This is a genomic window from Paenibacillus sp. P4_E11, assembly GCF_056401635.1.
The window spans coordinates 57,444-101,920 of record NZ_JBFUIX010000011.1; the positions used below are offsets into that span (position 1 = coordinate 57,444).

Annotated in this window: 45 protein-coding genes and 3 pseudogenes (1 of these 48 only partly in view); 34 read left to right on the forward strand and 14 right to left on the reverse strand. The window is 51.1% G+C overall.

Annotation, left to right across the window (positions count from 1 at the left end; genetic code table 11):
• The 4 genes from AC1DWB_RS07130 to AC1DWB_RS07145 all read left to right on the forward strand — a co-directional run.
• Window positions 1-104 carry the end of a YigZ family protein gene (locus tag AC1DWB_RS07130; protein ID WP_477540346.1) on the forward strand. It extends 547 nt beyond the left edge of the window, so only the last 104 of its 651 coding nucleotides appear in the window; the start codon falls outside the window, past its left edge; it ends in the stop codon at window positions 102-104.
• A gap of 94 nt (window positions 105-198) precedes the next feature.
• Entirely contained in the window at window positions 199-867 is a 669-nt protein-coding gene (locus AC1DWB_RS07135) for a thiamine diphosphokinase (RefSeq protein ID WP_477540394.1), read from the forward strand.
• A gap of 180 nt (window positions 868-1,047) precedes the next feature.
• A complete protein-coding gene (locus AC1DWB_RS07140) occupies window positions 1,048-1,416 on the forward strand; it encodes a DUF4383 domain-containing protein (RefSeq protein ID WP_477540347.1) in 369 nt (122 codons plus the stop codon).
• 196 nt (window positions 1,417-1,612) lie between these two features.
• Window positions 1,613-1,984 carry a LysM peptidoglycan-binding domain-containing protein gene (locus AC1DWB_RS07145; RefSeq protein WP_477540348.1) on the forward strand — a complete coding sequence of 124 codons (372 nt, stop codon included), beginning with the start codon at window positions 1,613-1,615 and terminating at the stop codon, window positions 1,982-1,984.
• Between the two features lie 50 nt (window positions 1,985-2,034).
• On the opposite strand, the gene AC1DWB_RS07150 is transcribed toward AC1DWB_RS07145, so the two are convergent.
• A complete protein-coding gene (locus AC1DWB_RS07150; protein ID WP_477540349.1) occupies window positions 2,035-3,093 on the reverse strand; it encodes an acyltransferase in 1,059 nt (352 codons plus the stop codon).
• Window positions 3,094-3,326: 233 nt separating this feature from the next.
• On the opposite strand from AC1DWB_RS07150, the gene map reads away from it, so the two are divergent.
• The 8 genes from map to AC1DWB_RS07190 all read left to right on the forward strand — a co-directional run bounded on the left by map (window position 3,327) and on the right by AC1DWB_RS07190 (window position 12,373).
• Window positions 3,327-4,082 carry a type I methionyl aminopeptidase gene (gene map / locus AC1DWB_RS07155; RefSeq protein ID WP_477540350.1) on the forward strand — a complete coding sequence of 252 codons (756 nt, stop codon included), beginning with the start codon at window positions 3,327-3,329 and terminating at the stop codon, window positions 4,080-4,082.
• Window positions 4,083-4,568: 486 nt separating this feature from the next.
• Entirely contained in the window at window positions 4,569-5,555 is a 987-nt protein-coding gene (locus AC1DWB_RS07160; RefSeq protein WP_477540351.1) for an ABC transporter ATP-binding protein, read from the forward strand.
• Window positions 5,552-6,682 carry an ABC transporter permease gene (locus AC1DWB_RS07165; RefSeq protein ID WP_477540352.1) on the forward strand — a complete coding sequence of 377 codons (1,131 nt, stop codon included), beginning with the start codon at window positions 5,552-5,554 and terminating at the stop codon, window positions 6,680-6,682. Before AC1DWB_RS07160 ends, AC1DWB_RS07165 begins: the two co-directional genes overlap by 4 nt.
• Window positions 6,683-6,998: 316 nt before the next feature.
• A complete protein-coding gene (locus tag AC1DWB_RS07170) occupies window positions 6,999-7,577 on the forward strand; it encodes a serine acetyltransferase (protein ID WP_477540353.1) in 579 nt (192 codons plus the stop codon).
• 188 nt (window positions 7,578-7,765) lie between these two features.
• Window positions 7,766-8,008 (forward strand): hypothetical protein, encoded by a 243-nt coding sequence (locus AC1DWB_RS07175; RefSeq protein ID WP_477540354.1) that lies wholly within the window; start codon window positions 7,766-7,768, stop codon window positions 8,006-8,008.
• A gap of 159 nt (window positions 8,009-8,167) precedes the next feature.
• Window positions 8,168-9,949 (forward strand): B12-binding domain-containing radical SAM protein, encoded by a 1,782-nt coding sequence (locus AC1DWB_RS07180; RefSeq protein ID WP_477540355.1) that lies wholly within the window; start codon window positions 8,168-8,170, stop codon window positions 9,947-9,949.
• 70 nt (window positions 9,950-10,019) lie between these two features.
• Window positions 10,020-11,681: a sensor domain-containing diguanylate cyclase gene (locus AC1DWB_RS07185; protein ID WP_477540356.1), complete on the forward strand. Its 1,662-nt coding sequence runs from the start codon at window positions 10,020-10,022 to the stop codon at window positions 11,679-11,681.
• Window positions 11,678-12,373 (forward strand): NAD(P)H-binding protein, encoded by a 696-nt coding sequence (locus AC1DWB_RS07190; RefSeq protein WP_477540357.1) that lies wholly within the window; start codon window positions 11,678-11,680, stop codon window positions 12,371-12,373. The genes AC1DWB_RS07185 and AC1DWB_RS07190 overlap by 4 nt, the downstream gene beginning before the upstream one ends.
• Before the next feature lie 64 nt (window positions 12,374-12,437).
• On the opposite strand, the gene AC1DWB_RS07195 is transcribed toward AC1DWB_RS07190, so the two are convergent.
• Both AC1DWB_RS07195 and AC1DWB_RS07200 read right to left on the reverse strand, forming a co-directional pair.
• Complete coding sequence (locus AC1DWB_RS07195) at window positions 12,438-12,749, reverse strand: dehydrogenase (protein ID WP_477540358.1); 312 nt, start codon at window positions 12,747-12,749, stop codon at window positions 12,438-12,440.
• 73 nt (window positions 12,750-12,822) lie between these two features.
• Window positions 12,823-13,269, reverse strand: a complete 447-nt coding sequence (locus AC1DWB_RS07200; protein ID WP_477540359.1) for a cupredoxin domain-containing protein — start codon at window positions 13,267-13,269, stop codon at window positions 12,823-12,825.
• Between the two features lie 209 nt (window positions 13,270-13,478).
• Between AC1DWB_RS07200 and uptA the strand changes: the two are divergent.
• The 4 genes and pseudogenes from uptA to AC1DWB_RS07220 form a co-directional block, all read left to right on the forward strand.
• Window positions 13,479-14,081: pseudogene (gene uptA, locus AC1DWB_RS07205) on the forward strand (undecaprenyl phosphate transporter UptA); the annotation flags it as partial.
• 39 nt (window positions 14,082-14,120) lie between these two features.
• Complete coding sequence (locus tag AC1DWB_RS07210) at window positions 14,121-14,570, forward strand: nuclease-related domain-containing protein (RefSeq protein WP_477540395.1); 450 nt, start codon at window positions 14,121-14,123, stop codon at window positions 14,568-14,570.
• A gap of 77 nt (window positions 14,571-14,647) precedes the next feature.
• Entirely contained in the window at window positions 14,648-15,217 is a 570-nt protein-coding gene (locus tag AC1DWB_RS07215) for a thioredoxin family protein (protein ID WP_477540360.1), read from the forward strand.
• A gap of 70 nt (window positions 15,218-15,287) precedes the next feature.
• The gene (locus AC1DWB_RS07220) at window positions 15,288-15,917 is read left to right on the forward strand and encodes an MBL fold metallo-hydrolase (protein WP_477540361.1); all 630 of its coding nucleotides are present in this window, start codon (window positions 15,288-15,290) and stop codon (window positions 15,915-15,917) included.
• 448 nt (window positions 15,918-16,365) lie between these two features.
• Here the strand turns inward: AC1DWB_RS07220 and AC1DWB_RS07225 are convergent, their stop codons facing one another.
• Window positions 16,366-17,049: a FusB/FusC family EF-G-binding protein gene (locus tag AC1DWB_RS07225; RefSeq protein WP_477540362.1), complete on the reverse strand. Its 684-nt coding sequence runs from the start codon at window positions 17,047-17,049 to the stop codon at window positions 16,366-16,368.
• A 281-nt stretch (window positions 17,050-17,330) separates the two neighbouring features.
• Window positions 17,331-18,218 carry a LysR family transcriptional regulator gene (locus tag AC1DWB_RS07230; RefSeq protein ID WP_477540363.1) on the reverse strand — a complete coding sequence of 296 codons (888 nt, stop codon included), beginning with the start codon at window positions 18,216-18,218 and terminating at the stop codon, window positions 17,331-17,333.
• 120 nt (window positions 18,219-18,338) lie between these two features.
• Here AC1DWB_RS07230 and aroA point away from each other — a divergent pair, with 120 nt between their 5' ends.
• A complete protein-coding gene (aroA, locus tag AC1DWB_RS07235) occupies window positions 18,339-19,706 on the forward strand; it encodes a 3-phosphoshikimate 1-carboxyvinyltransferase (RefSeq protein ID WP_477540364.1) in 1,368 nt (455 codons plus the stop codon).
• Here the strand turns inward: aroA and AC1DWB_RS07240 are convergent.
• Window positions 19,703-19,936, reverse strand: coding sequence for a cysteine-rich CWC family protein (locus AC1DWB_RS07240; protein ID WP_477540365.1), 234 nt, complete (start codon window positions 19,934-19,936; stop codon window positions 19,703-19,705). The two genes, aroA and AC1DWB_RS07240, sit on opposite strands and share 4 nt — an antisense overlap.
• Window positions 19,937-20,239: 303 nt before the next feature.
• Between AC1DWB_RS07240 and AC1DWB_RS07245 the strand changes: the two genes are divergently transcribed.
• The 7 genes from AC1DWB_RS07245 to AC1DWB_RS07275 all read left to right on the forward strand — a co-directional run bounded on the left by AC1DWB_RS07245 (window position 20,240) and on the right by AC1DWB_RS07275 (window position 25,911).
• A complete protein-coding gene (locus AC1DWB_RS07245; RefSeq protein WP_477540366.1) occupies window positions 20,240-20,776 on the forward strand; it encodes a hypothetical protein in 537 nt (178 codons plus the stop codon).
• Between the two features lie 103 nt (window positions 20,777-20,879).
• Window positions 20,880-21,824, forward strand: coding sequence for an HD domain-containing protein (locus AC1DWB_RS07250; RefSeq protein WP_477540367.1), 945 nt, complete (start codon window positions 20,880-20,882; stop codon window positions 21,822-21,824).
• A gap of 246 nt (window positions 21,825-22,070) precedes the next feature.
• Entirely contained in the window at window positions 22,071-23,072 is a 1,002-nt protein-coding gene (locus AC1DWB_RS07255; protein ID WP_477540368.1) for an ABC transporter substrate-binding protein, read from the forward strand.
• Between the two features lie 16 nt (window positions 23,073-23,088).
• Entirely contained in the window at window positions 23,089-24,078 is a 990-nt protein-coding gene (locus AC1DWB_RS07260) for a FecCD family ABC transporter permease (RefSeq protein ID WP_477540369.1), read from the forward strand.
• Between the two features lies 1 nt (window position 24,079).
• The gene (locus tag AC1DWB_RS07265; protein WP_477540370.1) at window positions 24,080-24,859 is read left to right on the forward strand and encodes an ABC transporter ATP-binding protein; all 780 of its coding nucleotides are present in this window, start codon (window positions 24,080-24,082) and stop codon (window positions 24,857-24,859) included.
• Between the two features lie 47 nt (window positions 24,860-24,906).
• Window positions 24,907-25,425, forward strand: a complete 519-nt coding sequence (locus tag AC1DWB_RS07270) for a HugZ family pyridoxamine 5'-phosphate oxidase (RefSeq protein ID WP_477540371.1) — start codon at window positions 24,907-24,909, stop codon at window positions 25,423-25,425.
• 15 nt (window positions 25,426-25,440) lie between these two features.
• On the forward strand, window positions 25,441-25,911 hold the full coding sequence (locus tag AC1DWB_RS07275) for a DinB family protein (protein ID WP_477540372.1): 471 nt from the start codon (window positions 25,441-25,443) through the stop codon (window positions 25,909-25,911).
• A gap of 82 nt (window positions 25,912-25,993) precedes the next feature.
• Here AC1DWB_RS07275 and AC1DWB_RS07280 read toward each other — a convergent pair whose 3' ends face one another.
• Both AC1DWB_RS07280 and AC1DWB_RS07285 read right to left on the reverse strand, forming a co-directional pair.
• Window positions 25,994-26,749 (reverse strand): YheC/YheD family protein, encoded by a 756-nt coding sequence (locus AC1DWB_RS07280; RefSeq protein ID WP_477540373.1) that lies wholly within the window; start codon window positions 26,747-26,749, stop codon window positions 25,994-25,996.
• A gap of 406 nt (window positions 26,750-27,155) precedes the next feature.
• Complete coding sequence (locus AC1DWB_RS07285) at window positions 27,156-28,097, reverse strand: Rpn family recombination-promoting nuclease/putative transposase (protein ID WP_477540374.1); 942 nt, start codon at window positions 28,095-28,097, stop codon at window positions 27,156-27,158.
• A 313-nt stretch (window positions 28,098-28,410) separates the two neighbouring features.
• Between AC1DWB_RS07285 and AC1DWB_RS07290 the strand changes: the two genes are divergently transcribed.
• Window positions 28,411-29,298, forward strand: a complete 888-nt coding sequence (locus AC1DWB_RS07290) for a hypothetical protein (RefSeq protein ID WP_477540375.1) — start codon at window positions 28,411-28,413, stop codon at window positions 29,296-29,298.
• A gap of 58 nt (window positions 29,299-29,356) precedes the next feature.
• Here AC1DWB_RS07290 and AC1DWB_RS07295 read toward each other — a convergent pair whose 3' ends face one another.
• The 5 genes from AC1DWB_RS07295 to AC1DWB_RS07315 all read right to left on the reverse strand — a co-directional run bounded on the left by AC1DWB_RS07295 (window position 29,357) and on the right by AC1DWB_RS07315 (window position 35,077).
• Window positions 29,357-30,379: a LacI family DNA-binding transcriptional regulator gene (locus AC1DWB_RS07295; RefSeq protein WP_477540376.1), complete on the reverse strand. Its 1,023-nt coding sequence runs from the start codon at window positions 30,377-30,379 to the stop codon at window positions 29,357-29,359.
• A gap of 144 nt (window positions 30,380-30,523) precedes the next feature.
• Window positions 30,524-31,882, reverse strand: a complete 1,359-nt coding sequence (locus AC1DWB_RS07300) for a Gfo/Idh/MocA family protein (RefSeq protein ID WP_477540377.1) — start codon at window positions 31,880-31,882, stop codon at window positions 30,524-30,526.
• A 54-nt stretch (window positions 31,883-31,936) separates the two neighbouring features.
• On the reverse strand, window positions 31,937-32,887 hold the full coding sequence (locus AC1DWB_RS07305) for a dihydrodipicolinate synthase family protein (RefSeq protein WP_477540378.1): 951 nt from the start codon (window positions 32,885-32,887) through the stop codon (window positions 31,937-31,939).
• 79 nt (window positions 32,888-32,966) lie between these two features.
• Complete coding sequence (locus tag AC1DWB_RS07310) at window positions 32,967-34,058, reverse strand: oligogalacturonate lyase family protein (RefSeq protein WP_477540379.1); 1,092 nt, start codon at window positions 34,056-34,058, stop codon at window positions 32,967-32,969.
• 95 nt (window positions 34,059-34,153) lie between these two features.
• A complete protein-coding gene (locus tag AC1DWB_RS07315) occupies window positions 34,154-35,077 on the reverse strand; it encodes a helix-turn-helix domain-containing protein (RefSeq protein ID WP_477540380.1) in 924 nt (307 codons plus the stop codon).
• 351 nt (window positions 35,078-35,428) lie between these two features.
• Here AC1DWB_RS07315 and AC1DWB_RS07320 point away from each other — a divergent pair, with 351 nt between their 5' ends.
• The 9 genes and pseudogenes from AC1DWB_RS07320 to AC1DWB_RS07360 form a co-directional block, all read left to right on the forward strand.
• Window positions 35,429-36,379 (forward strand): zinc-dependent alcohol dehydrogenase, encoded by a 951-nt coding sequence (locus AC1DWB_RS07320; RefSeq protein WP_477540381.1) that lies wholly within the window; start codon window positions 35,429-35,431, stop codon window positions 36,377-36,379.
• Window positions 36,380-36,398: 19 nt separating this feature from the next.
• On the forward strand, window positions 36,399-37,424 hold the full coding sequence (locus AC1DWB_RS07325; protein ID WP_477540382.1) for an alcohol dehydrogenase catalytic domain-containing protein: 1,026 nt from the start codon (window positions 36,399-36,401) through the stop codon (window positions 37,422-37,424).
• Window positions 37,425-37,428: 4 nt separating this feature from the next.
• Window positions 37,429-38,133, forward strand: coding sequence for a GDSL-type esterase/lipase family protein (locus AC1DWB_RS07330; RefSeq protein WP_477540383.1), 705 nt, complete (start codon window positions 37,429-37,431; stop codon window positions 38,131-38,133).
• 30 nt (window positions 38,134-38,163) lie between these two features.
• Window positions 38,164-39,759 carry a type 2 periplasmic-binding domain-containing protein gene (locus AC1DWB_RS07335; RefSeq protein WP_477540384.1) on the forward strand — a complete coding sequence of 532 codons (1,596 nt, stop codon included), beginning with the start codon at window positions 38,164-38,166 and terminating at the stop codon, window positions 39,757-39,759.
• Window positions 39,760-39,846: 87 nt separating this feature from the next.
• On the forward strand, window positions 39,847-40,785 hold the full coding sequence (locus tag AC1DWB_RS07340) for an ABC transporter permease (RefSeq protein ID WP_477540385.1): 939 nt from the start codon (window positions 39,847-39,849) through the stop codon (window positions 40,783-40,785).
• An 18-nt stretch (window positions 40,786-40,803) separates the two neighbouring features.
• Complete coding sequence (locus tag AC1DWB_RS07345) at window positions 40,804-41,682, forward strand: carbohydrate ABC transporter permease (protein ID WP_477540386.1); 879 nt, start codon at window positions 40,804-40,806, stop codon at window positions 41,680-41,682.
• Window positions 41,683-41,906: 224 nt separating this feature from the next.
• Complete coding sequence (locus tag AC1DWB_RS07350; protein WP_477540387.1) at window positions 41,907-42,581, forward strand: response regulator transcription factor; 675 nt, start codon at window positions 41,907-41,909, stop codon at window positions 42,579-42,581.
• Window positions 42,578-43,284: pseudogene (locus tag AC1DWB_RS07355) on the forward strand (HAMP domain-containing protein); the annotation flags it as partial. The gene AC1DWB_RS07350 and the pseudogene AC1DWB_RS07355, both read left to right, overlap by 4 nt.
• Window positions 43,244-43,993: pseudogene (locus AC1DWB_RS07360) on the forward strand (alpha/beta hydrolase); the annotation flags it as partial. The pseudogenes AC1DWB_RS07355 and AC1DWB_RS07360, both read left to right, overlap by 41 nt.
• A gap of 239 nt (window positions 43,994-44,232) precedes the next feature.
• Here AC1DWB_RS07360 and AC1DWB_RS07365 read toward each other — a convergent pair.
• A partial coding sequence (locus AC1DWB_RS07365; protein WP_477540388.1) for a hypothetical protein occupies window positions 44,233-44,477 on the reverse strand: 245 nt, incomplete at its 5' end.

Genomic DNA, 44,477 nt, shown 5'->3' on the forward strand with positions numbered 1-44,477 from the left:
GGTTCACCGCTTGGATGACCGACGTGACGCAGGGACAAGCGGACATTGTCTGGGAGGAGGCGCGCTATGTCGAGCATGAGCATGAACCAAACGCAGAGCACTGAGCGGCGGCCCTCGGGCTCAGCAGCGGCTCGCAATGTCGCGCTCGGCTGCACGAGCGACACTGACGCAGCCGAGCTCGGTGCCACGCCTAGCGGCATGAGCCACGCCGCAGCAGCGGCGCGCGTCCTCATCTTCACCGGCGGCACGCTCGGTGAGTGGGCGCTCGCCGAGGTGCAGCGCGGCGACACATTGATCGGCGCCGATCGCGGCGCACTGTTCCTCGTGCGCCACGGGCTCACGCCCGATCTGGCGCTCGGCGACTTCGATTCGGTCTCGGCAGAGGAACTCGCCGAGATACGTGCCGCCAGTCGCCGCTTCGAAGACTGCGATCCCGTCCTGAAGGACTGGACGGATACGGAGATGGCGTTCGTCCGCGCGCTCGAAGCGCAGCCGGATCCGCCGCAGGAGATCGTGCTGCTCGGCGCGCTCGGCAGCCGCTTCGACCACTCGCTCGCGAACGTGCATTTGCTGCGGCGAGGGCTCGAGCATGGCGTTCAGTGCCGTATCCTCGACGCACACAACGAGTTGCGTGTCGTGGATAACGCCACCCCCACAGTCATCCGGCGCGGCACTTTCGACAATGTGTCGCTACTCCCGCTGACGGCGGAAGTACACGGCATTACACTTAACGGCTTTCAATACCCGCTTACTGAAGCGACGTTGACCTTGGGTCAATCACTCGGCATTAGTAACGTTCTGCTGGAGCCGCTAGGGCATGTATCTGTTAAAGAAGGGTTGTTGCTCGTCATTCAGAGTCGGGATTGACAAACAGCCTTCATAGAGGTTAGCAAGAGACGTGTATTGGCACCCTCCTGATCGTTGCGAACGATCCATTGAGGGAGATGTCAATCGCGTCTTTTTTGTTTACAATTCCGCATGACTTGTACTTTTTCGCAGGACAGGTTCATATGGATAAATTAGTACAATCAATGAGGAGGAATGAACATGGTAAAACCGTTTGCGGGTTTGGTCGGTGTGGTGTTTCTGCTTCTGGGCCTGCTCGGCTTCTTCACGCACGAGTTGTTCGGCATGATTCACTTTGATATGTTGCACAACATCATCCATCTGGGAATCGGGGCAGCGGGCATTTGGGCGATGAGAACGGAGGATACGGCGGTCAAGTTCGCCAAGACTGTAGGGATTGTATACATAGTCCTTGGAATTCTAGGCATCGTGATGCCGAACATGCTGGGTCTGATGCATATGGAGAATGCCGAGAACGTGCTGCATCTGGTAGTGGGGGTCATTGGACTCTACTTGGGTTTCACCGCTCAAACGATTCAGACCGTCAAATTGAAATCCAAAATGAATTAATTCATGCCTACTCCTACCGCTTCTATCCGTAACAAATAACAGCCTCATCCCCTGCGATTGATTATCGAGGGAGGTGAGGCTGTTTGGTGTTTACATAAACGACTGAACCGCTGCTTCCAAGTTCATTTCTCCGGTCAAATGGCCCAAAACCCGCATATACTGTTGTATCCAGAACATCAGCGGGGGGGAAATCGAGATGACATACATCGTAAAGCCTGGCGACACGTTGTATACGATTGCTAATCAATATGGAGTCAGTGTTCAGGTGCTGCTTCAAGCGAACGGATTGACGGATCCGAACAGCATTTATGTGGGACAATCCATCTACATTCCAAGGCCGGTGCTGCCGTTCCCGGGTCCGATTCCACCGCCTTATCCAGGACCAGGGCCGGGACATGGGTTGGAGCAGCGGATTTCGCGATTGGAGCAACGGGCGAACATTCAACAGAATGAGATCAACCGGTTGAATCAGAAGGTGAATCGACTAGACAATGAAGTGGACCACCTGCGTGAGCGTGTACAACGTCTGGAGCAGCGGGTTGATCGTTTGCAGATTCAGCCTCGATAATGGGAAACTTGCTTCGAGACAACTTTCCAGTACGGCGCTTGAACTCAGGCTTACTTGCCGAACAATATCCAATTCCCTTTGACCTTTTTCAAGGCGAGCACGATGAGCCAAGGCACGGTGAATATGAGCAACATACCGCCCCAAGTCACAGCGTGGTAAGCCGAGCTGAGCGGGGAAGCCTGCACGTAGTCTTGCCAAATTATCTGTACCGCGGGATGGATGAAGTAGATGCCGAAGGAAGCGGCTCCCATCGAGGAGAGCACCTTAGCTAGCTTCGGCGCGGCCGTGAGCAGATGGCGGCCGATCCAGATGAAGCTGACCCCGATGCCGATCGCATAAGCGTTGAATAACACTTCGAACAAGTGTTGGCCGTAATAGACATTGAACTTGGCCAGAATGTTAAGTCCGGCGAAGGTTAATCCCAAAGCTGTTGTGACGGCTGTGATCCACCATATGTTCCGAGTCGCCCAAGCGATGAATTTGTCATAATGCATCCCGATAGAGCCGCCAATACAGAACAGCCCGATGAATGTAACGAATAGTGTAACCCGGTGATCGAACGGGTGGACGTATTGATAGAATATGTAGGCCCCGGCTTGAACCAGCAACCCGAATAGCCACAAGTAGTTGCGGAATGCTTTCCAATATTTCGCGATGGTAACGATCAGAGGGAACAAGGCATAAAATTGCAAAATAATGATCATAAAATAAAGGTGGTACCAGGTCTCGCCCCATTGCAGCTGTTTCAGGAACTTCAGTCCATCCAGCTCAATTCCCAATCCTGGCGTTATCGCAGGGTAGTACACATAATAAAATATCGACCAGATCAAGTAAGGAATCACGATATACTGCAGCCTTTTGCGGTAGAACGTCCATATATCTTTGACTTTCCACGTGTCCATATAACTGTAGAAGAGCACAAGTCCGCTGAGGAAAATAAACAGGAAAACGGCGTAGTAGCTCATGCGGTTAATAAGTTCGTACAAAATCTGCGTTCTGCTGGATGCCGGGAGGTCTACGGTTGCACTAGCGGTGCCATGTTGGATAAGAACGGCGGCAATCGCTCCGGCTCGTACGATGTCCAGCTCGAATAGTCTCGGTTTTCTCAATTCGTCTCTACCTCTCGCTTATTAGGGTTGCAACTAGTATACTTGAAAAAAAGCTTGCTGCCTACTTAACCACAAGAGGTAACTTTCCATTAGAAAGCTCGGTTTATGCTTACGAAGATAACTTTCCTACGGAAAGTTTGGGCTTATGCTTACGAAGATAACTTTCCTGCGGAAAGTTTGGGCTTATGCTTACGAAGATAACTTTCCTGCGGAAAGTTTGGAGGAGGTCACCCATGACAGAGTTGAAAACAAAAACGCAAATCGAAGCCATGCGAAAAGCAGGCATCATATTAGCTGCATGCCACCGGGAAATTCGCAAACGGATCAAACCAGGTGTCACAACAGCAGAAATCGATCATTTCGCCGAACGGTTCATGCTGGATCACGGAGCGACGCCGGAACAGAAAGGGTTCCACGGCTATCAGTACGCCACATGCGCATCCGTTAACGATGTGATCTGCCATGGATTCCCGGGTAATCAAGCTTTGCGGAACGGCGACATCGTCACCATCGATATGGTCGTCAACAAGGACGGCTGGATGGCTGATTCGGCATGGTCATATGAGGTAGGGACCGTATCGGAACAAGCGAGACAGCTGCTGGAAGTAACGAGAAAGAGTATGTACCTGGGCATCGCTCAAGCTGTGGTAGGCAATCGCTTGGGCGATGTAGGCCACGCCATCCAGTCGTATGCGGAGCAGAATGGCTTTGCTGTGGTGCGGGACTTCACCGGTCACGGAATCGGCTCGTCGATGCATGAGGAGCCGCAAGTGCTCCATTACGGGCAGCCTGGTAAGGGTGTACGGTTGAAAGCCGGTATGGTTATCACGATTGAACCGATGTTGACTACGGGGTCCTACATCTCTTACGTCGAGTCGGACGGTTGGACCGCCCGCACTTGGGATGGCAGCCTGTGTGCCCAGTATGAGCATACGGTCGCGATAACGGATGATGGTCCGATCATTCTGACCGATCAAGGGGATTGTTAGTAGTGGTGTAGGAGTCTGTCCTGAAAAAACAAATCCGTGAATAATTATTCATCTGGGGTTATTGCGGGAAAGGGATGGCACTCCACCGCTGTTGAAATTCAAATTGTTTTAAATTATGTTGTGGTGACAATTTGATTTCAAAGGCGGCCGTAAACTTTATGTGCCATTCCCTTACCCCTCCATAACCCTATGAATAAATATTCACGAAAATCAAATCGTCGGACAGACTCCTAAATAGGAGGGTATAAAAAAGATGGGGGAGGCCGCAAGCGGCCTCCCCTTCTTGTCCTCACGATGGAACTGCAATCCTTCGTGTTATTGGACAATCACCTTATCCATTTGTACCAAATTGCATCACTCCCTTCTGTGGGATACCTTTACTGTAACTTAGAATAGGATGAAAGGGTAGGGAACGTTTAATTGTAACAAAGCATTCCGCCGTCCGTGCTATAATAAACCATCACCATAACAATTAGGAGGCTGCTTATGTCTAGGAATGAACACCGTGCAGCCATTGCGTTCGATACAGAGCCAGTCATCCAAGTGCAAGGCCTGGCGAAGCGATACGGCGATTTCATGGCCGTGGATCACATTAACTTCGAAGTGTATCGTGGCGAAGTATTCGGCCTGCTCGGGCCCAACGGTGCCGGCAAGACGACAACGATGGAGATGATGGAAGGACTGCGCCGGCCTGACGAAGGGATGGCTCTTGTGGCAGGGTTCGATACACAGAAGCAACTGAAGCAGGTGAAGCAGATCATCGGCGTGCAGTTGCAGTCGACCTCCTTGTTCGATTTGCTTAAGGTGAAGGAAATCGTGCAAATGTACGCCAGTTTCTATCCCTCGTCGGTACCGATTGCACCGCTCTTAAAGGATATGATTCTGGAGGAGAAGCAGAATGCCCGGGTCAAGCACCTGTCTGGTGGTCAGAAGCAGCGGCTTGCGATCGCCTTGGCGCTCGTGAACGATCCGCAGGTTGTGTTTCTGGATGAGCCTACAACCGGGCTCGATCCCCAGGCTAGACGAACGCTGTGGGATATCGTACTCAGCCTGAAGGAGAAAGGTAAGACTGTTGTGCTGAGCACGCACTACATGGATGAAGCACATATACTGTGTGATCGGATCTGTCTTATGGACCGTGGCCAAGTCATTGCGCTTGATACACCGGAGCGGCTCGTACATAGCTTGCATTCTGAGAGCGCTGTGGAATTCCGGCTTCCGGAGCTGGAGGCAGCGTCAGTGCAAAAGCGTGAAGAGGTTCTGGCTTTACTTGGCAGCTTGAATGGAGTGAAGCAGGTTGAAGTGCAGAAGGACGTATATGTACTGTATACGGACATGCTGCAAACAACATTAACGGATTGGATTGTGCGTGCGAATGAACGCGGTCTACGATTTGCCGATTTGCGAACCCGTATGGCTACCCTGGAGGATGTATTCATCCATATGACCGGAAGGAGCTTGAGGGAACAATGAAAGCTTATATTCAATTAACGCTGGCGCAGCTTCGTCTATTCGGCCGCAACCGGCAGGTGCTGTTCTGGACTTTGCTGTTCCCGGTGTTCTTTATGGTCATGTTAGGCTCCTTCATGGGTAACGGCGGGGGCATTTCGCTCAATGGAATCGTCATTGACGAAGATCAGACGACAGCTTCCAGAGGACTTGTGGCAGCACTCGATGCGCAAGGCTCGCTCATAGATTTTACAATTGGTGTGAATCGGACAGACTCGCTTCAAGCCTTGAAGGCCGGCGATACGCAGATTGTTGCTATTATTCGAAAAGGTTATCAGGATGCAATTGCGATGCATGGGAAAGGTGGGGGAGAAGACGGATCAGCCATAACCGATGGTTCGGCCAAGGTGGAAGCCCACTACGACGAAACGAATATGACGACTTCCCAGCTCGCCTTGACAGTCTTGTCGCAAGAGGTTGATGTAGTGAGCAAGTCGCTCGCCAACTACACCCCGGTCGTTACAGTGGAAGCATTCGCAGTGGCCTCGTTACACTTGAAATATATGGATTTCCTCGTACCAGGTATTCTCGCCATGATGATCATGTCGAACAACCTGAATGGTGTCGCCGGGCAGATCGCCTCCTGGAGAGAACGAGGGATTCTGCGTCGGATGCAGAGCACGACACTACGATCCGGCACCTTCATTGCCGCGCAGATTACGGCTAGACTCGTCATGAACGGTATGCAAGCTTTCATCGTGTTGCTGGTAGGCTCCTTGTTCTTCGATACGCAAGTGAATGGGTCCTGGTTGCTCTTGTTCCTCTTCGTCGTACTAGGAACACTCACGTTCATGTCGATCGGCTTCATTATCGCCGGACTAGCCAGAACACCGGAAAGCGCAGGGCCGATCGCAGGCTTCATCTCCTTCCCGATGCTGTTCGTGGGTGGTGTGTTCTTCCCAATCAAGAACATGCCAGAGTTCCTCCAGCCGATTGTGAAGCTGCTGCCGATCTCGCATCTGACGACCGCACTGAGGCAGGTTATGAATGTGGGCGCAGGTCTAACAGAACTTTGGTTCGAGGTACTCCTGCTGAGCTGCTGGTTAATTGTTGCCTTCGTCATCTCTACAATTACATTCAAATGGGAATGAGATTAATCCGTATAGGTGAGCTCCCATTGGTTGTCGATCCATTTGAACACATACATCGTATTGGATAATTGTCCTGCATTATGATTGGCATCCAGGATCATTCGATTTACTCGAACGACCCGTTCATTTGTAGCTTTGTTCTCTTACCCGGTGAGGAATAACATCAGCATGATGATGGTAGTAATAGTTTTGTACAATCGAGTCCCTCCCTTGAAACGTACAGACTTTCTTTATTCCAATAAACATTTGTGATACAATAGGTATCAATTAACATTTATAGATACATATAGTATCATCGGAATAATGGAGGTCAATTATGATAAAAAGTAAAAATGATTACTTGTACTACCTGAAGGAAGATATGATTGCACACAATGTTGCAAAGTGGAGTTTAAAACATCGGTACACCCACCCTACCCTTTTCTTTCAGAGGCTCCTTCGGAAAACGGAGTATTACAAAAACTGCCGTTCTGACTTGTTTGGAAGAATGTATACGCTAGTTTTGAAGTACCGGCATGCGAATCACTCGATTAGATTGGGACTAACTATACCTCTGAACGTGTTTGGTCCTGGTCTAAGTATTCCACACCATGGAAGTATCGTTGTCAATAGCAATGTTACAGTCGGCAAAAATTGCCGTATTCATTCCGCAACTAACATTGGCGAAGGACATGGCAAATACCCGACTATTGGCGACAATGTATATATAGCCCCCGGTGCTAAAATTTTCGGAGGTATCAAGATAGGGAATAATGTTGCCATAGGAGCTAATGCGGTAGTTAAAAAGGACATACCTGACAATGTTACAGTCGGCGGCATTCCCTGTAGAATCATTTCAGAAAAAGGTTCGAATCATGCTAATAAAAGCAACCCACTTCCTTACATTAGTGTATAACTAATAAGGTCGTGGGTTGCTTTATTCTAAGTCATGCATCGAATTTTAAAAAGTTGGAAACAATTAGCATATACAAGTCGATCCTATAACATGTTCTATAAAAAGTTAATGTTGCCCTAATGTTCCGCTAACGTTCTGTTCATGTTCGTGCCTTACAATAAGTCTATGGAACGGAAGGAGTAGAACAGATGATACTATATCAAGTCGTCAAATGGATGGAAGAGCGGAAGCAGTTGAAGCTTATTATTGCCGAGTCCGGCGGAGACACGCAATTCCTGCAGGTCCGCAAGGAACAGGTGGAACAGCACATGCTGCTGCAAGCGAACAAATGGTTGGAGCAGGAACAGGAGCAGGAACAGGGGCCGTTTTTTGAGCCGTTTGTAGTTGAATACCCGTTCGCTTCGGAAGATTTAACGGTCTCCCTTGGGTAGTCCTTATGATGAATTCAGATTGGACAAACTCTCTATAGCAAGCCAGCCCGAGCCTCAACAAGATGAGGGTGGCTGGTTTTGTTTTGTGTTGCGCCGCAATTCCATGTAGAATGAAATTGCAAGCATTATTATGATTTTTATCAAAGAGGGATTGTAATTATGAACGTAGTTGTTTCCAGCTTAAATGCGAAATATATCCACACTTGCCTAGCGCTGCGATACTTGAAAGCTTTTTGTGGCGAAGAGTTCGATGTGGAGATGGCCGAATATACGATTAAAGACCCGGTAATGAACATTGTAGCCGATCTATTCGCCAAAAATCCCGATGTACTCGGCTTCTCTTGCTATATCTGGAATATTGAAGAGACGATACAAGTAGTCAAAATGCTGAAGAAGATCAGGCCGGAGCTAACCATCGTGTTGGGTGGACCAGAAGTCTCCTATGACACGAATTATTGGATGGAGCGGCTGCCAGAGGTTGATTTCATCGTAGTTGGGGAAGGGGAAGAGACGTTTCTCCACTTACTGCGCGAGATTAGCACGACGCGGAAGTTCCACCTCATATTCGGCATCGCTTACCGCAAGGGGCAGGAGATTATTATTAGTCCGGGACGCCCGAAGCTGGCGTTGGACGACATTCCGTCTCCGCATCGGTTCAAGGAGGATGAAGGAGCGCTCGGCAAACGAGTCGTTTATTTCGAAACGAGCCGGGGCTGCCCGTTCAGTTGTCAATTTTGCCTGTCCAGTATTGAAGTGGGTGTACGTTATTTCGACATGGAACGAACGAAGGCCGATCTGCTGCACCTGATTCAGTCCGGGGCGAAGCTGATCAAGTTTGTTGACCGCACGTTCAACATTAAGCGCGATTACGCCATGGAGATCTTCCAATTTCTGATCGACCATCATGGAGGCTCCTGCGTATTCCAGTTCGAGATCACAGCGGACATTATGCGGCCGGAAGTGTTGGACTTCCTGGCAGAGCAGGCCCCCCCAGGGATATTCCGTTTCGAGATCGGCGTACAATCCACCAATGATGCGACCAACGAACTTGTGATGCGCAAGCAAAACTTCACGAAGCTGACCCGGACGGTAGAGAAGATTAAGCAGAGTGGGAAGATCGACCAGCATTTGGACTTGATCGCAGGGCTTCCAGAGGAAGACTACAACTCTTTCCGTAAAACATTCAACGATGTATTCGCCTTGCAGCCGGAAGAACTTCAGCTAGGTTTTCTGAAAATGCTGCGGGGAACAGGACTACGTCGCGACGCTGAGAAATATGGATATGTATATATGGATCATTCTCCTTACGAAATATTAGGTAATCGCTTGCTGCCTTTCTCCGATATCGTTCGCATCAAGCGGGTGGAGGATGTTCTGGAGAAGTATTGGAATGCGCATCGCCTCGATCATACGGTGAGCTATTTAATCCGTGAGCATTTCGAGACGCCCTTCGATTTCTTCCAGCAATTCGGGGATTATTGGGACACCCAGGGCTGGCAACGAATCGGCCATCAGTTGGAAGATCTGTTCATAAGGTTGCAAGCTTTCCTGCAACAACGTGGAACTAGCGGGATGGAAGTGATTGAGGGGCTGATGAAGCTTGATTACTTCCTGAACCACAAGTACAAACCGCGCAAAACGTGGTGGACGTTCTCCATGGACAAGAGTGAGCAGATGGAATGGATGAGACGAATTGCTCTGCAGCCAGAGCTTGTTCTAGGTGAAGGGTTCTCCCAATTAGGCATGAATGAGAAGGAACTGCATAAGCATACTGCGATTGAGATCGTGCCGTTCGATCTGCAGCATTATCTGGTTACGGGTGAGGTGGCGGTTGGTCAGCGTTCATTAATTATCGCCTACTTCGTACCTGAAGCCAGCATCGGATCTCGAGTGTTCAGTTTGCCGATTCCCCGTTCTGTGATGCTACATGCCGACGCCTAATACCGGATAGAGATGAGGCAGAGCTGCAAAGTATGAATGACCCAGATTTATAAGAGGGTGAAAAGCCTCCATGAAACCATTGTTTAAGCTGTTTCGAATCACTTCGTTTAAAGGACGGTTCAGGTTCTGGGTCGGAGCCATCATCATGATGATGAGTTTACTCATCTTACTTTCATTCTCTATTATGGTTCGCATGATCAAGGAACAAGAAACCTATAATACGCTGCAAGAAACGGTCACGCTGCAAAGGCAGTTCGTTGACAAGTGGAAGTGGGAACGGATGGCGGACATCCGTTACTTGGCAAGCATGTACAGCCGGACCGGGGTCGATCTGAATCGGCTAAAGCTGGAATTCGAGCAGTTCATCTATACGCACGGGGACTATGATGCACTTTCTTACATCGATAAGGCCGGTCACATGCAATGGAACAGCAGCGGCTTGCCTAGTGCAGTGGACGTATCGGATCTGGACTATTTCAAGGCGGTCCTGGATAAGAAAGATTTCGTCTCGGACATTCTAAGCAGCCGTGTATCGGGTCGGATTATCGTTGTATTTGCTTCGCCTATATTCGAATCAGACGGTGGAGTAATTGGTGCAATCATTGGATCGGTCGAGCTGAATACTCTGGATGAGATGATGAACCAATTCCAGCTGGGGGCGTCGGGGGAGTCTTACATCTTAAACCGGGACGGGTATCGAATTACGAAAACCGTTGCCGGCTCCGATGAGCCAAGACTTAGCCGCAGGTATGCAACAGCTGTCATGGATCGTGCTCTCTTGAACCGCACAGAAACATCGGCTTATCAGAAACCTGACGGCACGGAAGTATTCGGTGCTTTCGCTTGGACCCTTGACCGCAATTGGGTCATTGTCGCTGAAGTTGCGAGCGCCGAGGTGTTCCGTCCCTACTACACCCTGATTAAGGTCATGATCGTCATTACGATGGCGATTCTGCTCATCAGCTATATATTCGCCATCTCGCTAACACGCCGAATGGAAACGGTCATTCACGAACTGCTGCATGGGACGAATCTCATTCGGGAAGGCCAGTATGGGTACCAGATCGATCGACAAGTGATCAATTCCTCGCCAACGGAGCTGAAGGAGCTGTCGGATAATTTCAACGTGATGTCCGAGAAATTGCAGTCCACCGTATTACTGTTGGAAGAATCGGCCGTTATTGATCATCTGACGGAAGTGTACAATCGACGGTTCCTGATGAATGAAGGGAACAAGATGATGATGGCCGCACTACGCGCTGGAAGTCCGTGCTGCGTTCTGCTCATTGACGCCGATTACTTCAAGTCAGTCAACGACCGACATGGGCATTTGGTCGGCGATCGTGTGCTGAATCATATCGCGGAAGTGCTTGTCGGCTGCGTCCGAGCTTCAGACGTTGTTGCGCGCTATGGCGGGGAAGAATTCGTCGTATTGGCGACGAATTGCGATTTGCAGCAAAGTCAGGAACTGGCGGAACGTATCCGCACATGGATCGAGAACTCCCCCTACCGGGAAGAGTCGATCTCGATCCGGTTGAGCGTCAGTATCGGGGTGACGCAGAACAGCCCGATTCGTAAGTTCGGAACGAACGTTCTGGAGGATATGATCGAACGTGCGGACAAAGCGTTGTATGAGGCCAAGCATCGCGGCCGAAACCGTGTAGTCGCGGAGCCGGCTCCCTCGGAAGAAGATGTGCCCAAAGATCCGCAAGAAGGGGGGAGCAATAAATGAGCAAGCTGTTAACCGCTGTCGTTGCGGGGGCTACGGGTATGGTTGGAACGGAGCTTGTCCGATTGTTGCTGGCCGATCCGGATTATGGCCAAGTCGTTCTGCTGAACAGACGGGAAGCGGGTATTCCACCACACCCCAAGCTGCAGGAGTGTATCGTCTCGTTCGATCAGCTATCTGCTGCATTTGACGGTGCATCTGCTGACGTTCTGCGGAATGCGGTTGTGTTCTGCACACTTGGCACGACGATCAAGAAAGCGGGTTCCCAGGAAGCGTTCCGCCGAGTAGATTACGACTACCCGGTGGAGCTGGGACGTTTGGCGGAGGCTCATGGTGCCGCGCAGTTTCTGATCGTCACTGCGATGGGAGCCAACCGGACTTCCCGTATCTTCTATAATCGGGTGAAAGGTGAAGCGGAACACGCGCTGCGGGAGCTAGCGCTACCTGGCCTTCGTATCTTCCGGCCTTCGTTGCTGCTGGGCGAGCGGGCCGAAGTGCGGACCGGGGAGCAGATCGCCGCTGCTATGGCTCCACTTCTGTCAGCGGTTTTGCGGGGCTCGCTTCGCAAATACAAGCCTATCACGGCCCATGCCGTAGCCCAAGGGATGCTCGTCGCCGCCCGGGAGAAGACGGCCGATCCGATCGCGTACGAATCCGATCGGATCGCCGAGCTTGCAAGTCGGTACGAGGGATGAGAGCAGCGACGGAGTTAGCCGAATAACTCGGCTAACTCCGCCTGAAGTCGCACCCCTATTGTGACTACCCGCCGAATGCATCGCGGAAACATCGGGACAGCTGTGCCGGCTCGACATTCCATAGCTCGGCGATCTCGGGGCATACGTTCTCGTCCCACCAGTCGGACAGAAGTTTACGATTACTGGAATGTTCCACGATATAGTGGAGATTGAGGACGACTTTCTTCAAGTACAGATCTTCAGCTTCGACGAGTTGTGCAGGCGGGATCCAGATCTTCATCCGTTTCACCGTGCGGTACAATTCGTTATTGCAAGTCCTTCTGATCTTGCGAAGGGTGGGCAATGGGGTTGAGTGTTTCTCGTTAGTTGGTTGCATGCCGATGTTCACTTCCTCTCCCAGCCATATTATGCAGCAAGGAGTCCGGAGGCTACTGGTCAGCGATGTTGTCTTAGTCGACGACGATGTATCCGATCATAGGGCCGTTATGATTCGCATCCGGGTGAGTCAGGCATATAATCCGATATGTGCCTTCCTTATCCGCGCGGAACGTAACGATCGTCTCCTTGCCCTGCTTCACTTCTCCCTTGATGTTCAGCCCTTCGATAATGAAGGGATGGCTGACACCGCTGACACCGCGAATATTCAGGTTGACCTTCTCCCCTTTGTTGACGACGATCGTCCCGGGGTCCCAGCGGTAGGCTTCAATCTCTTTGCCATCCGCCATCTTTGCCTCGAACTCTCCTGTCACGAGATGGAACGTCCGCTCCACGGTCACAGGATTCATAACCGTGCGGATTTGATCACGTTCGAAGTAGAGCCAAGCGGCCACAGCCAGAATAATGATGCCTAATAGGAGCAGCAGATGCTTTCTGTGAAATACGAAAATTTTGGTCAACGGAATACGCCTCCTTAGATATAGGACAAGGCAGAACAGCCTGTCTCTCTTCTTTATGTAACTAAGCTATGCGCGGGCTTGTCAGCACATGCCTGATGTTGAGGGTTGGGTGCGTGCATAGGGGACTTATGATAGAATGGAAGTGGACAATCGGCGCGAATGTGTGTTGGTGATGTCAATATAGAGGAAAGTAGGATCGGAATCGGATGATGGATGCGGTACACCACTTGATTGACAACGTGACGCAATGGATTACCCACTTGGGTCATTGGGGCATTATGCTCGGTCTTATGATTGAAATTATCCCAAGCGAGATTGTGTTGGCTTTCGGGGGATACTTGGTTTCCAAGGGAGATATTAACTTTTGGATGGCAGTCCTGTTCGGTACGATCGGCGGCACCATCGCGCAAATATTCGTGTACTGGATCGGCCGTTACGGCGGCAGACCTTTTCTGGAGCGATATGGCAAATACATATTTATTTCCAAGCATCATATCGATTTATCGGAGAAATGGTTCAATCGCTATGGAACCGGTGTTATCTTCACAGCAAGATTCATTCCGGTAGTCCGCCATGCGATTTCCATTCCGGCCGGGATCGTCCGAATGCCCTTACTCAAGTTCACCATCTTGACTACTCTTGCGGTCATACCTTGGTCGATCTTATTCGTCTACCTCGGGAAGACACTAGGAGACAATTGGAAGACGATTGACGAGACAGCCGCCCCGTATGTCAAAGGTCTGATGTGGGGTGCGATTATTGTCATTGTTCTGTTTATCGCCTATAAAGTGTGGAGCCGTGCCAAGAAGAAATCTTTTACGAGCGGCTACTCCGCAGCCGATAAGCACAACATGGAACGTGAATTGCAATCGCTTGGCAAGGAATATCGTGTTCTGAACGGGCGCGTAGTGCGCTCCGGCAGTGCCGAGCAAGAGATCGATCATGTCGTTGTAGGCCCGAACGGGATATTCCATATTGAGAACAAGTCTTGGGCTGGCGAGATTAGCTTGAACGGACAGTCAGAGGCCAAGGAAGATCCGACTGCGCAATCGTATCGATATGAGTTCGTACTCAAGGAATTGATGCGAGAACATCATATCCAGACGGATGTGGTTGGCGTAATCTGCTTCACGCATCCGGACGTGCGATTGGTTGGCGAGAGCCCGGCATTCGCCGCGCTGAAGCCGGACCAGGTCGCCTCCTACATTCGCGGTTACAAGGCCAAGCACCAATTGACTGATCAACAGGTGAGAGAGACGGCCGAACTGATCGAGAACACCAGCAAGCCGCATTCCCGATAGGAACAATAGAGATTGGTGATGCCGTTCGTATTTTGTTAAACTGGGAGTAAGACCATTCAATCTGGGGAGGGTATTCGATGAGTACAACGAATTTGGCTGACAAGCTGGGCAAGGGACTGGAGCCACAGCAATTTATCGATGGCATGACGAAGAACCAGGAGAAATTCGTAGCTTACTACAACGGCTTCGAGTGGGAGAATGAGGATGATCGTGAGTTCTTCCAATCGCTCAGTAACCGGGATGATCTTCGTTGTCTCATTCTAGCTGCGGACTGGTGCGGAGATGCGGTGCGCAATGTGCCGGTTGTATTCCAGGCGTTAACGGATTCAGGGATTCCGGTTGAAGTATTGATCAAGGAAGAGCATCAAGACGTCATGGATCAGTTCCTGACAGGCGGCGGACAAGCGATTCCGATCATTATTTTCGCCGATACCGGCGGATTCGTGCTCGGCCACTGGGGACCTCGTCCCAAGCATGTGCAGGCTGTGATGAACAACTTCAAGCAAGCGAATCCAGATCGGACTGCTCCGGACTATGAGGAGAAGATCAAAGTAGCCCGTACGGAAATGATGGCTCAATATGGGGAAGGCAATGGCTACCAGCATGTAATCGTGAAGGAGCTGCGTGACCTGTTGTCACAGTTCTAGTCCAACCCGCTATATCGAATCTAGTTGACGGATCGAATCCGTTATCTCAATAGAATGGATGACTTCGGAAATGTTGAAGATTGAGAAATTCGAGCTCGGCCCGATCGGGACGAACGCTTATTTGCTAAGTACGGAAGATGGAAGCCGCGGTGTTATTATTGATCCGGGCATGAACCCGAAGCCGTTGATCAAGCGGATTAATGGCATGGAGATCGAAGCGATCCTGCTCACGCATGCACACTTCGATCACATCGGCGGTGTGGATGAGATTCGCAAGCTGAAAGGTTGCCCTGTCTATCTGCATGACGCGGAAGCCGATTGGCTGACTGATGCGAAGAAGAACGGGTCCGCCCGTTGGCCAGAGCTCGGCGCCCTGATCGAGAGCGAGCCTGCCGAGTATGCGCTGGACGAAGGCATGACGCTTATGCTGCTAGGCGACGAGAAGCTGCAGGTGTTCCACACGCCAGGGCATTCCCCGGGCAGCGTCAGCTTCCTGTATGCGGGGAAGCATCTGTTCAGCGGTGACGTGCTGTTCAAGATGTCGGTCGGACGGACCGACCTGCCTGGGGGGAACGAGCGACAGCTGCTCGATTCGATCCATGGCACACTGTTTGACTTCGACGATGACGTTCAAGTGTACCCGGGCCACGGAGGCAAGACGACGATCGGCTTCGAGCGCGCGAACAATCCTTACGTTTGACGGTGTGGGTTGCATATCTGAGTAGCGGAGTATTAGTTGGAATTAGCGCCAGAGATGGCGCTTTTTCTTATAGAATCATAAAGTATAAACTTCGAGAGGTTGCATCCTGATTCGGCATAAAAAGTTACCGCTAAAGACGAACCCGCTTCACCGAGTTGCTCCGATAGGAGCTTTTTTTATCCAGAGGAAGGGGAATCTTATGATTCACATCAAAGAGCTTCATTCGGCCTGGACATCTTCAAAGCGCTGGGCTCGGCACAAAAAGTCAACTTGACGAACGGTGCAATTACGATGTATATTCGCAAGTTCGAAGAGAGCGGGCTTATCCATATCGTCAGCATCATCGGCAAGCACGGGCTGCAGAAGATGTGTCATCTCAATGAGGACAAGTTGATATACAGGTGAGGGTGCTTTATACGGATCAGGCCCTTCCTCCGACCCCATCAAGCTAGCCGAGACTTAGCCATTTGTTATTCGCCTGCTGCACAATGTATTCCATGTAACTCAGATCGGTCAATTCTCGATTGCAGTGGGCGCTGTCCAGACAAACGTAGTTTCCAATGGCTTTATAATAATCCGGTGAAGCTTGAGCTGGTGGTTTGCAGACAATGGATAAATACCCAATTGCTTCGGGAGAGCCGGGCGTGTTGCAGATGGAGCATACATTGTGCTTGTTCACAGAGGATAAGTTGCCCTCAATCCCGACAAATTGATTGTTACTCGAATACACGATCATGTACTTATTGGTCGCAATATCTCTCCACCCCAAGTACGTCAAGTTGGGGTTATTCGTCTCTTCCATGGAGGGGGCTTTCAATTTTTTGCTTTTCGGAAAAAGCTTCTTCAGATGCTGCTCCGTGATCGCGGGAAAGGCGATCGTATATAGAGATAACCGCTCTAGATATTGACTGAATTGTTCTTGATTGCTCAGACCTTCGTACGAGAGCAGCAGTTGCTTATGTGCATCAGACAGCCCGCCAATGCTCGATAGAATCGTAGTCTCCACACTGTACTTGAGCGCTTCGATGACGCGGTTGTCTGACGAGTGTTCAATGGCATATTGCAGTTTTTCGATCTGTTTCTTAATCAGGTTCATTTGATGATTGGCAATAAAAGGGTGTATGGAATCCATAGTCTTCTCTCCGTTATTGAATTGGTAGCTACCATTGTATCGAAAACCTTGCTGTAAGTCATGATACTATTCGATTATAGTATACCCTCCTGCTCGCGGGAGATCATCTTTACAGAAATGCGAATGGCACAGCAGTTGAGAGCAAAGATGATTGTGGATCCAGCTTCGAAAGTAGCAGACATCGACAAGCGCATTTAAACTAGACAGATGGGATCAGAGTCTTTCCCCAGCCTCACATCCCTAGTTCCCAGTCTGTAGTTCGCAAAGGGATTGGGGACTTTTCACTGGAGATGCTTGGTCAGAGCTTCGATGAAGGAAGCCGCCGCCAGTGACAGTGCGTGATCCGGCAGCGTGATGATGCCGATCGATCTGGGAGGTATGGGTTGTGGTATCGTTAACTTCACGAGCGTGCCGACCTCCAGGTCAGCGGCTGCGAAATCTTCGGTAACGAAGGAAACGCCCATACCTTTCCGAACGAACTCGAGGAGCAGATCGACGCTGCCGACTTCAATATCAGGCGTAACGGTGTGGCCGTATGTTTGCAGGATGGCATGGAAGAACGATCGTGTCCGGCTCTGCTCGGAAAGCAGAACGAAGGGAAGCTGGACCAGATCTGCCAGCGTTCCCTTACTGCTGCCGAAGCGTGCTGCGTACTCGGGTCCGGCGATGAAGCAGTCCTGAATCGGTCGGATCGCCTTTACTTGGACCTGCGGCCCAGCCGGCAGATGAACGATGCCGCAGTCGATGGCCCCCTCCTGCAGGCGGGAGGAGATGTCCTCGCTCTTGCCGTGCGACAGGCAGATGCGAATGCCGGGGTACTGGAGGCGGAACGTCTCTAGGAAGGGCAGCAAATAATGCTTGCACAAGGAGTCGCTTGCACCCAGACGGACGATTCCGGCGTGATACGTCTTCATCTCGGCAATGACGCGCTCGCCGGCTTGTAACAAACGATAAGACTGCTGCACATAATCGAACAACGCTGCGCCTTCCCCAGTCAGCTCGACTCCCTTGGCTTTGCGTACGAGCAAGCGTACTCCTAGCTGTTCCTCCAACTGCTTGATCGCGTAACTCGCACTTGGTTGTGTCATATAGAGCTGCTGGGCAGCTTTCGTGATGCTGCCTGTCGAGGCCGCATGATAGAACACCTTGTAATAATCCATCGCACTCATGATATACAACCTCTCTATGGGTAACATGCAATTTATCAATTATTTCTATATCTGTTCCTTCTCTATAATAGAAAATAAGCACACAACGTGCAACATTCTACTATGGAGAGGTGTTCCCAGATGTCCCACACAGAGCCGGATCACGATGCTCGTTCGCCATGGGCGAGTCCAATTACAGAGGCAGAGGTGGTGATTCATCCACCGCTGCATCCACCCGACGGAGCTGCCGTCACCGTTCCCGGCAGCAAGAGCTTCACCAACCGCGCGCTCATCCTCGCGGCTATGGCGCACGGCAAGTCGTCGCTACGCAATCTGCTGCGCAGCGACGACGCCTACTGGTGCCTGGACGCGCTCGCCAAGCTCGGCGTCGGTGTCACTATCGACACCGCGGCCGAGGACAGCGCGGTGGAGATCCAAGGCACTGGCGGGCAGTGGCCCATCGCCAGTGGCAGCTTGTACATGGGCGCGGCGGGCACCGTCGCCCGCTTCTTGCCGGGCGCGCTCGCAGCTAGCGCGCAGGGCAGTTGGCGCCTCGCGGGCAGCGCGCGCCTGAGCGAGCGGCCGATCGCGCCGCTGGTCGACGCGCTGAACGCGCTCGGCGCGCGGATACGCTACTCGGGAGCCGAGGGCCGGCTGCCGCTTGCGCTGGAGGCGCAAGGGCTTGCGGGCGGGAGCGTGACCGTATCCGGGGCTGTGTCCAGCCAGTTCATTAGCTGCCTGCTGCTCGCTAGTCCGTATGCTCGCAGCATGACCGAGATTCGGGTTCACGACGGGATCGTCCAGCAGGCATACGTCAGGATGACCTTGGATCTGATGCAGCAATTCGGCGTTAGTGCTCAACATAATGACAGCCTGGATCATTTCATCGTACATCCGCAAGCGTACACGGGACAGGATATCGCACTGGAAGCAGATGCTTCAACCAGCTGCTACTTTCTGGCCTATGCGGCGCTGACAGGCGGGTATATCCGCATCGCGAATCTGAGTCAGAACACACGCCAGCCGGATATAGGGATGCTGAACCTATTTCAGAGAATGGGGTGCAAGGTGGAGGTTGGGGACGAAATGGGCATCGAGCTGTGGGGGCCTGCGGACGGACGGTTGCAGGGTGGATTTACGGTAAGCATGCGAGAAATGTCCGACCAGACGCTGACGGTAGCTGCTCTTGCACCGTTCGCGGATGCGCCGATCACCATCACAGAGGTCGAGCACATTCGTGCGCACGAATGCGACCGCATCCAAGCGATGTGCGAAAGCTTGCGGAAACTCGGTATTCAAGTGGAGGAGCGGCAGGATGGGATGACGATTTATCCGGGTACGCCGCAGCCGTCCGTCCTGCACACTTACGACGACCACCGCATGGCGATGTCGCTAGCGCTGATCGGTGCACGAGTGGGCGGGATACGCCTGCAAGACCCGGGCTGCGTCTCGAAGACGTGCCCGACCTACTTCGACGAGATGCGGAAGCTGGGCTTGCGGGTAAGTTAAGTGGGGGAAGGGGACGGCTGTTGCAGCTTGCCTTGGCGGAACTGATCGATGCAAGCTTTGCAGACGCAGGCTTGACCTCGTTGTTCGGGTGGGACTAGATCTAGCAACGGCTTCGGAATCCGTTCGGGTTCCACCATGCACCAGCAAGACCCGCCGGATAGGACGGCGTTGATCTCGCATAGATTTTCGTTATTGCATATCGGACAGATGACTGCTTCTGGATTGATCATTCGTGCACCTGCTTTGCTGGATTATCGAACTCCATTATAACATAGGATTCGTTGGAAGCAGTCGTCGCAGACCATAACCTGTGAAGCTGCTTCTTCATTTTTCACACGAATTCATTTACAATAAATACCTGTTCTTGTATGATTAACGAATCATTCAGATGGAGGGACGTCTGTATGAGGAGACTAGTACAACTGGTGTGCATCGTGGTTGCTTTATCCGGATGTTCCCGACACACTGAACCTATGAATCGAAAATCTCATAAGCAACATACAGATGTTTTTTGGAGGGATTAATCAAACCCTATGACCCATACCTTATATCACTATTACGAGACACACATTGGACCATTCCGAAATCTCTCCAGCTTATCGACCGAGGAAGCACTGACCATTTCCGAACAAATTAAGCGAGAAGCGAGCACATTTGCAAGCAAGAGACCGCCCGACTACATCACAATCAGAAGAGACTTGGAACGAAAGGCTCGAGAGTTATTTATTGCAAAAGGTGGTAGACCTAGCAGCGCATACCCGCATTACATGACCCTTGACGCTTGTGATTGGCTAGAAACTTGGTATAGGAATCCAGGTAGACTATGTATTAGTTTGGAACAATTTCCGGACGATTCGATTAGCTTCACATACGGGGATCTATTCCCGACGATGCGATACGAGGATGGTAAGCCGTACCGCAAGCAAGTGTATACGAAGCATGAAATTAAGGATGTCATTGCACAATTCGGTATGCCTCAGGAATGGAATTGTCTTGGAGATCAAGGGCCAGAACGATATATTGAGGTGCAGATCTGGGATGAACAAGTAATCGAGAAGTTCAAATTGTGACATAGAATAAGAATTTCGAGGTGAGACCATGATATCCAGGCCCGACATTCCGTACAAAGCTCAACTCGTTGCAACCCAAGAATTATGGGAACCCCTCTGGCGGTTGAAAACAAGATTAACGGACGCGGAGTCCAGCCTGCTTCACTCTTCAGCACTTCGCAGACTTCAATACATCCATCATAGTGGATGCAGTTTCATTAATACGCAACACAATGCTACCCGGCTTCAGCATACGCTTGGCGTCTTTTCATTAGTCGCCTATTATTGTCCGGATTGGCTTGAATTAAGGGTTGCCGCCTTGTTACATGATATTGGTCATAGTCCCTTCAGCCATACACTGGAACAGCTCGCAGGAATCGATCACCATACTCAGACAGAACGGTTACTGCATGCTCCCGAGGTGAGTGGAATCTTGTTAAGGTATGGGTTTCGACCTACTGAGATACTAGACATCATCAATGGAAGTATAGCGAGTCCCTTGTGCAACAAGGCGAATATGTTGAATCTCGATCACTTGGATAGTTGGGTGCGAAGCGGTCATCTAACGGGCGTGCTCACCATTCCGACACAAGAGTTGTTAGCCAATCTAGTCGTTCAGGGATCCTGCATTTCCGCTGATCCAGATACGGCTGAGCTACTCTTGCAGTTGATTATTTCCGAGGCAATGTTTCATTGTTCATCCACTAATATTGGCCCCCATACGGTGTTGAAGAACCTGGTTGCCCGATTAATCGAGCATCAAGTACTTGCACCGGAGGAGTTGGTCCTGCAGACGGATAGTTGGCTGGAATCTCAGCTCATGAATTGTGAACGGACAGCAGGAGAGACGAAGCGATTATTTTACCGACCTCATGAAATAAGGGTTACACGGGATCATAGTGCGGCACCCGACACGGCCTATATAGCTGTTCAAAAGAAACTGTATTTGTCTACACCCGCGATCAGAGGAGATGAAGGGTTACTGAACACATTACCGTCCTTCCCATTACTTGATGAAATGACTTCCTTGTTGGGCACTTATTATGTATTCTGGGAATGTGGGGAATAACGCATCAAACGCTATAACGAGTGTGGAGGAGGCCACGAATCATTTCGCCGTGGATGCAGCCTTCACTACTCGTTTTTTCTTCGTTTCGACAGGGTGAACAGCAATGTTCTGACAGCAGGTCTTCTATTGCATAAATTTGTATTGTCACGTTGGAAAGAATATGGTAAGATTTCGTCTAGTGATAATGATTATCAATATTAACGAGAATGATTATCGTAATCAGACATCGTGGAGGAGTTTTTACCAATGAAGAAAGCTGTTGCGCTTCTGCTCTTACTTGCCATTATCGTCCTACCTGCATGCTCATCCAAGTCTAACGACAACCATGCATCAACTGCATCACCAACCCCTGCTGGAAGTACGAAACCTGCGGCGAGTGCCGACCCAAGCAAGGTATACAATCTCAGCAACGATGGCGTAGACCCTGCCGTATTCGCCGAGAAGTTGAAGCAGTTCCCTGAACAAGTACCTACGCATGTAGTAACGACGTCCGTCGCCTTGGCTGAGATGCTTCATCTCCTCGGGATCATGCCAGTAGGCGTGCCAACTTCGACGAACCCTCTGCCAGACGATTTGAAGGCAGTCAAACGGATCGGCTCTTCCATGCAGCCGGATCTCGAAATTGTATCGAGCCTCCAAACCGATCTACTGCTCGGTGCAGAATCATTGCGCAGCACACTGGACAAAAATTTGGAAGGCATCAAGCTGAACAAATCGTATTTACCTACCGACTCGTTTGAGGATCTGAAGCTCAGTATTAAGGTACTGGGTACATACTTCAAGAAGACGACTGAGATGAACGCGGTTCTTACGAAAATTTTGGACCAAGAAAATGCTCTAATCCAGAAGACCAAGGGGAAGAAGCCACCTACGGTTATGCTGATCATCGGTACTTCGGATTCCTTCATGGTTATGAATGACAAGTCCTATCTGGGCAGTCTCGTCAAGCGGACGGGCGCTGATAATATCGCAACATCCGTGTTGAAAGCGACCTCGACCTATTCGGCTATCAACATGGAGAGTGTTCTTACCGCCGACCCTGATATCATTCTAGTACTGGCTTCGGGCGACCATGGCGCGACTGTAGATAAGTTCAACAAGGAAGTTGAGAAGAATACCGCCTGGACCAAGCTGTCCGCGTATAAGAATAAGAAAATAACAGTCTTGGATTACAGTGTCTTCGGTGTTACTTCCATCAAGAACGTCGATCAAGCTTTGACGCAAGTATCCAGTTATATGTACCCATAAGCCGATGAGTGACCAGGTGATTAGCAAAACTCGGAACCGGACCCTCATTATTCTCACCTTCGTCCTTGTAGCGGTTGCTGCGGTTGTCGCAATGGGACTCGGCAGCGTGTCGATCTCGATTCCGGATATCTTGAAGACGATCGCAGGCTCACCCGCCAAGGCGTCGTACGATACGATCATCTGGGATATCCGCTTACCACGTGTACTGCTGGCCTTGATCATCGGCGCGAATATCGCCGTCTCTGGTGCTTTACTGCAGGCTGTTATGGGCAATCCGCTCGCCGATCCTGGGTTGACGGGTGTTACGAGCGGAGCTGCCGCCTGCGTGCTGGTCATTATGCTCGCCTTCCCGGAGCATACCCAGCTCATCCCGATGGCCGCCTTCATTGGCGGTCTGATCGCCGCCGGTATCGTATACTCCCTAGCTTGGCGACGTAACGGCATAGCGCCAGTCACGATCATCCTGTCCGGCGTGGCGGTGAATGCCTTGTGCGGCGGGGTCATCGGGTTCCTGACGATTATGTATAGCGATCGTTTACCGTCTGCCGTCCAATGGCTGAACGGCAGCCTAGCCGCGAAGGGTTATCATTCCCTGCTGATGGTGTACCCGTACGCAATCGTGGGCTGGATATTATCCATCTTCGCGATCCGCAAAGCGAATATCATTCGGCTCGGCGATCAGGTCGCATCGAACCTCGGTGAGAATACGAATCGCATCCGGATTATGTTATCCTTACTCGCTGTATTCTTGTCGGCCGTCTCTGTTGCAGCGATCGGGATGGTAGGGTTCGTCGGCCTCGTCATCCCCCACATGGCCCGGCTGCTGGTCGGCTCCGACTACAAGTACATGATGCCGATGAGTATGGCGCTGGGGGCGCTCGTCCTGTTGGTTGCTGATACAGGAGGCCGTACTTTGTTCGCGCCCCTGGATATCCCATCCGGCATTATTATGGCGGCAGTCGGCGCCCCTTATTTTCTGTATCTAATGCGGAGGAGGACGTTCTGATATGTTAACGGTGGAGTCGATCTCGATTCGGTATGAGCAGAAGAGCATCATTAACAACTTCTCGTTCTCTGTTAAACAAGGAGAGGTAGTGACGATCATTGGTCCGAACGGCTCTGGCAAGTCGACGCTGCTGAAGGCGATTTCCCGGACCCTTCCTTACCATGGTGGTAAGGTGAAGCTGGAAGGTGTGGATCTTAAGTCGCTCAGCGCCAAACAGGTCGCGCGAACCATGTGCATGCTCAGCCAGAAAAATCTGGCTCCTTCGGACATGACGGTCGTCGATCTCGTCTCGTATGGCCGATACCCGCACAAGAAATGGTATGAAAAGTTAAATCAGGACGACACGGACATCGTCCATTGGGCGATTGAGAAAACCCATCTGTCCGCCTACAAGGACCGGACGGTCGTTTCTCTATCCGGAGGCGAGTCCCAGCGTGCCTGGATCGCGATGGCGCTAGCTCAGCGCCCCAAGGTCTTGCTGCTAGACGAACCTACCACTTATCTGGACATCTCGCATCAACACGAAGTGCTAGAGCTGGTGCGCGAGTTGAATCGGGATATGGGCATGACAGTCGTTATGGTGCTCCACGATCTCAATCAAGCGTCCAGCTACAGTGACAGCATCGTAGTCGTGAAGGAAGGCGAGAAGGCGATGCATGGGGAGCCCGATCAGGTCATGACGGCTGATATGATTCGTCGGGTGTACCGGATGGATGCCGAGATTCAGTATGTCGCGACAGAGAAGAAACCTCGCATTCATCTGTTAAGTACAGTCAAATAAAGCTTCGATGTAGCTATTCATTCGACCCTATAATGGAGGAATTCACAATGATGAAAAAGCCGGTAGATGTAGAAAAGAACAAGGAAAACTACTTGAACTTCATAGCCAACCGCAAAAATCTGATCCTAAGCCTGATCGACGACGAAGGCAAGCCGTTCATCAGCTACGCTCCGTTCGTTAAGAAGGAAGGCAAGCTGTACATCTACATTAGTCAAATCGCGGACCACTACCGTTATATGGAGAGCAACGATTATGTGGATGTCCTGCTTATTGCAGACGAGTCCGAGACGAACAATAAATTTGCTACCGAACGGGTGCGCTGGAGTTGTACGTCCACGAATATCGGCAACGATGGGCATGACGACATCTTTGAGTTGTTCAACGAAATCCATGGCGCCAAGATGGTTGATCTGTTGCGCACGCTCGACTTCTCGCTGTTCGAGATGACTCCGCTGCAAGGCCGTTACGTTGTCGGCTTCGGCATGGCGTTCGATCTCGATCTGGAAGCGAACTTGTTCCAGCATGTAGTCGTAGACAAGAAGAAGGAAGCCGAGACCAAATCCTAAGGAGTGTGCAAGTTGATGACAACAACCGTATCTACCGTTATCCCAATTTGGCAAGCGTTGCAAGGGCGGTTCTATAAGACGGTGAAGGCATTGCCGGAACAAGACTTGAGCCTGCAGCAGGGTACATCTACGATCGGGTCTATGCTTTACCATAACGCGGAAGTGGAGTACATGTTCGCGGAATGGTTTTTTGGCAAAAGCATGCCGGAGCACATCAAGCTTGCCCGAAGCCAGGAGAAGACGGCAGACAAGCCCTCGTACACGAATCTAGCTGAGCTGGTCGACTTGATCGGGGTCTCGAATGAGCATCTCATCGAAGCGATGAAGGAATTGCCCGAGGAAGCCTGGCATGTCCATGTCGAGTCCCCTGCCGGAGGATCGACTCCATTGGAAGCTGTGGGCCGACTGATGTATCATACAGGCATTCATGCTGGACAAATATCGCTTATTCAGAAGCAAGCGCGCGCTCAAGCTAGCGATGCTTAGGCGGCCGGAATCAGCAAATGTGAGCTAGAACAAGAGGACTGCCGAGATCGATTCGGCGGTCCTCTTTGAGTTATGTGAGCCGTTACTTACGGCGCCCGTATTGCTTGGCAAACGATAAGATCCGCCTGTACAAGGTTTTGTCCTTCAAGCCCTTGAGGGGATAAAACTGAGGACTTGTGTTCACTTCTAGAATCCACATGCGACCCCGGTTGTCCAAAGCTACGTCTAGTCCTAGCTCACGGAAGCCTTTGATGTGTCTGGTGAAATTGTTGCCAACGGCGACCCCCAACCGTTTCAATTGCCGTTCCTTGCGATGGATCTCCGATGGTTTGTAGCCGGCCCCCTTCATGGTAGGCGTGAAGAAGTCTACTCTCCCGCCTTGATTATAATTAGTGGCGACTTTGCCCGGCTTGCCGATCTTCGAGAAGACACCCGTACTGATCCAGCGACCTGCATTCGTCTTCTGCACCATGACCCTAATGTCGAAGGGGTTTCCGTTCGTTCGAGCCAATTGGACACCCTTCTGCAATACATAGGATCGTCTTTTGGCGTGAGCTTTCAGTTTGCGATAGAGCTTCTCCTTGGTTGCGTATCGCGTTTTGACGGTATGAAGCTGGCTTTGGTACCCGAATCGTTTGCGTTTAATTCGAATGACGTTCGACCCTCCGCTTCCGTTCGAAGGTTTGAAGAAAACCGTAGCATAACGGGTGAGCATCGAACTCAAGTTCTTTTTGGTAAAAAGCTTCGTATGAGGAACATGCTTGCGTAAGCTCGGCTGCTTCAACAGCCATTTCGTTTTGACCCACTTGCTTCTCATGTTACTGCTTCTATAAGACATGTTGCCTACTCCTCCCTTGTCGCAAACTCTTCCTCATAAGTTATGAGAAACGACAAGAGCTCGTCACAGCTAATGCCTAAGTCGGTATCGGCGGACAAGGCGTTAGGGCCTCCAGCTCGAAGAGAACAAAGAAATGCTGGCCCATGGATAACGGCTTAGCGGTGATAACAATATCGATCACACAGCATAAAAGGCTCCTGCGAATACAACCGCAGGAGCCTTCTGCAACGATTCAGCAAGTATAACTCCGCTGATTGTTCATCGTTTCGTCTCGGCAAACGCACGACGTAAAAGGACGCCGTCAGACGTTCATCCTTGTGCATGCAACATCGATTAGTCTAAACAGATGAAACTGCAACTCTGGATCGGGAGATGAGGGGAACATTAGTGTACTGACTCTATTTCTTTATTTTTTTGCCAGCTTCTCGATCTGATCCCGATGCAGACCGGTCAACTCAATTACTTCCGATAAAGAGAACCCCTTGGACAGAAGATTTTTAACAATTTCCGATTTCCCCAGTTCAATCCCTTGTTCAATTCCTTGCTCAATCCCTTGTTCAATTCCTTTTTCAATTCCTTTTTCAATTCCTTTCTCGATGCCCTCATCGTAACCCCAACGTTTCCAAGCTGGCATCAGCTCCATCAATTGTTCGCCTTCCCTCGGGTTTTCTTCGCGTAATTGTTTCATGATCGACTCATCCTCCTCTTGCACAGGTTCAAAATATAGATCTGCAAACGACATGATCAAAGCGATTCGTGCCTGGTCCAACCGTTTACTTAGTCGTAGAATCATTCTCAAGAAAGCAAGTCTAACTTGACGTCTCTCACTTCTATTGTACCCCATTTTACTGAGTAGCGCAGCGGCTACTGGATTATCCGAATCAATGAAGTTTCGCCACTCGTACGCTCTCAGTACTACTTTCAGGAAGTCAAAGGTAAGGATATTGTGCGTAGGCAGCGACATTACAAGTGATTTCGACTCCTGACCAGGGTCATCATAGGTGAAAATAGCAATAGGGATGATCACTTTATGTTCGTGGCGATGCCGTTCGAATAGTCGACTAAAATATATAAACATGCGCTCGGAGAAATTAGTATCCTTGTAGGATTGAGTCTCGGTTAGGATCAGAATGTACGCTTCTGAATCGGATAACCGAGTCTCTACTAATAGATCCAGTACGCGTGTCTGTTCTCCAACTACATCGACCAACATTTCCTGCATGAGCAAGCGGGTGTGCGAAGGATCAACCAGACTCGATACATCCGGAAAAAAGAGATCCAGAAACTCATGGAAAAACGTCTGTAGCAGCTTTTTGAAAGCTTCGTCATGCGGCTTATTTACTCTCATCGACACGGTCCTTCCATATATTATCTTGGATCTAGCTCGATTATACCAAACATATGTTCTTGTTTGTAGTGGTGTTGGGTAATGTTTTCTGAAATTATGTTCACGGTCTGGCTCTGCGGTCACAGACTCTTTATGATTCGAATGATACCTTTAGGGAGAAAGTCGGACTTCACTCGGTAAATGAGTCTACGACTCAAGTCGAGTACAAAAAACATCCCTGGGAACGAAGTTGATTTCATTCTTGCGCCTGTTAGTTAGATCACCTTGATCTTATACAGTTAGAGTATCAAATCAAGGAAGGATCTGACATATAATGCGCAATCAAATACTTGGAGGACCGAGTCCGAAAGTCAAATTATTTCAAGGCGAAAAATGGCTAATGTTGACAGGACTGCTGGGCTTACTGCTTGCAGGGATTTGTGAGGTATGGGTACTGCTGTATGGAGGAACGGTTTCCCCTGATGGTGACGTTTCGAAAGCGGTCTCCTTTAATGCAGCATTGGGAATATTTCTACTATCGACGGCGGCGATCAGTCCACTAGCAGTAATGAGAGCGAGGAGTAAGGCGTTCTTTCGATGGTCTTACATCGTCCTGGCTCTTTATTCTTATGCTGCGGAAACGGTGCAAAATTTTCGTGGTGTTAACCCGAGATTTGCGTATGACGGATCAGCTTTCGATGTCGGGGTCGGTTCAGGCTTCGCATTAGTTGCCTTGCTGTTGGTATTGTATTATTTGTTCTTCGCAATCCAGTATTTCCGTCGGAATACCAATAAGCTCCGACCAGAATTGGTGATGGGCATCCGCTACGCGATGATTGCCGTTCTGCTCTCGTTCGCAGCAGGAATCTGGATATCTGTCAACCAGAGTCGTTTCATTGGTCTTCATGGGAATATAATATGGCTGCACGGCCTTGGATTCCATGCGCTGCAAGTCATGCCATTGGTCGCTTGGTTCGCTGAACGCACATCACTTTCCAACCAGATGCGAAGCAGAGTGATCCATCTAACCGGCATAGCCTACTTACTCGGATTAGCTGCGATTGGATACCAGACTTTACTCGGGCAACCTATTCTGGAGTGGTCGACACTTCCACTTCTAGCTTGTGGGTTCTTCCTATGTACAATCGTATTAGGTGCTTTCATGCTGCTGCACCAAGCGACGAACCGTACGGGGATGTACCAGAATGCAGGAATGCGATAGTTGAAAAGAGGACACTCCCTGTTCGGAGTGTCCTCTGTACGTTCAGCCATCAGCAGGATTAGCCCTTACGTAAGCCGGCGGCTGGCACTGAAGTTGTCATTCTAGCCACGTAGTCCATCGGGAAGACGCGCTCTCTCTTGCGAATCTGCTTGCCGTCGATCAGATCGATCAACGTAGAGGTCGCTTGTCGACCGATGCCGATCAAGTCGGCATGAACGGTCGATAAGGCAGGGATGAAAAATTCGGCAAACGGCACATCGCCGAATCCGACTACAGACAAATCGCGAGGAACGTTCAAGCCGTTCTCTGCCGCGGCTTTGACTACGCCCATAGCGATGTAATCCGCCGCGCAGACGAGCCCGGTTACATCGCGATTGGCACCGAGTGGCTTCGACATGACGGCTGCCGCCTTGACTGCGTCGAATTCGCTAACCTCGTAGATGCGATCCGGCTTCAGTGGCAAACCGAGCTCCCGCAAGGCCCGAGCGTACCCATCCAGGCATTTCCGGCTCTTCATCGAGCTGGAGGGGCCGTTCACGAGACCGATCTCGCGATGGCCCAGATCGTACAGCGATTTGACCGCAAGATGGATGCCTCCCTCGTCATCCGGTCGTACACAGGGGAATGGAGATTCATCCACGTAGCTGCCGATGACGACGAGCGGAAGTGTCGTTTGCTTGAGCCAGTCCAGACTGAGCTCCCCGGTTCGTGGCGCGAACAGAATGACCCCGTCCACGGCTTGTGTTTCAAGCAATCGTTTCTGCTGCTGGGACGTAAACGAGATCAGCGTGTTGTAATGCAATTGATCCAGCACTTTGGCAATGCCTTCAAGCACACGTGAGAAGAAGGGGTTGCCTAATATAAACGAGCTGCCCCGTGAAAAAACGATGGCGATGTTTCCGGTTTGTCGTTTGACCAGACCGCGAGCGCCCAGATTCGGCTTATAGCCCATTTCCTCCATGACCGCACGGATCCGTTTCGTTGTTTCTTCCCCGACCCCGGGGCTTCCGGTCAGCACCCTGGAGACGGATGCCGTGGACACTCCGGCCGCTTTGGCGACATCTTTAATATTGACGGACAACAGAACAACCTCCAGCTATGCATTCCCTTGGCAAATCAGTTTATTTGGTTATTGTAATCCGCTCCGGTCCCATAATCAACAAACAGGCGTAAACGTTATTGCCACGTGCGATGCACCGGTACGGGTGGAGCAGCCGGCTTCCGATCATGGCTTCGGGTAGCTGATGTTGAGCATAGCTTCCACATCAAGCGGGTCGACATGGAATTTCTGTCGGATCTTCGCGAGACTGATGCGGTCCGCCTCCAGCTCTCCCTGCAAGGGGAGAGCGATCCGCCGACCCTCTTGGAGCGCGGATTCCCTCGTCCCAATGTCCATCATGAGAGACATCAGCGCATCCTGCTCGTCGAATTCGCTATCTCCCAAGCCGTTCACGGCCAAGGAGAAATTGACGATGTGACCCATAATGCTGCAGCCATACTCATCTAGGAAATGATCCGAGCGTTCTATCGGTCGAAACGGGTTCACGTATTCGATTATGCCCTGAGCGGTCTCGGCGTAGCTGCGCGTCCAGATCCGATCGTTGAACTCGTTGATGACGGGCGATATGTGATCCGCATATCCGGTCAGACGGAAGGGCTCCTTGCGCCCGATGGCCTCATCGGACAAGTATCGCAGCTCGCTTACGCTCGACCAAGAGGAGCCGTTCTTCCGAACCTGCTGTCCGTCTACGAAATGGGTTGTTTCCGCAATGGTCGACAAGTCGCCGCGGTGTACGAGCGTTCCGCGTTCACCCTGCCACTCCGTGTATCCGGGACGCGGCTGCCGGCCCAGAAAGCCTTTGGCATTGGCAGCCGAATCGATAACGAGCAGTCCGTCGGGAAAGGCAAAATAGTTGGCATGAAAATTTTCTTGATTATGATAGCGCTCCGGCGATGACTGGAAGGGAACGGTATTCATCGCATGGCGAATCGACTGTGCCCAGATCGGATGCTGGCCGGCGAAGACGATCCAGCGGGAATTGTTATGATAGCCTGTATGGTCGTTATAGGAATAAATTCGCCCAATCCGCCCCAGATAGCCGCTTCGTTTGACGGTTTGCGCCATCCGATCGATAGGGAAGCCGTAGAAGTTCTCTGCGACGCGGATGACAACATTGTGCTTCTTGGCCGTGTCAATCATATCGCGTGCCTGCACGACCGTACTGCACCATGAAGTTTCCGCCATGTTATGGATGCCGTGAGCGGACAAATAAACCGAGATGGAGTGGTGCGATTCGACCGGCGTAATAATCAGGGCGGCTTCGGCGATCTGATCCCGAACCAATTCATGGATGTCATAGTAAGCCTTAACATTAAGACTGTGCGCCAAAGCATCCGCATTGGCTTTGACAGGATCACACACGGCTACGACTTCAACCCAAGGGGTTAATGATTGGAACAGCGGGCGGTAGATCGTCCGTGAACGTTGGCCTGCGCCGATAATCGCCAATTGAATCGGTTTGTGGGGCGTCAGTAGGTTGCCATGACCGGCATGTGCGGCATGGATGGGACGGGAATCCGGCATAGACTTGCCTCCTTCTGGCTGAATATCCGACAGTAAACGTTTGCGTTAACGCCATTATATAACGGGTGTTCCAGCAGCGACAAGTCCGACTTTCTGCAGGCCCGCGCGGATCTCATCCTTTTCTTGTTGACTGAAGGGAAGTACTGGCGGTCTCGTCAAGGCGCTGCTGATCAACCCCCGCTGGAACATCGCTTCCTTCATCCGGGCGTGAGCGGTAGAAGATGGTTCGCCCATCTTGTAGACGGCTTGCTTCAGCTCATAGATACGGTCATAAACGTCGCTGGCGTGAGCGAGATTCTTGGCTTCTACGGCTTTCACTAACTCGACAATCAGATCGGGGACGAAGCTCGCAAAGCCAACAAGGGCCCCGTCAATCCCTTGCACAAGCGTAGGGAGCAAATATTCATCATGGCAAGTAAGAATGGAGACGTCCGGTGCTCCTTGCTTCAAAGAGCGAACATCGACTTCATACTGGGCCATATCGCGCGTGCCGATTTTGACCGAGACAACATTTGGAATCTGCGTCATCCGCAGAAGCTGGTCGGTCGTATAGGACGTTTTGGTCCATTTCGGATATTGGTGAACGACGATGGAGATCGATACCGCAGCAGCGACATCTTTGAAAAATTGTACGGTCGATTCTGGCTGCATGCCGAATCGCAGCCAAGAGTGCGGCGGCATCAGAAGAATGCCCGCTCCGCCAGCCTGCTCAATGGCTTGGGCATGCTGTACCGCTTCAATCGTGCCTTCAGCCGACAATCCGGAGATGACCGGGATGCGGCCCTGCAGTTCATCGGCAGYAATTCTTACCGCCTCAGCCCGTTCCTCCGGCAGCAGCGACATAATCTCGCCGGTGTGGCCATTGACGACAATCCCGTTGATCCCCTTATGGGAAGCAACCCAGCGAACCAGCTCGCGGAATCCTTGTTCGTCGATCGAGTAGTCGTCCTTAAAAGGCAGCAATACGGCTGGGAATACGCCGCTCCATTTTTGTTTGTTTTTCATCGAAATTCCTCCTGTTAGAATGTTTAGTAAACGTTTACGTAAATGAAATACATCATGCCTAACCTGCGTCCACAGAAGCTTAAGGAACGTCGACCTCATACAGCTGACTGAAGCCGGTTCGGTCTGAACTATAGATGATTTTCTTGCTGTCGGGGCTGAAACTCGGATGTGGATGTGTGTGCTGCGGCGCGTAGACGGGAATCGGACCGTTATCGTAAGGGAATGGTCCGTCCCAATGCTCCCCGATACTGGATGCTTCTGGGTAGCAGAGCGTACTCGCTGCTCCGACGCCGTCCTTGGGGTTGAACAGCTGCAGGCCGATGTCGGGAAAATTCGTATCAGCCACCATTAGACTGCCGTCGTAATTACACATCGCATGCCAGGCAGGCAGAGAGGTCACGGAGCGGACTGCTCCGGTATCGGCATGAACGCAGCGGATACCGTGCGGCCAGTCCACGAAAGCCAATTCCCGAGTGCCGGGAATCCAGCTCTCATGGGTTATCCACTCTTTGTTCGCTGCGTTGCGCTGATACAGCCTGCGGTTATGGCGCCCATCCCTCGCGATTGCCCATACCCGGTCTGTCAGAGGGCCTGCATAAAACAACAACCCGCTGTCATCCGGACAAAACTGCAAATGCGAAATTTCGTCCCGGCATAGAATGGTGTCCATCTGCTTCGTGGCTGTATCGAGTACCGACAAGCGAGCAAGACCTCCCTGGTTGTAGCGGAAAGCCCACCATCGGTCGTTCCGGCTCAATGCGGTTGTCCCCATGGCTGCGGCGACCATCCCTTCCGACTTCATCGTCACCTCATTCAAGTCGAACAGCCGCTCCTCCTCAAGCGTCTGCATGTGCAGCCGCCACCCTTCGGAGCCTGCGGTAAAATACACATGCTGCCCATCGTGCGAAGGGTGGACCGACCAGGGAGACAAGTCATGACGATCGGTCAATTGGAGAAGCTCTCCACTGTGCCTGATCTCGGCAAACAGCTGCGGCGTTCCTGTCCGGTGAGAAATAAAGAACAAGTACCGCATCGCATCATCGTAGGCAGGGATCATGAAAAACGGCTGGTGATGGATCGATGGATGGGCTGTAATCTGCCTAATCTTCGCCCCGGTTCTACTGTCGCGCTTCTCGATGCATTCGGGCGGGAATATCGTTCCCTTGGTCAATGAAACTCCTCTCCTTATGGTCAACTTCACTTCCTGCAACGTAAACGATTACGTTCGATAGAATCGTACTCTTGACAGGTTGTACTTGTCAAGCGTCAGGTTGAAGCCAGCCGGGACTTTCTTTTCCAATCGGACGGACTGACGCCGAACCGCTGTTTGAACATACGGCTGAAATAATGGATGCTCGGGAACCCGGAAGCTTCGGCAATATCCTGCACGGACATATCGGTGAGCTGCAAGTAACAGGTGGCCGAGTGCATACGCAATTCGAGCAAATATTGAATCGGGGTAACGCCAATCCGTTCTTTGAACAGCCGGATAATGTAAGACGGGGTCAGCCCCGAACGTTCGGCCAGCAGTGCGAGTGTAATATCGGTCTGATAGAAGCCTTCCATGTAGCGGATCAGGTCATAGATGGGGTCGTGCTGCGTCGGTTTATGCGCCGCTGCGCCGCTGCCGACCGGGGATGAAGAGGCGGCAGACGAATGTTCGGCTTTGGTGCAATGCTCAATCAGGAGCAGAACCTTCTGAATGTCGCAGGTCAACAAGCGATCGAATATAGGAGGCCGTTTCTGCACAAGCGCCGTTCGAATCATAGCCGACATAGTCTTCAAAGTATCGTCTATAAGCGGCCACTGGGCGAAATCCCGGGAGCTGCCGCTCTGCAGTCGGTTCCACTGCGTGATCGTTTCCAGGTCGGGGACAAAATCGTTCTCCTCGACTTCCCACTCCACGAACCAAAAGTGAAGCTGGCTGGACAGGCGGGTGAACAGATGGGGGGAGTTCGGAGTAAGCACGAACAGTGCAGGGGATTGCACTCGGTATGTATGCCCGATCCATTGGACGAGCACTTCGCCGGAATCGATGTAAAATATTTCATAATAGGGGTGAATACCGCCCCCGATTCCGGCGCCGGTGTAATTGAAGTAGGGACGATCGCCGACTCGGATGCCGGCACTCGGGTAGTTTTTGGATATATACTCGGCTGTCACGAACTCATCGTACTCTCGGATATGCATCTCGTGAACCCACCTTTTGTCGAAAAACGCGATGTCGGTCTTTCCTTCACTTTACCCCATGCACGGTTTGTTTGTAAATGGAAGCGCTGACGGCCCGGATGGGAAAGTTCATTATTGTGTAAATAGGTTGCGGGAAATCGTTGATTTGCCATCTAAAAAATCATGAAAGAGTATGACTTACGATAAATACAAGCGCAAGGCTCCCGTTCTATAATAAGGCTGTGATCAGGCATGCATGGAATGCCGCAAGCTTAGTACTGGCGGGTACATCCGGATGAACCGTACATGTGCAGCTTGATGGTCACCTTAAGAAGAAAGCGATTACAGGCAGTCAGAGGAGTTGACGAGGGTTTGAAAGCTTTGCAAATTACAGCGCCAGGCGAATACCGCATCATAGAAACGAATATCCCGAAACCACGTGATTACGAAGTATTGGTCGAGATCGAGATTGTCGCCACATGTCCACGCTGGGATCTTAATATGATGGCCGGCCGGGATATGTTCGACGCAGCCTTAGCTCCGCAATATCCGCTGCCTCCTGGGTTTCCAGGACATGAAGCAGTAGGATTCGTTCGCGAGGTGGGCAGTAAGGTGAAGAAGCATCGGGTGGGTGACCGTGTAGCCGCACTTGAGCATTTGCCCGGAAACGGCGCTTATGCGCAGTACATGGTGTATGAGGAAAAAGATTTGCTAGCGATCCCCGATTCCGTTACGTTTAAGCAAGCAGTTTCATTTGAATTGTTAAAATGCGTATTGATGGGTCTAACGCAATTCGACGATCTGCGCGGACGTACGGTGGTTGTTTCCGGGCTTGGACCGGCCGGTATTCTGGCTATGCAATTGGCCAGCATCTGGGGAGCGTCCCGAGTGGTCGGCCTGGATCTGAACGAGGATCGACTTGCCTACGTTCGTTCACTCGGGTTCGGGGAAACTTGCAGTCCCCATGAGCTCGGGCAGACCCGCTTCGACTTCGGTTATGATTGCGTTGGCTTCGCGGCTTCCGTGCAGCACTTGCTCGATCATGTGGATCGGCATGTGGTCATCTTCGGCGTACAGAAGGGAGAGGTCGCCTTCGGGGACAGCAAGTGGGGGACCGGAATTAAGCTGGAGACGTACAACGGACGCCCCGTTACTTCACGCGATTGCGAGCTGCTGCTCGACGCCGTCACGAACAAGGGGCTCAACATGGAATGCATCCAAACGCATCATGTCCGATTTACGGAATACGAGGAAGCCGTTCGGCTGCTGCGCGATCAGTCGGCGATCAAAGTTCATTTCTACCCAGGCCGTGATTTCGAATAAGACGACGGAGGATGCGATCATGAGAGGGAAGGCAGTCGTTTTTCCAGATAAAGGCCAGGTAGTTTTTGACGAGGTGAATATCCCGGAACCGGGAAGCGAAGATGTAGTAATCGACGTGGAATATTCGTGGATCAGTACGGGCACGGAATCATCCTTCTTCCGAGGGGAGCGATTGACCGGGGAACAATTGTACCGCACGGGAGATCCGTGGCCGTTCCCTATCGCAGCCGGGTATCAGAAGGTAGGCACAGTTCGCTCCGTAGGGGCTGCCGTTACAGGGTTTAGGCCCGGCGATCGTGTCTTCGCCACCGTCAGCCATGTGAAGGAGATGCATTTTCCGTTCGCCGGGCACATTACGCCGGCAGTGACAGATGTCCGGGAAGTGTGGAAGCTGCCCGAGGCAGCCGATCCGCTCGATTATGCCGGGGCCGTCTTGACGCAGGTTGGCTACAATTGCGGCATCCGGCCGGCGATTCGCGAAGGGGATTGGGCCGTGGTCATCGGCGACGGTCTGGTCGGGCAGTGGGCCGCGCAGACGCTGCAACACCGTGGAGCCCGCGTGACGGTACTCGGCCGTCACGAGGAGCGCCTGCGGCTGCTGCCGCCGGCGGCGCGCGGTGTGCTCGTGCCGGCGACGCTTCAGCAAGGCGGCGGCCTGCAGGAGGCGTACCGCAGTGCACTGGCCTTCTGCGCCGGCGAAGTGGCGGCGCTCGTCGATACGGTCGGCGACATGCAGGCATGCCGGGCGATACAGCCGCTGCTGCGTCGAGACAGCCATTGGGTGTCAGCCGGATTTCTCGGCGACACGGGAGCGGTCGATATCCAATCATTACGGGATCAGGAGATCACGCTGCACAGCCCGTCTGGCTGGACCCGAGAACGAATGGACCGTACGATGGAAGGCATTGCGGCCGGGTGGCTGCGAACCGCCCCGCTTCTTACGCACCGCTACCCCATTCAGCGGGTGCAGGAAGCGTGGCAGCTCATTGCGGAAAAGCGCGAACCGTTTCTCGGCATTTTGTTGGATTGGACGAAGGGGGACTAGGCGGATGCAGCAGCAGAGATATGCGATCATTCGGCCGGGCTTATTCAGCCCTGAGAACGGGGCGGACAAGCGGCGGCCGGAATTCGACGCTCATAATGAAGTGCTAGTCTACCATAACGTGCCGGTCGATTTTGTATTTCTGGGCGACTCGATTACCCATTACTGGGACGTACAGACGTATTTTGGAGGCAAGGGGAACACGATTGTCAACCGGGGGATCGGGGCGGAGATTACTTCGATTGCGCTGCGACGCTTTGCAGCTGATGTCATTCAATTGAAGCCGAAGCATGTGATCATCAAGCTGGGCATCAACAATATGTTTCCACTGGATGCATGGAATGAAGAAGAACGAAGAGAATTGGACGACATCCACCGGGACATACTTGCCGATCTGACTGAGATGGTCCGTGTCGCGAAGGCAAATGGGATTAATCCCATAGTAGGCTCGATTCTGCCCGTCTATCTGGACACGTTGGCCAGTACGCCGCTTAAAAATGGCTTTATAGTCCACATTAATCAGGCGATCCGTGCGATGACCGAGGAGATGCAAGCGACCTACGTGGACTACCACCGGCATCTCGTCCAGCAAGACGGGCACACATTGAGACCCGAGCTCGCTTATGACGGCATTCATCCGAATGTATACGGTTACAACATCATGGCGAATACGCTGCGGGACGAACTCGGCAAGCAAGGCATCACCATTTAGAAGCACACATAGATAAGGGAGGGCAACACAATGAGGGGTTACAAACGTACAAAAGCGATGATCTTGGTCTTTCTTGCAGCTCTGCTTGTATTGACGGCATGCAGCAGTTCGGGGACAGGTTCCGCCGTGAGCACCCAAGAAACGTCTAAGCCAGCCGATAGCGCTAAGCCAACGGCCAAGCCGGCTCCGGCCAAGTTCCAGTATTACACGTGGCAACACGAGATTGTCAACAATGCACTATGGTTTAAACCGCTGCAAGAGGCGGCGAACGTGGAGATTGAGCTGATCGATGGCGGAGATCGGGATTCCGTTTATTTCAAGAATAACGAGCTGAAGATCGCTTCCAATGATATACCCGATTCGCTCGCGGTGAAGATGAGTCAGGCTGATCTGTACGGTCCGCAGGGGGCGTTTCTCGACTGGACGCCATTGATCGATAAGCACGCGCCGAACATTAAGAAGTACATGGCGGACAATCCGACTTTCAAGCAACTGGCGACCTCAAGCGACGGTAAGATCTATGCACTTCCGTTCGAGCAGCCGCAGCTGCCTTGGCTCATCTGGATGTACCGCGAAGACCTGCTGGCCAAATATAATCTGAAGGCGCCGACCAATGCCGATGAATTGTTGAAGGTGCTGAGGGAGCTGCGCAAAGCGATACCGGACAAAGACTTTTATCCGATCAGCGCGTCCGACATGTTCTTGTTCTGGATTGGCGTGCAGAACTTGTTCGGCGCAGCCGCTGCCGCACCTACACCGAATGGTAAACTGACAGGGATCTACAACCCGCTTGGCGGCGGAACGGACCTCTATTCGCCCGGTTACAAGAAGATGATCGAATTCGTCAAGACGCTGTACGATGAGCGGTTAATCGATCCCGAAGCGGTCACCGGCGCCCAGAATGAGAACGCCTGGACAGCGAAGATCGTCAACGGCAAGGCGGCCATGACGATCCACAGCGCCAGCCGGCCAGCCAGCTTCACAAACGCTGGAGTGAAGGTCGATCCCAACTACAAGATGGTCCCAATGGCGCCGATGACCGGTGTCGATGGCAAGGCGTTCTACTACGCCGCAGCGAAGTACACGCTTGATTGGTCCGTCGCGATCAGCGCCAAGTCCAAGAAAGCGGAAGACATTGTGAAGTACTACGATTTCCTATACAGCGAGAAGGGCCGCAACTTCCATTCGTGGGGCGTGGAAGGCCAGTCGTATCAGACCACGAATGGCAAGAAGTCTTATCTGATCGAATACGAGAAGGAACTGGAGAAGAAACAAGGGGAGGCGCGCTGGTCGATCGGCCAGACCAACTTCACGTTCGCCGCTCCTCCGGACAATGAAGCGGCATCCCAGTGGCTCAGCAAGACGCAAAAAGACTGGGTGCCTAACTTCCAGAAATATCTCGTGTTCCTGCCGCAATTCAAAGTGGCGGGCGACGATCTGAAGAAGATCAACGACATCAATGCCAAGCTCACGCCACTGATGAATGGTTGGATCGTCGAGCTCATTACCGGCAAGCAGTCCTTTGCCGATTGGGATAAATTCCTCACGGAGCTGGAGAAAACCGGCTACAAGCAAATTACCGAAATCAACCAGAAGGCTTGGGACACCGCGCAAGGCAAAAAGTAAGAGGTGCAAAGCGCTTAGGGACAATCTACGGCATGGGCGGAGCTGCAGCTCCGTCCCTTGCATTCGGCGGAAATGGGGTGTGGCACAATGGTGAAAAAACGGCCAGGCGGCAAAACGACGATTCAGCGGCTGTGGTCGATTCGGTTGCTCTATACTATGTTTTTACCGGGACTGCTTTATTTTATTGTGTTCAAGTATGTTCCGATGTTCGGGGTCGCCATTGCCTTTCAGGAGTACAGCCCGTTCAAGGGAATGCTCCACAGCGATTGGGTGGGGCTGAAGCACTTCAAGGACCTGTTTGGCGATCCGTATTTCTACAAGCTACTGAAGAACACGTTCCTGCTGGCCATCTATACACTGTTGTTCGGGTTTCCAGTGCCGATCCTATTCGCACTGCTATTGAACGAGCTGCGGATGATGCTCATGAAACGGTTCATTCAGACGGTGACTTTTTTCCCCTACTTTATATCGTCGGCGGTTGCGGTCGGGATCTTGTATACGTTCCTATCGCCTCAGTCCGGATTCGTCAATATTATTCTGGAGAAGGCGTTCGGCATCAATCCGATCTCCTTCATGTCGGAACCGGGGTATTTCCGCAGCTTGTATGTAGGGCTTGAGATATGGCGCAGCTTCGGGTATGGAGCGATTATTTATTTGGCGGCTATCGCGGGCATTGACCCGCATTTGTATGAAGCGGCGGATGTCGATGGGGCGAGCCGATTCGGTAAAATGCTGCACGTGACACTTCCCGGGATTCGTCATACTATGATTATCCTGCTTATTCTGGGGTTAGGCAGTGCGCTTACGGTCAGCCTGGACACGATTCTGCTCATGTACAATCCGAGCGTCTACAGCAAGGCGGATGTGCTGCAGACTTATGTGTTCCGCCGCGGCTTCGGGATCGATACGGTGCCGAATTACAGCTTCGCCAGTGCGGCTGGGCTGTTCCAGTCGTTTGTCGCTCTTATACTGATCGGGTCGGCCAACGCCGCAGCCAAGCGGTTCTCGGAAACACGGCTGTTCTAGAGGGAGGAGGACGAAACCATGCGCAAAAATTTGACCAGCTTCGATGTCGTCAATCTCACCCTTCTGCTGCTTATTACGCTGGTGTGCTTGTATCCGTTCGTTAACATATTGGCCATCTCGCTTAGCTCCGGGCAATCCGTTATGGCAGGCGAAGTATTCGTCTACCCGATCGGGTTCACCTTGGAGGCCTATAAGTACATTCTTACGACCCCTAACCTTGGGGTGCTTCGGGGGCTGTGGAATTCAAGTCTCTATACCGTGCTTGGGACGATATTCGCCGTGGCCATGACGTTCATAACCGCCTACTGCTTGTCGCGGAAGCGGTTCATTGGGCGGCATGGGTTTATGCTGCTGATTTTCTTCACGATGATCTTCGACGGGGGGCTGATTCCGAATTATTTGCTCATTAAGACGCTMGGCATGGTCGATTCGATCTGGGTGATGATTATTCCCGGCGCGATCAGCGTCTGGCTGCTTATTATCGCACGTTCCTTTCTGGATACACAGCCGGTAGAGCTGGAGGAAGCGGCTTTTATCGATGGGGCGAACGATTGGCAGACGATGTACCGGATTTTCTTGCCGCTCTCGCTGCCGATACTGGCTACGATCTCGGTTTTCTATGCGGTCGGCATCTGGAATGCGTATCTCGGTCCATTGATTTATTTGCAAGATAAGCACCTGCACCCGATTCAAGTTATTCTTTATCAGCTAGTGCTGGATTCGAAATCCGGGAATGGGGGCGGATTGTCGCTAGTCGAGTCGGAGGACGGCATCTTGTTCCCGCGTAATTTGCAGGCGGCGGTTATTTTCTGCGGCATGTTCCCGATTCTGCTTGTGTATCCGTTCGCGCAACGTTACTTTACCAAAGGCCTGCTGGTCGGTTCTATCAAAGGGTAGAGTGTCGACCGACCGGGCCTGGAGGAGGGACCTAAACCGTCGATCAGAACGTGCTCGTTTGCTGTACCGCCACGGATACTGTATCCGGCGTCGTTTACAGTACATGCTGCAGAAGAAATCATGTCGGGTGACAAGAACCTTGTGACATTCCCGACGGAGGTTTCGGTCTGGCGGAAAATTTATTGTATAATGGTCAGGATGGACAACAGGAAAAGAGGGAACGAATGCCTACTATACTGGTTGCTGACGACGATGCGAACATTCGTGAACTTGTCTGTTTATTTCTCCGCAACGACGGATTCGAAACAGCCGAAGCCGCGGACGGTAAGGAAGCACTGACCGTATATGCCTCGACGCATGTCGATCTTGTCGTGCTCGATATTATGATGCCGATTATGGATGGTTGGACGTTATGTAAGGAGCTCCGAAGAGCCAATCCTGATCTTCCGTTACTTATGCTGACTGCGAGAGGCGAAACATGGGAGAAGGTGAAAGGTTTCGAACTTGGGACGGACGATTATTTGACGAAACCATTCGATCCGTTGGAGTTGACGGTTCGTGTTAGGGCATTACTGAAACGATACCGGATTGGCTCCACGCAGTTGATCCAGTTCGGCAACGTCATCCTTGATCGGCAGACATATAAGGTGATGAGAGGGACGGAGTCACTTACGTTGCCGCTCAAGGAGTTTGAATTGCTTTATAAGCTCGCTGGTACACCCGGACAAGTCTATACGCGCGAGCAGTTGATCGATCAAATTTGGGGGATCGATTACGCTGGGGATGATCGAACGATAGACGTGCATATTAAACGTTTGCGCGAACGGTTCGCGACTACACCCGATTTTCGTATCGAAACGGTACGTGGGCTGGGCTACCGGCTTGAGGTGTATGAATGATCAAATCCTTATATACACGCGTAGTCCTGACATTTCTAGTCTCCGTGATCGGGGGTACGATCATTGCTTTTTTGTGGCAACTTGGGTATTTAAAGATAAATTGAACGAAAACTTGCAAATCAACTTACTTCATTATGGCCAGGATATCGCCCGGATTTATGAGACATTTCCGTTACGTGAAGCGGACACGTACGTAAGCGGAATGAAGCAGCTCAATAATCATATTCGAATTTACGAAGAAACGGGTCAGTATCAGTCTTACGGAACGCTTAACGGACACAATCTTGCCACTGTGACTATGGAACAAGTAAAGAAAGTACTAGATGGTGAAGTTGTTCAAGTCAAAGGCATGGATACTACCCTCTTAGGGTTGCCGTTGAAAACTGAAATGGGAACGAAAGCAATGTTTGTGGAGCCGATCGCCCCCCCTTCCGCCTCTTTTCTCATAAAGTGGATTTTGAACTTATTGACTTATTCGTTGATAGCAGGAAGCCTATTGATTCTGGTTGCTGCTATGTTCCTAGTCAGACCGATCAAAAAGCTGACAAAAGCGACTAGGCAGATAGCAGCTGGAGATTTCAACGTCAAGCTGAATATTAAACAAAAGGGTGAGTTAGGTACTTTGGCTCGYAGCTTCGAAGAAATGATGCAMGATCTGAATCGAAGAAACAGTCGTGCTCTTACCTGGTTATGGAACAGCAGCACCAGCACTTGATTTTAAGCCGCTAGTAGACGAGCTATCCCCATTTTACAAAGTAGTCGTGATTGAGCCTTTCGGTTATGGATTAAGTGATGTAACCAAAAAGGAACGGAACACAGAAAATATTGTAAGTGAAATTCATGAAGCTTTACAGAGTCTTAATATTGACCGATATATACTAATGGGTCACTCCATTGCAGGCATTTACGGACTAGATTATGTGCACAAATATGAAAACGAAGTAAGTGCATTTGTCGGGATCGATAGCAGTGTTCCAACACAAGGCGGTATGGATGTTGAATTTCCAATAGGAACGTTTAAACTACTCAAAAAATCGGGTTTCTCCAGATTGCTCATGAAACTAGGTGCTGATCCATATGCTGCACTGCCGTTTGATGATAAAACGAAAGAACAAATGAGATTGCTTGCTCTCAAAAACATGTATAACCACAGCACCTTGAATGAAATGGAAAATATTTATCCTAATTTCAATGCAGCTCAAAATTTAAAATTCCCCAAAAATCTTCCCCTTATTTTGTTTGTACAAGCAAATAATATGGACAGGAAAGATTGGGTATCACTGCATGATGAGCAAGCTAAAGAGTCTGTGCATGGAAAAGTGATGACATTTGAAGGGGGACATTATTTACACCATACCCGTTCAAAAGAAATCGTTGAAAGCTTTAGGGTGTTTATGGAAAAAATTAAATAATATGTACATTATGAAACCTTGTGAGTGATGATTCCCTCAAAGGTTTTTTTGTACACCCAGTTAAAAAATCCAAAGAAGCAACAACTGAGTGAGCGTGTAAAATGGACGCTTAATGGGGGGTTCTTTTCATTCCTTGGGCATTGTACTGGCTATTTTTAGTTGTATCGATACGTTTTACATATTCTTAACATGTTACGTAAGCTTATCTATCTTGACACTCCAAAGCTCCGACTGTATAGTTAAAGCCAACAACGTTCGTCCGACAAATTCATATCATTTATTATTTTGAGTGATGTATCTGAGAGAAAGCTCAAAGACAATGTACAGGCAATCCTGTAATTGTTTTTGAGCTTTCTCTCTTTTTGTTTTCTGAGCGAAATCGAGGCAAGAAATGCTTCCGATCCGGAAAATGGAGACGTCGAACGAACGGTTAACGAACAAAATTGGAGGTGACCGTCAACCTGCCGATCAAGCGGGATAGAAG

Coding starts and splice junctions, on each gene's coding strand:
- AC1DWB_RS07255 (WP_477540368.1), top strand. CDS start 22,071: ATGAAGAAAGCTGTTGCGCTTCTGCTCTTACTTGCCATTATCGTCCTA.
- AC1DWB_RS07275 (WP_477540372.1), top strand. CDS start 25,441: ATGACAACAACCGTATCTACCGTTATCCCAATTTGGCAAGCGTTGCAA.
- AC1DWB_RS07325 (WP_477540382.1), top strand. CDS start 36,399: ATGAGAGGGAAGGCAGTCGTTTTTCCAGATAAAGGCCAGGTAGTTTTT.
- AC1DWB_RS07165 (WP_477540352.1), top strand. CDS start 5,552: ATGAAAGCTTATATTCAATTAACGCTGGCGCAGCTTCGTCTATTCGGC.
- AC1DWB_RS07330 (WP_477540383.1), top strand. CDS start 37,429: ATGCAGCAGCAGAGATATGCGATCATTCGGCCGGGCTTATTCAGCCCT.
- AC1DWB_RS07175 (WP_477540354.1), top strand. CDS start 7,766: ATGATACTATATCAAGTCGTCAAATGGATGGAAGAGCGGAAGCAGTTG.
- AC1DWB_RS07190 (WP_477540357.1), top strand. CDS start 11,678: ATGAGCAAGCTGTTAACCGCTGTCGTTGCGGGGGCTACGGGTATGGTT.
- AC1DWB_RS07215 (WP_477540360.1), top strand. CDS start 14,648: ATGAGTACAACGAATTTGGCTGACAAGCTGGGCAAGGGACTGGAGCCA.
- AC1DWB_RS07265 (WP_477540370.1), top strand. CDS start 24,080: ATGTTAACGGTGGAGTCGATCTCGATTCGGTATGAGCAGAAGAGCATC.
- AC1DWB_RS07195 (WP_477540358.1), bottom strand. CDS start 12,749: ATGCAACCAACTAACGAGAAACACTCAACCCCATTGCCCACCCTTCGC.
- AC1DWB_RS07210 (WP_477540395.1), top strand. CDS start 14,121: ATGGAACGTGAATTGCAATCGCTTGGCAAGGAATATCGTGTTCTGAAC.
- AC1DWB_RS07240 (WP_477540365.1), bottom strand. CDS start 19,936: ATGATCAATCCAGAAGCAGTCATCTGTCCGATATGCAATAACGAAAAT.
- AC1DWB_RS07315 (WP_477540380.1), bottom strand. CDS start 35,077: ATGCATATCCGAGAGTACGATGAGTTCGTGACAGCCGAGTATATATCC.
- AC1DWB_RS07225 (WP_477540362.1), bottom strand. CDS start 17,049: ATGGATTCCATACACCCTTTTATTGCCAATCATCAAATGAACCTGATT.
- AC1DWB_RS07220 (WP_477540361.1), top strand. CDS start 15,288: ATGTTGAAGATTGAGAAATTCGAGCTCGGCCCGATCGGGACGAACGCT.
- AC1DWB_RS07180 (WP_477540355.1), top strand. CDS start 8,168: ATGAACGTAGTTGTTTCCAGCTTAAATGCGAAATATATCCACACTTGC.
- AC1DWB_RS07285 (WP_477540374.1), bottom strand. CDS start 28,097: ATGAGAGTAAATAAGCCGCATGACGAAGCTTTCAAAAAGCTGCTACAG.
- AC1DWB_RS07140 (WP_477540347.1), top strand. CDS start 1,048: ATGGTAAAACCGTTTGCGGGTTTGGTCGGTGTGGTGTTTCTGCTTCTG.
- AC1DWB_RS07270 (WP_477540371.1), top strand. CDS start 24,907: ATGATGAAAAAGCCGGTAGATGTAGAAAAGAACAAGGAAAACTACTTG.
- AC1DWB_RS07350 (WP_477540387.1), top strand. CDS start 41,907: ATGCCTACTATACTGGTTGCTGACGACGATGCGAACATTCGTGAACTT.
- map (WP_477540350.1), top strand. CDS start 3,327: ATGACAGAGTTGAAAACAAAAACGCAAATCGAAGCCATGCGAAAAGCA.
- AC1DWB_RS07335 (WP_477540384.1), top strand. CDS start 38,164: ATGAGGGGTTACAAACGTACAAAAGCGATGATCTTGGTCTTTCTTGCA.
- AC1DWB_RS07290 (WP_477540375.1), top strand. CDS start 28,411: ATGCGCAATCAAATACTTGGAGGACCGAGTCCGAAAGTCAAATTATTT.
- AC1DWB_RS07245 (WP_477540366.1), top strand. CDS start 20,240: ATGACCCATACCTTATATCACTATTACGAGACACACATTGGACCATTC.
- aroA (WP_477540364.1), top strand. CDS start 18,339: ATGTCCCACACAGAGCCGGATCACGATGCTCGTTCGCCATGGGCGAGT.
- AC1DWB_RS07170 (WP_477540353.1), top strand. CDS start 6,999: ATGATAAAAAGTAAAAATGATTACTTGTACTACCTGAAGGAAGATATG.
- AC1DWB_RS07145 (WP_477540348.1), top strand. CDS start 1,613: ATGACATACATCGTAAAGCCTGGCGACACGTTGTATACGATTGCTAAT.
- AC1DWB_RS07340 (WP_477540385.1), top strand. CDS start 39,847: ATGGTGAAAAAACGGCCAGGCGGCAAAACGACGATTCAGCGGCTGTGG.
- AC1DWB_RS07280 (WP_477540373.1), bottom strand. CDS start 26,749: ATGTCTTATAGAAGCAGTAACATGAGAAGCAAGTGGGTCAAAACGAAA.
- AC1DWB_RS07160 (WP_477540351.1), top strand. CDS start 4,569: ATGTCTAGGAATGAACACCGTGCAGCCATTGCGTTCGATACAGAGCCA.
- AC1DWB_RS07230 (WP_477540363.1), bottom strand. CDS start 18,218: ATGAGTGCGATGGATTATTACAAGGTGTTCTATCATGCGGCCTCGACA.
- AC1DWB_RS07185 (WP_477540356.1), top strand. CDS start 10,020: ATGAAACCATTGTTTAAGCTGTTTCGAATCACTTCGTTTAAAGGACGG.
- AC1DWB_RS07300 (WP_477540377.1), bottom strand. CDS start 31,882: ATGCCGGATTCCCGTCCCATCCATGCCGCACATGCCGGTCATGGCAAC.
- AC1DWB_RS07135 (WP_477540394.1), top strand. CDS start 199: ATGAGCCACGCCGCAGCAGCGGCGCGCGTCCTCATCTTCACCGGCGGC.